The sequence below is a fragment of the Stenotrophomonas sp. YJH_SMC_19 genome, assembly GCF_059367915.1.
In genome coordinates, this window is the sequence record NZ_JCAFRI010000001.1 from 1 (window position 1) to 57,671 (window position 57,671).

Annotated in this window: 50 protein-coding genes (1 of these 50 running past the window's edge); 33 read left to right on the forward strand and 17 right to left on the reverse strand. The window is 67.2% G+C overall.

All coding sequences use genetic code 11. The features are described 5' to 3' along the window. Positions 1-138, forward strand: a 138-nt coding sequence (locus AC5P5R_RS00005; RefSeq protein WP_495226301.1) for an integrase core domain-containing protein, incomplete at its 5' end; no start/stop codon positions are given. A 105-nt stretch (positions 139-243) separates the two neighbouring features. Here the strand turns inward: AC5P5R_RS00005 and bfr are convergent. Continuing rightward, on the reverse strand, positions 244-732 hold the full coding sequence (gene bfr / locus AC5P5R_RS00010; RefSeq protein WP_005408763.1) for a bacterioferritin: 489 nt from the start codon (positions 730-732) through the stop codon (positions 244-246). A gap of 124 nt (positions 733-856) precedes the next feature. On the opposite strand from bfr, the gene AC5P5R_RS00015 reads away from it, so the two are divergent. Next, positions 857-3,184, forward strand: coding sequence for a penicillin acylase family protein (locus AC5P5R_RS00015; RefSeq protein ID WP_049395929.1), 2,328 nt, complete (start codon positions 857-859; stop codon positions 3,182-3,184). Positions 3,185-3,266: 82 nt separating this feature from the next. Here the strand turns inward: AC5P5R_RS00015 and AC5P5R_RS00020 are convergent, their stop codons facing one another. From AC5P5R_RS00020 to map, 7 genes are all read right to left on the reverse strand, one after another. Next, positions 3,267-4,655 carry a cation:proton antiporter domain-containing protein gene (locus AC5P5R_RS00020; RefSeq protein ID WP_099485251.1) on the reverse strand — a complete coding sequence of 463 codons (1,389 nt, stop codon included), beginning with the start codon at positions 4,653-4,655 and terminating at the stop codon, positions 3,267-3,269. A gap of 99 nt (positions 4,656-4,754) precedes the next feature. Continuing rightward, positions 4,755-6,446, reverse strand: a complete 1,692-nt coding sequence (gene asnB / locus AC5P5R_RS00025) for an asparagine synthase B (RefSeq protein ID WP_012479619.1) — start codon at positions 6,444-6,446, stop codon at positions 4,755-4,757. Positions 6,447-6,981: 535 nt separating this feature from the next. Continuing rightward, a complete protein-coding gene (gene dapE / locus AC5P5R_RS00030) occupies positions 6,982-8,109 on the reverse strand; it encodes a succinyl-diaminopimelate desuccinylase (protein ID WP_049395930.1) in 1,128 nt (375 codons plus the stop codon). Beyond that, entirely contained in the window at positions 8,106-8,477 is a 372-nt protein-coding gene (locus AC5P5R_RS00035) for an arsenate reductase (RefSeq protein WP_005412750.1), read from the reverse strand. The genes dapE and AC5P5R_RS00035 overlap by 4 nt, the downstream gene beginning before the upstream one ends. 433 nt (positions 8,478-8,910) lie before the next feature. Further along, positions 8,911-9,972, reverse strand: a complete 1,062-nt coding sequence (gene dapD, locus AC5P5R_RS00040; protein WP_005408756.1) for a 2,3,4,5-tetrahydropyridine-2,6-dicarboxylate N-succinyltransferase — start codon at positions 9,970-9,972, stop codon at positions 8,911-8,913. After that, positions 9,972-12,581: a [protein-PII] uridylyltransferase gene (locus AC5P5R_RS00045; protein WP_447177726.1), complete on the reverse strand. Its 2,610-nt coding sequence runs from the start codon at positions 12,579-12,581 to the stop codon at positions 9,972-9,974. Before AC5P5R_RS00045 ends, dapD begins: the two co-directional genes overlap by 1 nt. A gap of 20 nt (positions 12,582-12,601) precedes the next feature. Beyond that, on the reverse strand, positions 12,602-13,444 hold the full coding sequence (map, locus tag AC5P5R_RS00050; RefSeq protein ID WP_005408754.1) for a type I methionyl aminopeptidase: 843 nt from the start codon (positions 13,442-13,444) through the stop codon (positions 12,602-12,604). A 173-nt stretch (positions 13,445-13,617) separates the two neighbouring features. Here map and AC5P5R_RS00055 point away from each other — a divergent pair, with 173 nt between their 5' ends. The 24 genes from AC5P5R_RS00055 (at position 13,618) to AC5P5R_RS00170 (ending at position 41,875) form a co-directional block, all read left to right on the forward strand. Further along, positions 13,618-14,148 carry a Csu type fimbrial protein gene (locus AC5P5R_RS00055; RefSeq protein WP_043034862.1) on the forward strand — a complete coding sequence of 177 codons (531 nt, stop codon included), beginning with the start codon at positions 13,618-13,620 and terminating at the stop codon, positions 14,146-14,148. After that, positions 14,148-14,897, forward strand: a complete 750-nt coding sequence (locus AC5P5R_RS00060) for a fimbrial biogenesis chaperone (protein ID WP_043034861.1) — start codon at positions 14,148-14,150, stop codon at positions 14,895-14,897. The genes AC5P5R_RS00055 and AC5P5R_RS00060 overlap by 1 nt, the downstream gene beginning before the upstream one ends. A gap of 7 nt (positions 14,898-14,904) precedes the next feature. Next, positions 14,905-17,283 (forward strand): fimbria/pilus outer membrane usher protein, encoded by a 2,379-nt coding sequence (locus AC5P5R_RS00065; RefSeq protein ID WP_100438041.1) that lies wholly within the window; start codon positions 14,905-14,907, stop codon positions 17,281-17,283. Further along, the gene (locus tag AC5P5R_RS00070; RefSeq protein WP_043034859.1) at positions 17,280-18,317 is read left to right on the forward strand and encodes a Csu type fimbrial protein; all 1,038 of its coding nucleotides are present in this window, start codon (positions 17,280-17,282) and stop codon (positions 18,315-18,317) included. Before AC5P5R_RS00065 ends, AC5P5R_RS00070 begins: the two co-directional genes overlap by 4 nt. A gap of 203 nt (positions 18,318-18,520) precedes the next feature. Further along, positions 18,521-18,766: a hypothetical protein gene (locus tag AC5P5R_RS00075; RefSeq protein WP_012479612.1), complete on the forward strand. Its 246-nt coding sequence runs from the start codon at positions 18,521-18,523 to the stop codon at positions 18,764-18,766. After that, a complete protein-coding gene (locus AC5P5R_RS00080) occupies positions 18,766-19,464 on the forward strand; it encodes a fimbrial biogenesis chaperone (RefSeq protein WP_043034858.1) in 699 nt (232 codons plus the stop codon). Before AC5P5R_RS00075 ends, AC5P5R_RS00080 begins: the two co-directional genes overlap by 1 nt. Positions 19,465-19,684: 220 nt before the next feature. Then, positions 19,685-20,491: a 30S ribosomal protein S2 gene (rpsB, locus tag AC5P5R_RS00085; RefSeq protein ID WP_005408748.1), complete on the forward strand. Its 807-nt coding sequence runs from the start codon at positions 19,685-19,687 to the stop codon at positions 20,489-20,491. A 125-nt stretch (positions 20,492-20,616) separates the two neighbouring features. Beyond that, positions 20,617-21,492, forward strand: coding sequence for a translation elongation factor Ts (gene tsf / locus AC5P5R_RS00090; protein ID WP_005408747.1), 876 nt, complete (start codon positions 20,617-20,619; stop codon positions 21,490-21,492). A 224-nt stretch (positions 21,493-21,716) separates the two neighbouring features. Next, on the forward strand, positions 21,717-23,255 hold the full coding sequence (locus AC5P5R_RS00095) for a GGDEF domain-containing protein (RefSeq protein WP_005412741.1): 1,539 nt from the start codon (positions 21,717-21,719) through the stop codon (positions 23,253-23,255). A 121-nt stretch (positions 23,256-23,376) separates the two neighbouring features. Beyond that, a complete protein-coding gene (pyrH, locus tag AC5P5R_RS00100) occupies positions 23,377-24,105 on the forward strand; it encodes a UMP kinase (protein ID WP_005408745.1) in 729 nt (242 codons plus the stop codon). Positions 24,106-24,201: 96 nt separating this feature from the next. Further along, positions 24,202-24,756: a ribosome recycling factor gene (frr, locus tag AC5P5R_RS00105; protein ID WP_005408744.1), complete on the forward strand. Its 555-nt coding sequence runs from the start codon at positions 24,202-24,204 to the stop codon at positions 24,754-24,756. A gap of 5 nt (positions 24,757-24,761) precedes the next feature. After that, the gene (gene uppS / locus AC5P5R_RS00110; RefSeq protein ID WP_005408743.1) at positions 24,762-25,529 is read left to right on the forward strand and encodes a polyprenyl diphosphate synthase; all 768 of its coding nucleotides are present in this window, start codon (positions 24,762-24,764) and stop codon (positions 25,527-25,529) included. After that, on the forward strand, positions 25,526-26,362 hold the full coding sequence (locus AC5P5R_RS00115) for a phosphatidate cytidylyltransferase (protein WP_005408742.1): 837 nt from the start codon (positions 25,526-25,528) through the stop codon (positions 26,360-26,362). Before uppS ends, AC5P5R_RS00115 begins: the two co-directional genes overlap by 4 nt. Positions 26,363-26,364: 2 nt before the next feature. Continuing rightward, complete coding sequence (gene dxr, locus AC5P5R_RS00120) at positions 26,365-27,555, forward strand: 1-deoxy-D-xylulose-5-phosphate reductoisomerase (RefSeq protein ID WP_100438040.1); 1,191 nt, start codon at positions 26,365-26,367, stop codon at positions 27,553-27,555. Between the two features lie 55 nt (positions 27,556-27,610). Continuing rightward, on the forward strand, positions 27,611-28,969 hold the full coding sequence (gene rseP, locus AC5P5R_RS00125) for an RIP metalloprotease RseP (protein WP_005408740.1): 1,359 nt from the start codon (positions 27,611-27,613) through the stop codon (positions 28,967-28,969). Between the two features lie 74 nt (positions 28,970-29,043). Next, positions 29,044-31,407, forward strand: coding sequence for an outer membrane protein assembly factor BamA (bamA, locus tag AC5P5R_RS00130; protein WP_164281482.1), 2,364 nt, complete (start codon positions 29,044-29,046; stop codon positions 31,405-31,407). 440 nt (positions 31,408-31,847) lie between these two features. Continuing rightward, positions 31,848-32,870, forward strand: coding sequence for a UDP-3-O-(3-hydroxymyristoyl)glucosamine N-acyltransferase (gene lpxD / locus AC5P5R_RS00135; RefSeq protein WP_005408738.1), 1,023 nt, complete (start codon positions 31,848-31,850; stop codon positions 32,868-32,870). Then, complete coding sequence (fabZ, locus tag AC5P5R_RS00140) at positions 32,867-33,325, forward strand: 3-hydroxyacyl-ACP dehydratase FabZ (protein WP_005408737.1); 459 nt, start codon at positions 32,867-32,869, stop codon at positions 33,323-33,325. The genes lpxD and fabZ overlap by 4 nt, the downstream gene beginning before the upstream one ends. Positions 33,326-33,341: 16 nt before the next feature. Beyond that, a complete protein-coding gene (gene lpxA / locus AC5P5R_RS00145) occupies positions 33,342-34,133 on the forward strand; it encodes an acyl-ACP--UDP-N-acetylglucosamine O-acyltransferase (RefSeq protein WP_005412736.1) in 792 nt (263 codons plus the stop codon). 53 nt (positions 34,134-34,186) lie between these two features. Then, positions 34,187-35,389 (forward strand): lipid-A-disaccharide synthase, encoded by a 1,203-nt coding sequence (gene lpxB, locus AC5P5R_RS00150; protein WP_043034888.1) that lies wholly within the window; start codon positions 34,187-34,189, stop codon positions 35,387-35,389. Continuing rightward, entirely contained in the window at positions 35,386-36,057 is a 672-nt protein-coding gene (gene rnhB, locus AC5P5R_RS00155) for a ribonuclease HII (RefSeq protein WP_005412735.1), read from the forward strand. Before lpxB ends, rnhB begins: the two co-directional genes overlap by 4 nt. A gap of 228 nt (positions 36,058-36,285) precedes the next feature. Next, complete coding sequence (gene dnaE / locus AC5P5R_RS00160; RefSeq protein ID WP_164281481.1) at positions 36,286-39,876, forward strand: DNA polymerase III subunit alpha; 3,591 nt, start codon at positions 36,286-36,288, stop codon at positions 39,874-39,876. 56 nt (positions 39,877-39,932) lie between these two features. Beyond that, positions 39,933-40,802 (forward strand): hypothetical protein, encoded by an 870-nt coding sequence (locus AC5P5R_RS00165; protein ID WP_005412733.1) that lies wholly within the window; start codon positions 39,933-39,935, stop codon positions 40,800-40,802. A gap of 113 nt (positions 40,803-40,915) precedes the next feature. Beyond that, positions 40,916-41,875 (forward strand): acetyl-CoA carboxylase carboxyltransferase subunit alpha, encoded by a 960-nt coding sequence (locus tag AC5P5R_RS00170; RefSeq protein ID WP_005408731.1) that lies wholly within the window; start codon positions 40,916-40,918, stop codon positions 41,873-41,875. Between the two features lie 173 nt (positions 41,876-42,048). On the opposite strand, the gene AC5P5R_RS00175 is transcribed toward AC5P5R_RS00170, so the two are convergent. After that, positions 42,049-42,504, reverse strand: a complete 456-nt coding sequence (locus AC5P5R_RS00175; protein WP_005408730.1) for a CopD family protein — start codon at positions 42,502-42,504, stop codon at positions 42,049-42,051. A 191-nt stretch (positions 42,505-42,695) separates the two neighbouring features. On the opposite strand from AC5P5R_RS00175, the gene AC5P5R_RS00180 reads away from it, so the two are divergent. Further along, a complete protein-coding gene (locus AC5P5R_RS00180; protein ID WP_005408729.1) occupies positions 42,696-43,286 on the forward strand; it encodes a class I SAM-dependent DNA methyltransferase in 591 nt (196 codons plus the stop codon). Positions 43,287-43,379: 93 nt separating this feature from the next. Then, a complete protein-coding gene (locus AC5P5R_RS00185) occupies positions 43,380-44,687 on the forward strand; it encodes a polyhydroxyalkanoate depolymerase (RefSeq protein WP_005408728.1) in 1,308 nt (435 codons plus the stop codon). A gap of 109 nt (positions 44,688-44,796) precedes the next feature. Here the strand turns inward: AC5P5R_RS00185 and AC5P5R_RS00190 are convergent, their stop codons facing one another. Then, positions 44,797-45,786 (reverse strand): sensor domain-containing protein, encoded by a 990-nt coding sequence (locus AC5P5R_RS00190; RefSeq protein WP_049395934.1) that lies wholly within the window; start codon positions 45,784-45,786, stop codon positions 44,797-44,799. Next, positions 45,783-46,148 (reverse strand): PadR family transcriptional regulator, encoded by a 366-nt coding sequence (locus tag AC5P5R_RS00195; RefSeq protein ID WP_005408726.1) that lies wholly within the window; start codon positions 46,146-46,148, stop codon positions 45,783-45,785. Before AC5P5R_RS00195 ends, AC5P5R_RS00190 begins: the two co-directional genes overlap by 4 nt. A 136-nt stretch (positions 46,149-46,284) precedes the next feature. Between AC5P5R_RS00195 and AC5P5R_RS00200 the strand changes: the two genes are divergently transcribed. Next, positions 46,285-47,187 carry a peptidylprolyl isomerase gene (locus AC5P5R_RS00200; RefSeq protein WP_005412728.1) on the forward strand — a complete coding sequence of 301 codons (903 nt, stop codon included), beginning with the start codon at positions 46,285-46,287 and terminating at the stop codon, positions 47,185-47,187. 576 nt (positions 47,188-47,763) lie between these two features. Here the strand turns inward: AC5P5R_RS00200 and AC5P5R_RS00205 are convergent. Next, the gene (locus AC5P5R_RS00205) at positions 47,764-48,636 is read right to left on the reverse strand and encodes a DMT family transporter (protein ID WP_043034843.1); all 873 of its coding nucleotides are present in this window, start codon (positions 48,634-48,636) and stop codon (positions 47,764-47,766) included. A gap of 115 nt (positions 48,637-48,751) precedes the next feature. Between AC5P5R_RS00205 and AC5P5R_RS00210 the strand changes: the two genes are divergently transcribed. After that, entirely contained in the window at positions 48,752-49,696 is a 945-nt protein-coding gene (locus AC5P5R_RS00210) for a LysR substrate-binding domain-containing protein (protein WP_005408722.1), read from the forward strand. A 68-nt stretch (positions 49,697-49,764) separates the two neighbouring features. Next, positions 49,765-50,058, forward strand: coding sequence for a hypothetical protein (locus AC5P5R_RS00215; protein ID WP_005408721.1), 294 nt, complete (start codon positions 49,765-49,767; stop codon positions 50,056-50,058). A gap of 31 nt (positions 50,059-50,089) precedes the next feature. Here AC5P5R_RS00215 and AC5P5R_RS00220 read toward each other — a convergent pair whose 3' ends face one another. Beyond that, complete coding sequence (locus AC5P5R_RS00220; RefSeq protein ID WP_060380984.1) at positions 50,090-50,878, reverse strand: DUF4349 domain-containing protein; 789 nt, start codon at positions 50,876-50,878, stop codon at positions 50,090-50,092. Between the two features lie 23 nt (positions 50,879-50,901). Beyond that, positions 50,902-51,258, reverse strand: a complete 357-nt coding sequence (locus tag AC5P5R_RS00225; RefSeq protein WP_164281479.1) for a GFA family protein — start codon at positions 51,256-51,258, stop codon at positions 50,902-50,904. Positions 51,259-51,370: 112 nt separating this feature from the next. On the opposite strand from AC5P5R_RS00225, the gene AC5P5R_RS00230 reads away from it, so the two are divergent. Together AC5P5R_RS00230 and AC5P5R_RS00235 are read left to right on the forward strand one after the other, a co-directional pair. After that, the gene (locus AC5P5R_RS00230) at positions 51,371-53,179 is read left to right on the forward strand and encodes a DUF885 domain-containing protein (protein WP_099497551.1); all 1,809 of its coding nucleotides are present in this window, start codon (positions 51,371-51,373) and stop codon (positions 53,177-53,179) included. Between the two features lie 145 nt (positions 53,180-53,324). Beyond that, a complete protein-coding gene (locus AC5P5R_RS00235) occupies positions 53,325-54,320 on the forward strand; it encodes a polysaccharide lyase (protein WP_099527836.1) in 996 nt (331 codons plus the stop codon). A 9-nt stretch (positions 54,321-54,329) separates the two neighbouring features. On the opposite strand, the gene agp is transcribed toward AC5P5R_RS00235, so the two are convergent. From agp to AC5P5R_RS00250, 3 genes are all read right to left on the reverse strand, one after another. Then, positions 54,330-55,553 (reverse strand): bifunctional glucose-1-phosphatase/inositol phosphatase, encoded by a 1,224-nt coding sequence (agp, locus tag AC5P5R_RS00240; protein ID WP_164225722.1) that lies wholly within the window; start codon positions 55,551-55,553, stop codon positions 54,330-54,332. Positions 55,554-55,620: 67 nt separating this feature from the next. Then, positions 55,621-57,453: a multidrug efflux ABC transporter SmrA gene (gene smrA / locus AC5P5R_RS00245; protein WP_012479597.1), complete on the reverse strand. Its 1,833-nt coding sequence runs from the start codon at positions 57,451-57,453 to the stop codon at positions 55,621-55,623. Between the two features lie 199 nt (positions 57,454-57,652). After that, positions 57,653-57,671, reverse strand: partial view of a serine hydrolase gene (locus AC5P5R_RS00250; RefSeq protein ID WP_043034840.1) — the end only. Its footprint extends 1,541 nt past the window's final position; the window shows 19 of its 1,560 coding nt (coding positions 1,542-1,560); its start codon lies off the right edge, out of view; the stop codon is at positions 57,653-57,655.

Below are 57,671 nucleotides of genomic sequence, written 5' to 3' on the forward strand. Positions count from 1 at the left end.
GCCTCCTCGGACCAGCGCAATTCCGTGCTGACCCAATGGCTGCACCACTACAACTGGCACCGCCCTCACATGGGGATCGGTGGCCAGCCACCTATTTCCAGAGTCCTGCTGAACAACGTGGTGGGTTTACACAGTTAGTCGGCTGCTCTGCCGAAAGGCAGCCGACTAACAGTCGGCTCTACCGGGTTGGCTCTACCGGGTTGGCTCTACCGGGTCGGCTCTACCGAAAAGAGCGACGTCGGCTCAGTGCGCCGGGGCGCCGTTGCCGTCGATCTTGCTCAGCTGGTACAGCTCCAGGCCGATGCGCTTGATCAGGCCCAGCTGCTGCTCCAGCCACCAGGCGTGGTCTTCCTCGGTGTCCTTCAGCTGGGCCAACAGGATGTCGCGGCTCACGTAGTCACCCTTCTCCTCGCACAGCTTCATGCCGGCGGCGAGATTGTTCCGAACCGCGTATTCAGTGTCGAGATCCTTCTGCAGCATCTCTTCCACGGTCTTACCCGGCTCGGTGGCATGCGGGCGCATGTCCGGGTCGCCGCCCAGGAACAGGATCCGGCGCAGCAGCGCATCGGCGTGCTGGGTTTCCTCTTCCATCTCGTGGTTCAGGCGTTCGTACAGCGCGAACAGGCCCTGGTCCTCGTAGCGGCGGGAATGGATGAAGTACTGGTCGCGGGCAGCAAGCTCGCCGCGCAGCAGTTCCTTCAGGCAGGCGATGACGTCCGGGTTGCCTTTCATGGGGGGGCTCCTGTGAATCGATGCGGCATAGGGTGCCGCATTTCAAAATACGGTGATCTAATCGGAATCAGTCGCAGTTGCGCCTGCGGCTACAATCGGCCCACGAGTTCGGAAAGGACGTGCGATGCGACGTATATGGCGTTGGGTGCTGGGCGTGTTGGTCGCCATCGTGCTGGTCACCGCACTGGTCCTGTGGCTGCTGCTGCGCGGCAGCCTGGCCGACCTGGACGGCGAGCATGCGCTGCCCGGCCTGGCCAGGCCGGTCACCATCGAGCGCGATGCGCTGGGCGTGGTCACCATCACCGCCACCAGCCAGGCTGACGCGATGCGCGCATTGGGCCGCGTGCATGCGCAGGAACGCTATTTCGAGATGGACCTGATGCGCCGCAGCGCCGCCGGCGAACTGTCCGCACTGTTTGGCCCAAAAGCGATCGATGCCGACAAGCGCATGCGCGTGCATCGGCTGCGCGCGCGCACCGAGGCGAACATGCAGGCTGCGCTGGGCGACAACGTCGAAGCCGTGAGCGCCTATGTCGGTGGGGTCAATGAGGGCCTGGCCGGCCTCTCCGTGCGGCCATGGGCCTACCTGCTGCTGCGGCAGTCGCCGCAACCGTGGCAGGCCAGCGACAGCGTGCTGACCGGGCTGGCCATGTACGCCGACCTGCAGGACCCCGGCAACCAGACCGAGCTTGCACTGAGCCGCATCCGCGCAGTGGTGCCGCCGGCGCTGTACGCATTGATCGCCCACGACGGCACCGAATGGGATGCACCGCTGTTCGGCGAACCCACCGGCAACGCTGCCCTGCCCGATGCCAGCCAGCTCGACCTGCGCACATTGAAGGGAAAATCCGGCACCGCGCAGGAAGAGGTCGACGCCGTCGGCAGCAACAACTTCGCGGTGGCCGGTGCGCTTACCGCCGACGGTCGCGCGATCGTCGCCGACGACATGCACCTGGGCCTGCGCGCGCCGGGCCTGTGGTTCCGCGTGCGCCTGCGCTACCCCGATCCACAGGCCGCTGGCGGCCAGGTCGACGTCACCGGATTCTCCCTGCCGGGCCTGCCGGCGGTGATCGTCGGCAGCAACGGGCACGTCGCCTGGGGCTTCACCAACAGTTACATAGACACCGCCGATTACCGCACTGAACCAGCCAACGCCGCAGTGACCGTGCATGAAGAGCGGATTGCGGTGGCCGGCCAGGCCGACGTGCTGTTCCCGGTGCGCGAATCCGCCTGGGGGCCGATCCTGCACACGCATGCCGATGGCAGCGGCGACGCGCTGCGCTGGGTCGCCCACCTGCCCGGCGCGGTGCGCCTGGACTTCGGTGACCTGGCCCGCGCCGGTGACCTGGACAGTGCCCTGCAGTTCGCCGACCACGCCGGCATCCCCGCACAGAACCTGGTGGTCGGCGACCGCAGCGGACGCATCGCCTGGCGCCTGATCGGCGCCCGCCCCGACCGCGGTCCGGGCTGTGCACCGGCCGGCTTCACCGCCGCCAACAACCAGGACTGCGCCCCCTGGCCGATCCGCAGCGACGCCTCGCCGGCATTGATCGACCCACCGAACCATCGCCTGTGGACCGCCAACGGCCGCGTCCTCGACGGCGAGGCACTGGCCAATGTCGGCAACGGTGGTTATGACCTTGGCGCCCGCGCGCGGCAGATCCGCGATCTGCTCGCCATCCAGGACCGTTTCGACGAGCACGATCTGCTGGCGATCCAGCTCGACGATCGCGCGGTGTTCCTGCAGCGCTGGTGGGCCCTGCTGCACGACGTCATCGAGCGCAGTGACGACCCTGCACTGAAGCGTTTGAAGGAAGTCAGCCATCAATGGGGCGGTCGTGCCGCGGCCAGTTCGGTCAGCTACCGGGTAGTACGTGAATTCCGCACCCAGGTGATGGAGACGTTGTCCGATGCACTGCTGGCACCGGCCCATGCGCAGCTGGGTGATGACTACCTCGACCCGCGACTGGCGCAGCTGGAAGGCGTGGCCTGGCCGATGCTGCAACAGCGTCCGGCCCATCTGCTGCCACCGGCCTTCGACAGCTGGGATGCGCTGCTGATCGACGCGGCACGCCGTACCGAGAGCGAGCTGGCCAAGCAGGGACCGCTGTCCAAGCGCACCTGGGGCGAACGCAACACTGCGGCGATCTGCCACCCCATCGCACGGGCGCTGCCGGGCATCGCCAAGCGCTGGCTGTGCATGCCCGCCGACCAGCTGCCCGGCGACCGTGACATGCCACGCGTGCAGACGCCGAACTTCGGTGCTTCCGAGCGCATGGTGGTCTCGCCCGGCCACGAGGCCGACGGCATCGTGCACATGCCGGGCGGCCAGAGCGGCCATCCACTGTCACCCTACTGGGGCGCCGGCCACGAGGACTGGGTGCATGGACGGCCGACGCCCTTCCTGCCCGGCAAGGCACAGCACGTGATGACACTGGTGCCGGCGCGGTAGTGCCGGCCGCTGGCCGGCATCCATGCAGGTGTGTCCAGCATCATGAGGTTGCCGGCCAGCGGCCGGCACCACCGTTCAACGCTCAAGCCCTGCGACGCTCGATCAGGTTCAGCAGCGGCCCGATCATCGCCGTGGTCACCAGCGCCATGACCACCAGCACCGCGAACAGGCGGTCGCCGAGCAGGCCCAGCTCGTAACCCAGGTTGAGCACGATCAGCTCCATCAGGCCACGGGTGTTCATCAACGCGCCCAACCGCCACGCCTCGCGCGTGGGCATGCCGGCACTGCGTGCAGCACTGAAGGTGCCCAGCAGCTTGCCGGCCGTGGCCACCACGATCACCACCCCGCACAACACGATGTCGCTGGCCTGCAGCGCATCGGCACGCATGCGCAGGCCGGTCATGGCGAAGAACAACGGCAGCAGCAGGGTCACCGCAAACGGTTCGACGCGGGCCATCAACAGGTCGCGCAGCTGCGCGTTGGACGATACCGCGACGCCCGCCGCGAAGGCACCGAACAGCGCGTGGATGCCCAGCATTTCGGTGATCAGGGCACTACCCAGCGACAGCAGCAGGATGCCGAGCAGCCAGCGCCCCTCACGGCCCGGCGCGATCTGCTGGCGGGCAAACCACGGCTTCACCAGCCCCAGCATCAGCGCCACGAAGGCGACCACGCACAGCAGGTTGAGGCTGGCCGGCAGCCATCCACTGGCCTGTGCAGCCGCCACGATCAGTGCCAGCAGGCACCATGCGGTGGCATCGCCCAATGCCGCGCAGGCGATGGCGGTCTGCCCCAGCGACGTCTGCGCGATGCCGCGGTCGGCAAGGATGCGCAGCAGCACCGGGAACGCGGTGATGCTCATCGAGATGCCGACGAAAAGTGCGAAGGCAGTGAAGCCCACGCCCTGCGGGCCGTGCTGCGGATACAGCCAGATCGCCAACGCGACGCCGAGCACGAACGGCACCGCGATGCCGGCATGGCTGACCGTGAAGGCGAAACGCCGGCGGCCGCGCAGTGCTGCCAGGTCCAGCTCGGCACCGGCCACCAGCAGGAACATCAGCACGCCCAGCTGGCTGAGCATGCCCAGCGGCCCCAACGAGCTGGCCGGGAACAACGCACCATGCAACTGCGGCAGCAGGCTGCCGAGCACCAGCGGGCCCATCATCAGGCCGGCCGCCATCTCGCCAATCACCGCCGGTTGTCCAAAGCGCTTGAGCAGCGCACCGGCGCCCTTGGCTACCAGCAGCAGCACCAGCAGCTGCAGCAGGAACAGGCCCAGCGGAGACGCCAGATGCTGCGCCCAGCTGCCTTCGGCAGCAACCGTGGCACGGGCGACCATCTCGGGGGCCGCCGGCCCGGCATACCGCGCCAGCAGCACCCCGGCCAGCAACGGCACCCCGGCCCACGCCAGATAACGCCATCCCCATTTCGTGGGCGGCGCGTTGCCGCCTGCCTGTACGTCCATGAACATTCCCCAATGCGCAGGGGGCGATCATACAAAAAGGGGACGGAGGGGATTAAGTCGTTTATGCCACTTACGACTTAATCCCCTCCGTCCCCTTTTTGGGGCTTAGGCCAGTGCCTGCTCGTGCACGCCGGCGATCGCGCGTCCCGAAGGGTCGGCAGCTGCGGCGAAGCTGGCGTCCCAGGCAATGGCCGCCGGCGACGAGCAGGCGATCGACTTGCCGCCCGGCACGGTCTCCGCTGCCGCACGGCTTGGGAAGAACTGCTCGAACAGGTGGCGGTAGTAATACGCCTCCTTGGTCTGCGGCGGGTTGTGCGGGAAGCGCTTGTCGGCCGCCGCCAGCACGCGGTCACTCACCTGCGCCTCGGCATGCGCCTTCAGGCCGTCGATCCATCCATAGCCGACGCCATCGCTGAACTGCTCCTTCTGACGCCACAGGATGCTGTCCGGCAGGTAGCCGTCGAACGCCTCGCGCAGCACCGCCTTCTCGATGCGACGGCCACCGAACCCGGCGCCCACCATCTTGTGCGCGGCATCGAAGCGCATCGCCACGTCGAGGAATTCACGATCCAGGAACGGCACGCGCGGCTCCACGCCCCAGGCCATCATCGACTTGTTGGCACGCAGGCAGTCGTAGTTGTGCAGCGCGTCGAGCTTGCGCACCAGCTCCTCGTGGAATTCACGCGCATCCGGTGCCTTGTGGAAATACAGGTAGCCACCAAAGATCTCGTCGCTGCCCTCGCCGGAGAGCACCATCTTCACCCCCATCGCCTTGATCCGCCGCGCCAGCAGGAACATCGGCGTGGAGGCGCGGATGGTGGTGACGTCGTAGGTTTCGATGTGGCGGATCACTTCCGGCAGCGCATCGAGGCCTTCCTCGAAGGTGTACTCGAAACCGTGATGCACGGTGCCCAGCGCTTCGGCAGCAATGGCAGCGGCAGCCAGATCGGGCGAGCCCTTCAAGCCGATCGCGAACGAATGCAGGCGCGGCCACCAGGCTTCGGTCTGCCCGCCATCCTCGATGCGGCGACGTGCATAGCGCGCGGCTACCGCCGCCACCAGCGACGAGTCCAGGCCACCGGACAGCAGCACGCCGTACGGCACGTCACTCATCAACTGGCGTTCCACTGCATGCTCGAAGGCTTGGCGCAGTTCGGCCAGATCGGCCTGGCGACCCTGCACGTCGGCATAGTCACGCCACGGTTGCTGGTAGTAGCGCACCAGTTTACCGCTGGCACTGTCGAAATAGTGGCCCGGCGGGAACTGCGCGACATCGGCACAGGTATCGACCAGCGCCTTCATTTCCGAGGCCACGCGCAAGCGCCCCTGGGCGTCGTGGCCCCAGTACAGCGGCACCACACCGACCGGGTCGCGCGCCACCAGCACGCGTCCACTGTCACGGTCCCACAGCGCGAAGGCGAAGATGCCGTTGAGCTGTTCCAGCCACTGCGCCGGCGCGCCGCCCTGGCGGTAGAGCGCGTTGATCACCTCGCAGTCCGAGCCGGTCTGGAAGTCGTAGGTGGTGGTCAGCGCTGCCTTCAACGCCTGGTGGTTGTAGATCTCGCCGTTCACCGCCAGCGCCAGCTGGCCATCGGCCGACAGCAGCGGCTGCGAACCACCGGCCGGATCGACGATGGCCAGCCGTTCATGGACCAGCAGCGCACCTTCGTCGAGGTACACGCCGCTCCAATCCGGGCCACGGTGGCGCTGGCGTTGCGACAGTTCCAGCGCGTGGCGGCGCAGGGTGGGAAGATCGTCACCGGCCTGCAGGCCGAAGATTCCGAAGATCGAACACATGAGGGAGCTCCTGTTGGGGAATTTCACGGGTGGGAAGGTGTTCGACCGGCCATCCAGGCCCGGGTAGGCTGCGCCCGGGCACAAAAAAACCCGCATCGGCTGATGCGGGTTTTCTGGTGTCCGGGCGTGTGTTGCTGTCTATCTACCCAGGGCGCAGTCCCGCATCGGCCGCGCACGATTATTCGCGCGCAGATTATTGCGGTTGTTGTTGTTGACGGCGGTGGCCAGGCGGATCGACATGGCATCGACCCTACCCCGGTTTCCAGCGCGGCGCAACAGTTGCGTCGGCAACCGAGGCACCGGGGCACTGGTTGCCCTGCCCTGCCTGGGCCTGGCGGCCTACCAGACCCTCACCCGCCTTCGGCCCTGCCAGCGGCGGCCGGCTTGTTCGCCAGGCCCCAGGCGCAGCGCTTCTACATGGCGCGCCAAGCTACTGGGAAAAGGCGATCATGCCGCCGTTATTCATCTTTTCGGACCAGGGCCCGGCTGCAGTCCTGCGGAAGGTGTGCCGACCCACGGTCGGCACTCGCCCTCCTCACACCAGCAGCCGTTCCACCAGCCGCTGGTACAGCCCCGGCAACGCTTCCAGATCGTCCACGCGCACATTCTCGTCCACCTGGTGGATGCTGGCATTGACCGGGCCTACTTCGATGCATTGCGCGCCCAATGGCGCGATGAAGCGTGCATCGGAGGTGCCGCCGCCGGTGCTTTCTTCTGGCGCGCGGCCGATGTGCTCGGCCAGCACCGCACGGGCGATGGCGCGCAGCGTGCCTTCCGGGGTGTAGAACGGCTCGCCGCTGCGATGCCACTTCAGCGTGTACTGCAGGCCATGCCGTTCCAGCAGTGCGGTGATCTCCGCCTCCAGCTTCGGCGCATCCCAGTGCGGGTTGTAGCGGATGTTGAAATCCACGTCGAGCTCACCGGGAATCACGTTGTTGGCACCGGTGCCGGCGTGGATGTTGGAGATCTGCAGGCTGGTCGGCGGGAAACTCTCGTAGCCTTCGTCCCAGCGCCGCGCGCATAGTTCTGCCAGGGCCGGCGCCGCCTGGTGAATCGGGTTGCGTGCCTTTTCCGGATACGCCACGTGGCCCTGCACGCCTTGGACGCGCAGTTTGGCCGACAGGCTGCCGCGACGTCCCACGCGCAGCAGATCGCCCAGCGTCGCGGTCGACGACGGCTCACCGGTGATGCACCAGTCGATGCGCTGCCCGCGTGCGGCGAACAGGCGTGCAACGTGGCGCACGCCATCGATGGCATCGCCCTCCTCGTCGCTGGTCAGCAGTACCGCCAGCGTGCCGGGATGGTCGGGATGGTCGGCGACGAACTGCTCGGCGGCCACCACGAACGCCGCCACGCTGCCTTTCATGTCGGCGGCACCGCGCCCATACAGCACGCCATCGCGGATATGTGGGGTGAACGGGTCGCTGGTCCAGGACTCGCGCGGGCCGGTGGGCACCACGTCAGTGTGGCCCAGCAGAACCAGCACCGGCGCGCCCTGGCCATGGGTCGCCCACAGATTGTCAACGTCGCCCAGGCGCAGATGATCGCACTGGAATCCGGCCTGCTTCAGCCGCGCCGCCAACAGCGCCTGGCAACCAGCATCGTCCGGCGTTACCGAAGGTCGCGCAATCAGCTCGCAGGTCAGGTCGAGGACCGCGCTCATGCGTCGCCCACGCCGAAGCGTGCCTTGAAACCATTGTCACTGAAACCCTGGCTGGCTTTGCCATCGGCGGTGACCACCAGCGGGCGCTTGATCAGCTGCGGATACTCGCGCAGCAGCAGCTTCCATTCGGCCTCGGAGTCCGCAGCCTTGCGGTTGTCCGGCAGCTGCCGCCAGGTGGTGGAGGACTTGTTGACCATCGCCGCCAGCCCCCCCAGCTGCGCGGCCCATTCCAGCAGCATTTCCGGGCTGGGTTTGTTCTCGCGGTAGTCGACGAAGGTGTACGGCACGCCGAAGCGGTCCAGCCACTTGGTCGCCTTCTTGCAGGTATCGCAGTTCTTCAAACCGTAGACAGTGGTGCTCATGGCCATCTGTGATGCTGGAAAACAGAGGGCCAGAATCTCACAACAGGCGCTCGGACACGACCCGGAACGGCACTCTCGGCAAGCGGAAGGCCAGGCCCGATGCAAGCGCCACGCCCATCGCCTGCAGGCGCGGGCACTGCAGCTCGCGTTCCAGGCGCAGCGGCTGCAGGTTGTCGAGGTCTACCGGCAGCGCGACGCGGGTGCTGGCCCAGCGACAGTCGCAGGTGCGGGCGATGGCCTCGTCCTGGCAGGTGAGGAAACGCAGGAGGGCCTGATGGCCACCGAAGGCGGCGCCGGCATCGGCCAGCGCCGCGACAGTGCGCGGCGCAGTCGGGTCCAGCGCAGGCGTGCAGCAGGCGCGGCAGCATCCGCCCCAACAGGGTGTCGGACGGATGCCGGTAGATCGCGGACTGCGCCAGATCCTCCGGCGCAGCCACCTTCAGTCGGCCAGGCCGCGCAGCAGGTCGTTGACGCTGGTCTTGCTGCGGGTCCTGGCATCAACCTGCTTGACGATCACCGCGCAGTACAGCGAATGCGTACCGTCCTTGCTCGGCAGCGAGCCGGACACCACCACGCTGTACGGCGGGATGTAGCCGTAGGTGATCTCGCCGGTGGCACGGTTGTAGATGCGGGTGCTCTGGCTGAGGAACACGCCCATGCCGATCACGCTGTGGTGTCCGACCACCACGCCTTCCACCACTTCCGAACGCGCACCGATGAAGCAGTGGTCTTCAATGATGGTCGGGCTGGCCTGCAGGGGTTCCAGCACGCCGCCAATGCCGGCACCGCCGGACAGGTGGCAGTGCTGGCCGATCTGCGCGCACGAACCCACGGTGGCCCAGGTATCGACCATGGTGCCCTCACCGACATAGGCACCGATGTTGGTGAAGCTCGGCATCAGCACCACGTCCTTGCCGAAGTACGTACCGCGGCGGGCAATGGCGCCCGGCACCACGCGCACGCCACCACGGCGGAACTTCGCTTCGTCATAACCGGCAAAACGCGATTCGACCTTGTCCCAGAACGGCGCCGGACGTGCGTCGACCACGGCCATGTCGTTGACGCGGAAATACAGCAGCACGGCCTTCTTCAGCCACTCGTTGACCTTCCAGCCACCGTGGCCGTCCGGTTCGGCAACGCGGAATTCGCCGCTTTCCAGGCCATCGATCACACGGTTGACCAGCGGCCTGGTCGAGCCTTCCAGTTCGTGAAGGGTCAGCGTGGCGCGGCGTTCGAAGGCACTTTCGATGCCGAACTTCAGTTCTTCCACGCCCGGCGCGGCCGGCTTGCGCAGCGACTTGCGGGCGATGGTTTCGGCGCGTGCGGCTTCTGCGCTCTTGGCCGGGGCCTTCTTCGGTGCCGCCACCTTCTTCGCCGGCGCCTTCACCACCGCGGCTTTCTTCGGCGCGGCGGCCTTCTTCGCGGCCGGCACGGCGGCAGTTTTCTTGGCCGCTGCGCTCTTGGCGGTGGCAGCAGTCTTCTTAACAGGCTTGGTGGCCATCAGGCGGGGTCTCCGGCGTTTCGATCAGGGTCCAGGCAGGCCAGCATCGCGTCATGCAGCTGCTGCCGGGCAGGTTCAGTCAGGGGGAGGTCGTGTTCGTCACTGATCACGAAGGTGTCTTCGGCGCGTTCGCCGAACGTGGCAATGCGTGCATCATGCACGCGCAGGCCCTGGTTGCGCAGCACGAACGCCACGTCGGCCAGCAGGCCGGGGCGGTCGGGTGCGACCAGGGCAAAACGGGTTGCGCCCGGTTCATCGCGGAACTCGATGCGCGGCGCGAAGCGGAAATGGCGCAGCTGGCGTGGCACCACCCGACGCGACGGGCGCAGGCGCGACAGGTCACCACTGAGTGCCTCGCGCAGCGCGGCCTCCAGGTTGGCGCTGCTGCCATCGGCGAAGCTGTCGGCCGGATTCACTTCGAAGGTATCGAAAATGGTGTCGGCCGGGCCATCCAGCACGCGCGCGCGATGGATCCCGTAGCCCTTGCGGTCCAGGGTCATCACGATGGCGGCAAACAGGCCGTCGCGGTCCGGCGAATGCACGAACACTTCCAGTGCCGGGTCGTCGACACTGATGCGGCGCACCTTCACCAGCGTCTGGCCCTGTTTCACCGGTACCAGCGCGGCGGCCTGCCAGGCCAGCTGCTCGGGGCGCAGGCGAATGAAGCCCTCATCCGGCATCACGGCGAACTGGCGGTCGATGGTGGCGTCGTCGTAACCCTGCTCGCGCACCAGTGCGCGCACGCTGTCGCGCGCCTCTGCCACGCGCTCGGCCGCCGGTACCGGATGCTCGAGCCCTTCGCGCAGCGCGCGCCGGGTGGCGAAATACAGATCGGCCAGCAGGCGGTCCTTCCACGCGTTCCACAGCTTCGGACTGGTGCCGGCGATATCTGCGCAGGTCAGCAGGTACAGATAGTCGAGGCGGTCGCGGCTGCCCACCAGGGTGGCGAAGCGATGGATCACCACCGGGTCGGCGATGTCCTGCTTCTGCGCGGTCACCGACATGCGCAGGTGCTGTTCGACCAGCCACGCCACCAGTTCGGTATCGGACGTGCTCAGCGCATGCGCCTGGCAGAACGCGCGCGCATCGACCGCGCCCAGTTCGGAATGGTCGCCGCCGCGGCCCTTGGCAATGTCATGGAACAGGCCGGCCAGCAGCAGCAGCTCCGGCTTGCGCAGGCGCGGCCAGACTTCATGGGCGATCGAGAAGCGTTCGTCGGCACGGCTGCTGGCGAACAGGCCGATGTTGCGCAGGACCATCAGCGTGTGCTGGTCGACGGTATAGACATGGAACAGGTCGAACTGCATGCGCCCGCTGACCTGGGCGAACGCGGGAATCCACTGGCCGAGCACGCCCAGCCGCGCCATGCGCGAAAGCGTATCGACCGGGCGTTGGCCACGCAGCAGGGTCATGAACTGCTCGCGCGCGTCGGTGTCGGCCTGGTCGTAGGCCGGCAGCAGCGGCAGCGCTTCGGCCAGCGCGCGCGCGGTCAGCGAATGCAGGCCGCGTACCTGCGGATTGTTGGCCCAGCTGGAGAACAGCGCAAACACCTGGCCGATATCGCCACGCGGCCAGTCGGCCTCGTTGGCGGCCAGGTAGCCGCGGCGCAGGGAGAAGCCCACGGTCAGCGGTTCCGGCTGCGCTTCGCCATCGAACTGTTCCTCGAAGCGCTGCAGCAGGCGGTCGCTGATCCGCCGCACCACCAGCGCGGCGCGGTAGAAGCCCTGCATCATCTTCTCGACACCGAGGTTCTCGGCGTCGTCTTCGAAGCCCAGGCGCGCGGCCAGGGTCTTCTGGTAATCGAAACGCAGGCGCTCTTCCGGGCGACGTGCTACCAGGTGCAGGCCGAAGCGCAACCGCGCCAGCACCGCACGTTCGCGCTTGAGCGCCGCGGCTTCGTCGGCACCCAGATGGCCGAGCCCGACCAGGGCTTCCAGGTCGCGCACGCCGAAGGCGCGCAGTGCCATCCAGCCCAGCGTGTTGAGATCGCGCAGGCCACCGGGGCCATCCTTCAGGTCCGGCTCCAGGTTGTCGGCGGTATCGCCGAAACGCTGGTGCCGGTTGCGCAGCTCTTCCAGCTTGGCCAGGAAGAACGCGCGTGCCGGCCACAGTTCGCGGTCGTCGATGGCCTCGCGCAGCGCGCGGCGCGCCGCATCATCAGCCAGGATCGGGCGCGCCTCGATCAGCGCGGTCAGCACGGTCTGGTCCGTCGCCGCCTCGCGGCACTGGGATGCAGAACGCACCGCATGGCTGACCGCCAGCCCGCAATCCCACAGCAGCGCAAACAGGCGCGCCAGTGCCGCTTCGTGCGCCAGCTGTGCCGGCGGGCCGCCGAACACCAGCAGGTCGATGTCCGAGCGCGGGAACAGCTCACCGCGCCCATAGCCGCCCACCGCGAACAGCGACAGGCCACTATCGACTGGCAGGCAGCGCTGCCACGCCAGGCGGATCAGATGGTCGGCGGCACGCGCGCGCAGCGCCAGCAGGCGCTCGATGTTGTCGCCCTGGTCGAAGCGGCGGTACAGGCGCGCGTCGGCCTGCTGCAGCGCCTGGCGCGCGGCAGCAGCCCAGTCCGGGTCGTTGAGCGACGCGGCCGGCGTGTCCAGCAGCGAACTCGCCGGCAGCATCCTCAGGAGACCTGCGACTCGCCCGGCGACAGCGTCAGCACGTCGACGCCGGTCTCGGTGACCGCGATCATGTGCTCCCACTGCGCCGACAGCTTGCGGTCCTTGGTCACCACGGTCCAGCCATCCGGCAGCACCTTGTTGTAACGGGTGCCCTCGTTGATCATCGGTTCGATGGTGAAGGTCATGCCCGGCTGCAGCACCAGGCCCTGGCCCGGGCGGCCGTAATGCACCACCTGCGGCTCGTCGTGGTAGACCTTGCCGATGCCGTGGCCGCAGTACTCGCGCACCACGCTGAAACGCTCGCCTTCGGCATAGCTCTGGATGGCATGGCCGATGTCGCCCAGGGTTGCGCCCGGACGCACCGCACGGATGCCGCGCCACATCGCTTCGTAGGTGGTTTCCACCAGGCGGCGGGCCATCACCGACGGCGTGCCGACGAAGTACATGCGGCTGGTGTCGCCGTGCCAGCCGTCCTTGATGACGGTAACGTCGATATTGATGATGTCGCCATCCTTCAGCACCTTCCCTTCGCTGGGAATACCGTGGCAGATGACGTTGTTGACCGAGGTGCACACGGTCTTCGGGAAGCCGCGGTAGCCGACGTTGGCCGGAATCGCGCCCTGCACGTTCACGATGTGGTCGTGGCAGATGCGGTCCAGCTCCTCGGTGGTGACACCGGGCTTGACGTGGGGGGTGACGATGTCGAGCACTTCGCTGGCCAGGCGGCCGGCGATGCGCATCATCTCGATTTCCTGCGGGGTTTTCAGATTCACGCTCATGGCGCCCATTATCGCCGATCCCGCTGCAATCTGAACGAACGCCACCCAACTGGCGATCCGGGGCATGCACGGTTCCGGCAAGGAAAGTGAAAGCGTGACGATCTCCACCCTTTCGCACGCCTGTTTATCACGGATTACAGACACTTACCCGCAGAAGCTGGCTACGACCGTTGTCAAAGCGGCCCCGAACCTGCCGCCTTCGCCTTGTTCAACAGACCTTCGGGTCAGGGAGGTTGTCCATGCGATCCACGCTCCGCTCACCGCTCGCCTGGGTCCTGACCGGACTGTTGCTGGCCGGCCCCGCACTGGCCGCCGACACCACGACCTTCAACGTGACCCTGGTGGTCACCAAGGCCTGCACCATCACGGCGGCGGCGGCCACCAACGTTGACTTCGGCACGGCGGCCTCGACCACGGCGACCCCCACCCTGGGCCAGGGCACGGTGACCGCCCAGTGCTCGGCCCTGACCCCGTACACGATTTCGCTGAACGCGGGCGCCAATGCCAGCACCGCCAACGACGTCACCACCCGCCGGATGAAGAACACCAACGCCGCGGTGACCGCCAACAACTTCGTTGGCTACCAGCTCTACCAGGACGCCGCTCATACCCTGGTCTGGGGTGCAACCTCGGGCACCAACACCCAGGCCGGCATCGGCACTGGCCTGGCCGTGCCCTACATCGTCTACGGCCAGATCCTGAACCTGAGCACCAACAACCCGGCCACCGGCAACTACCTGGATACGGTCACCGCCACGATCACCTATTGATGGAGCACGCCCGCATGGCCGGACCCCGCCCGTGGCGCGCCACCGGCGTGGCGCTGCTCGCCCTCTCCCTGCTGGCCGCAGCCCCTGCCGGTGCCACCAGCCTCCAGGTCGCCCCCACCAGCCTGCAGCTTGAGGCCCGCCAGCGCGCCGGCGAACTGTGGCTGACCAACAGTGGCACCTCGCCGGTCAGGCTGCAGGTGCGGGTCTTCCGCTGGGTACAGCAGGATGGCCAGGAACAACTGCTGCCCACCGAGGAACTGCTGGCCACCCCTCCGATGCAGGAACTGGGCGCGGGCCAGCAGCAGCTGGTACGGGTCATGCGCCCGAACCACGAACCGCCTGCGACACAGCAGTACTACCGGCTGATCGTCGACGAGGTGCCTGATCTGGCGACCCGCGCCAACGGCATGCAGTTCGTGCTGCGCTATTCGATCCCGGTGTTCGTGCAACCCTCGGGCGGCAAGCTGGCGCCGCGCCTGCAGGCCAGCCTGGTCCGGCTGCAGGACGGACGCAACGGCGTGGAGGTGGCCAACACCGGCAACAGCTATGCACAGATCGCCGACCTGGCGCTGGGCAGCGTCCAGCGCCCGCGCATCGTGCACCCCGGCCTGCTGGGCTATGTACTGCCCGGGCAGGTGATGCGCTGGCCGATCGAGCGCACGGCCATCGACCGCGACAACGACCAGATCACGGCCAAGCTCAATGGCGAGTCGGAACAGACGCCGCTGTCGCCGCCACCGGCTCGCTGAGGCGTTGATGGGCGCGCTGTTTGCTGCCCTGGCTCCTGCGGCGACCGAAGCCGCCGATGTGTCCGGCGTGGCTGCCGCCGGGGCTGCGGACGTCTCCGGGGTGTCGGCCGACGCGATCCTGCCCGCCCCCACGCCCCTGACCGCCAGCCAGACCCTGTACCTGGACGTCTCGCTCAACAGCACGCCCCGCGGCCTGCTGCCATTCACTGAAACCCGTGGCCGGCTGCAGGCCAGTCCGGAAGTGCTGCGCCAGCTCGGCTTCAGCGCCCGCGGCGATGCGCCGGTCTATCTGGACCAGATCAGCGGGGCCGTTGTGCGCTACGACGCGCATATGCAGACCCTGGCCCTGGACGTGCCGCTGGACCAGCTGACCCTGCCGACCACCGTGCTCAGCCAGCCGCAGACCCGGGCACCGGCCAGCACCGCCTCGCCCGGCCTGCTGCTGAACTACGACCTGTATGGCAGCCGGGTCGACATGCTCGGCAACCTCAGCCTCAGCTCGGAGCTGCGCCTGTTCGGGATCGGCAACGGCACCGTCGAGAACACAGCGATCAGCCGGCGCTACCAGCAGCCCGGCGACCGTCGCTGGCGCGGTGAGAGCGTGCGCCTGGATACGCGCTGGAGCCTGGATTTCCCCGACAAGGCGATGACGCTGGAGGTCGGCGATTTCTACAGCGGCTTCGTCGACTGGACCCGTCCGGTGCGTCTGGGCGGCCTGCAGATCGGCCGCAACTACGGCCTGCAGCCGTATCGCGTACTCACCCCCACGCCCAGCTTCCTCGGCCAGGCGGTGGTGCCGTCCACGGTAGAGCTGTACGTCGATGGCCTGCGCCAGTACAGCGGGCAGGTGCCGGTCGGTCCGTTCCAGCTGGCCGCGCAACCCGGCATCAGCGGCACCGGCAGCGCACAGGTGGTGGTGACCGATGCATTCGGGCGCATGCAGACGCTGGATTTCAGTTTCTATGGCACCCAGCAGCTGCTGGCCAAGGGCCTGTCGGACTGGTCGGCCGGCGTTGGCCGCCTGCGTGAGGATTTCGGCCAGCGTTCCTTCGCCTACGACGATCGCACCGTGGCCAGTGCCAGCTGGCGAGGCGGTATCAGCGACACCTTTACCGGCGAAGCACATGCCGAAGGCGGCGGCGGCCTGGCCCAGGCCGGCATCGGCGGCTGGTGGCTGCTCGGCGGCGCGGGCGTGTTCAACGCCGCCTATGCGCACAGTGACTATCACGGCCTGCGGGGCGGGCAATGGGCACTGGGCTACAGCTGGAACAACCGCCGACTCAACTTCAATCTGCGCAGCGTGCGCAGCCATGGCGATTACCGCGACCTGGGCGCACTGCAGGGCAGCCTGCCGCCGAGCATCAGTGAACAGGCCACGGTCGGCGCCGATCTGCTGCGGCTGGGCACGCTCAGCGCCAGCTACCTGCGCCTGCGCTATCCCGACGGAGACGACAACCGCTACGCCAGTCTGTTCTGGTCACGCACCTGGAGCCAGCGGTGGTCGGCCTACCTGTCGGTGAACCAGAACCTGGACAAGAGCGATGACCGCAGCATCTACCTGTCGGTCACCGCCAGCCTGGGCAACAACCGCCAGGCCAGCCTCTCCAGCCAGCGCAACGGCGACAGCCAGAGCTGGGTAGCGGACGTGACCCAGCCGGTGCCCGGCGACGGCAGCGCCGGCGGCGTCGGTTGGCGCGCGCAGGTGCGCCATGGCGAGGACGGCAATGGCGGCCTGGCCGAAGTCGGCATCCTCAATGACGTCGGTCGCTACTCATTCGGCGCCTCGCGCCAGGGCGGCCTGAACTATGCCTACGCCAGCGCCAGTGGCAGCCTGGTGTGGATGGGCGGGCATGCCTTCGCCACCCGCGAAGTCTCCGACGCGTTCGCAGTCATCAGCACCAACGGCGTGGGCGGCGTGCCGGTGCGGCTGGAAAACCGGCTGATCGGCGTGACCGATGATCGCGGCCTGCTGCTGGTCAGCCCACTGCTGTCCTGGCAGCGCAACCGCGTCTCCATCGACACCCTGGACCTGCCCGAGGACATGCGCGCCGATCGCATCGAAGACTGGGTGACACCCCGCCAACGCGCCGGTACCCGCGTGACCTTCGCGCTGCGTTCGCGGCCGTCGTTGAACCTGACCCTGCACGGCATGGACGGGCAACCGCTGGAGGTCGGCAGCGAGGTGCAGCTGCCGGACGGGCGACAGGCGCTGGTGGGCTATGACGGGCTGCTGTACCTGGAAGACGTGTCCGCCGGCAGCGTGCTGTACATCACCACCAGCCGCGGGCAATGCAGGGTGAAGGTACCGGACGTGCCCAAGGTGGTGGCTTCCGGCGCGCGACCGAAGCCGGCACCGCTGGCGTGCATCCCGGAGGTAGCGCCATGAGGACGTTGCTGCTCGGCCTGCTGCTGGTCGCCGGCCTGCTGGCGGCGGCACCGGCCCGCGCCGTCGCGGTGTGCGCCGCCGTCGCCGACCCGACGCTGCCGTTTGGCAACGTCAACAGCAATGCCCCCGGTGCAACCACCGGCACGCTCAACATCACCGTGACCTGCACCACCGCTGCGTTGAGCCTGCTGGCCACCACCGGCGTGCGGGTCTGCGTGGGCATCGGCGCCGGCAGCGGCGGCGGCAGCAGCTCCAGCTGGCGCACGATGAAGACCAGCGCCAGCGACAGCATGAATTTCCAGCTCTACAACACCTCCAACTTCAGCCAGGTAACCGGGCTGACCCCGCGTGGCACGCCGCCGGCACAGGAACTGACCATGACCTACAGCGTGCCGTTGCTGACCGGTGGCAGCGGTGCGCAGTCGACCCAGCTGTTCGCGCAGATCCCGGCCAACCAGATCCTGGCGTCGGGCGCTTACAGCAGTACGTTCAGCGGTGCGAACGTGGTGCTGACCTGGGCCTGGAACGAAGTGCTGCTCGGCACCGCCACCGTGCCCGCCACCTGCAACGGCGGCGCCACCGGTACCAACAGCGCCAGTGCCGCCTTCAGCTTTACCGCCACCGCCAACGTGTTGCCGCAGTGCGGAAGCTATGTCACCACCAACATGAACTTCGGCAACGTCACCGGCGGCATTCCCGCCAACATCGACCAGACCGCCACCTTGACCCTGACCTGCCTGAAGAACACGGCCTACCAGGTCAGCCTCAACAACGGCCAGAACAATCCCACCGCCACCAGCACGCGGCGCATGGCCACCACCATCGGCGGCAGCACCTACTACCTCACCTACGAGCTGTACCGCGATGCCGCGCGCAGCCTGCGCTGGGGCAACACCCTCAACGTCGATACCGTTGGCGGCACCGGAAGTGGCAGCGCGCAGCAGCTCACGATCCATGGCCGGGTGCCGCCGGTCACCGGCCAGCCCCCGGCCGGCATCTACAACGATGTGGTGCAGGTGACGATCACTTATTGACCTGTGTGCCGACCAACGGTCGGCACCCACCAGGCAGGTTTCGGACGATCGACGCCCACCGGGGCGGTTTCGGCAGATCCACGTCATGCGTGGATGCGCGCATCATTCCTGTGCCAGGAGCAGTCGACTGACAGTCGACGCTACAGATTCGGCCGATCCAGCCGATACCGCGCAGCGAGATCTTTCAGCACGGTGGTTGCCAGGTGGCTCGCGCATTTCTGATCGGGGCGATACTGTTCGCCAGCACATCGGCGTGGGCCGAACCCGGCCCCAGCAACCTGCAGATCCGCCTGACCGTGGTCGAAGCCTGCCGCGATGACCCCGGCAGCACCCACTGCCCCGCACCCCACCAGCGCAGCGACACACCGCAACTTCCGCCCCAGGTCCGCGAGCTCGCGCCTCCCGCCGACGACGAAGACACGACGTCCGCCGTGACCGTCATCTACTGATGCGGGCACTTCTGACCCTGCTGGCGATGCTGCTGGCGTTGCCTGCCGCGGCATTGGACCTGTTGCCGACCACACTGCAGCTGCCCGCCGAAGGTGGCCAGGGCGAACTTTGGCTCTTCAACCCCGGCCCCGGCCGCTGGCAGGGCCGGGTACAGATCCTTGCGTGGGACCAGCAGACCGACGCGGACATGCTGCGTCCCACCGACCAGGTGCTCGCCAGCCCCACCCTGCTCGACATCCCGCCCGGCGTCCGACAGCGCATCTGGCTGCTGCCACGCCAGCCGGCATCCGCTGTCGGCGAACAGGCCTATCGGGTCGTCCTGGCCCCCACTACGCCAGGCCTGCAGCGCTATTCGCTGCCGTTGTTCCGCGGGCACGCCACACCAATGGCCCAGTCGCGGCTGCATGCAGGGATCGAACCCGGCCAGTCACATACCTTCCTGCGACTGAGCAACACCGGTACCCTGCACGCACGCCTGAACGATCTCGCCTACATCACCAGCGGCGGTCAGCGCACCCTGCTGCTGCCCGGTCTGGCCGGGTATCTGCTGGCCGGCCATGAGCGCCGCTGGGCCCTGCCCGCCCGCGCTGATGGCTACGCCGGCGGTCATTTCCAGGCCCGGCTGCAGGATGGCCGGATGGTCGATCTGGTCGCTCCAGGCCCGGCAATTGCAGCCAGCGCACCGAGCGGGCTATAATCGACCGGATTCCTGCCGCCTGCGTGCGCGGGAACCCGTCCACACCGGACGTCACCGGTGAATCCACACCTGCTGCCCCCATCCGTGCCGGGGTGCTCCGCAAGGAGTTCGGCCACGGAGGCAACAGGGAAGCCCAACCCCGGAACCGATCGCGCTTCCACGCGTCCCGCATACCTATCCCCGCGGGCGGAATCGCTGGTTCCATATCAGGAGTATTGCAATGCCCCAGGTCACCATGCGTCAGATGCTGGAAGCCGGCGTCCACTTCGGCCACCAGACCCGCTACTGGAACCCCAAGATGGCTCCGTACATCTTCGGCGCCCGCGGCAAGATCCACATCATCAACCTGGAAAAGACCGTCCCGCTGTTCAACGACGCGATGAACTTCATCTCGTCGGTTGCCCAGAAGCGCGGCACCGTCCTGTTCCTGGGCACCAAGCGCAGCGCCCGCGAAACCATCAAGGAAGAAGCCGAGCGTTGCGGCATGCCGTTCATGAACCAGCGCTGGCTGGGCGGCACCCTGACCAACTTCCGTACCGTCAAGCAGTCGGTTGCCCGCCTGAAGGAACTGGAAGCCGGTGAAACCGACGGCACCTTCGAGAAGCTGGTCAAGCACGAAGTGCTGGGCCTGCGTCGCGAGCGCGACAAGCTGGAAGCCTCGCTGGGCGGCATCAAGGACATGAACCGCCTGCCGGACGCCATCTTCGTGATCGACATCGGCCACGAAGACATCGCGATCAAGGAAGCCAAGAAGCTGGGCATCCCGGTCATCGCTGTGGTCGACACCAACTACAACCCGGAACTGGTGGACTACGCCATCCCGGGCAACGACGACGCCATCCGCGCTGTGCAGCTGTACGCCCGCGCCGCTGCCGACGCCGTGCTGGAAGGCAAGGCTGCTGCTCCGCATGCTGCTTCGGTGCGTGAGGAAGAGTTCGCTGAAGCCGCTGCTGAAGGCGAAGAGAAGCCGGCCCGCCGCGCTCCGGCCAAGAAGGCTGCCAAGAAGGGCGACGACGCCCAGGCCTGATCCAGGCCCGGGGTGGACGCCCGGCGTCCACCCTCCCTGCGCGCAGCCTTTGGCGCGTGACAGGACCGTGTCACACGGGCCGGCCACCATGCCGGCCCAACCCCTTTCTTTCGTGAGGTAATCCCGTGGAAATCACTGCTTCCCTGGTCAAGGAACTGCGCGAGCGCACCGGCGCCGGCATGATGGAATGCAAGAAGGCGCTCACCGAAGCCAACGGCGACATCGACGCTGCTGCTGAAGCCATGCGCAAGTCCGGCGCCGCCAAGGCCGACAAGAAGGCTGACCGCGTGGCCGCCGAAGGCCGTCTGGGCCTGGCCCAGGATGGCGGCAAGGCCGTGCTGGTCGAAGTCAACTCGGAAACCGACTTCGTCGCCAACGATGACAACTTCAAGTCCTTCGTCAATGCCGTTGCCGCTGCCGCCCTGGCATCGGGCGCCACCGACGTCGAAGCCGTGAAGGCTGCCAAGCTGGCCGATGGCCGCACCGTTGAAGAAGCCCGCGCCACCGCCGTGCAGACCCTGGGTGAGAACATCCAGATCCGTCGCATGGTGAATGTCGACACCACCGGCAACATCGGTGCGTATGTCCACACCAACGGCAAGGTCGGCGTGCTGGTCGATCTGATCGGCGGCGACGTCGAGCTGGCCCGTGGCCTGGCCATGCACGTGGCTGCACTGAAGCCGCCGCACAACAAGGCTGCGGACGTTCCGGCCGACTTCGTCGAGAAGGAAAAGGAAATCGAGCTGGCCAAGATGTCCGAAAAGGACAAGGCCAAGCCGGCCGACATCCTGGAAAAGATCATCAGCGGCAAGATCAACAAGATCGTCAGCGACGTGACCCTGTACGGCCAGACCTACGTGCTGGGCGACACCACCGTCGAGCAGGTGGTCAAGGCCGCTGGCGCCGATGTTGCTGGCTTCAAGCTGCTGATCGTCGGCGAAGGCATCGAGAAGGTGGTGGAAGACTACGCCGCCGAAGTTGCCAAGGCGATGCAGGTCTGATTCCAGCCTTCCGGCTGTGAAGCAACCAGAAGGAGCCGCGGGAGACCGCGGCTCTTTTTTTATGCCGGCGGCCCTGTGGGGTGCGCACAGCGGCACCTTTGCGTTGCGCGCGAATCAAGCCGATACTCGGCACAGGGAATCAACAGTCATTTAGCAGGAACGAAAATCGCGGACTGTGATGCATTCCTAGGTATTCTTGTCCCAATGGAATTGAACGACCCGACATGCCTCCCGAGCTGACAGCTGCCCTGGCGCTCTGCCGCAACCTGCCCTCGCCACCCGGTATTGCCCTGCGCATCATCGAACTGGCACAGGACCCGGAAGCGGATATCGCCACCGCCGCCGACATCATCGCCATCGACATGGCGCTGAGCGCTCGCATGCTGCGCATCGCCAATTCGCCGCTGTACGCCAGCCGCCGCCGGATCGAGAACCTCGGCCAGGCACTGACCATGCTCGGCCTGAATGCCACGATCAGCCTGGCCCTCGGCTTCACCGTCACCCAGGGGCTGACCGGCGGCACCGGCGCCGACCACGACCTGCGCCAACGCGCCTGGAAGCGCAGCATCCTCAGCGCGCTGGCTGCCAGCCAGCTGGGCCAGGCCCGCGGCCTGCGCCGGCTGGAAGAACTGATGCTGGCCGGCCTGCTGCAGGACCTGGGCGTACTGTGCCTGGCCCAGGCCGAATCGGAGCGCTACCTGCCGCTGCTGCGCGAAGCACGCGACAACATCGACCTGGTCGCGCGCGAGCGCGACGAACTGGGCTGCAGCCACGCCGAGGTCGGCGCCTGGGTGGCCGAGCAGTGGGGCCTGCCGCGCTACCTGGTGGAGAGCATCAGCCACAGCGAAGACCTGGACGCCGCGGAATCGCCGTTCCAGGCCTGCGTGCAGCTGTCCGGTGCCGTGGCCGACATCTGGCTGGACGATGACGCCGATGCCGCCCGCGAGCGCGCCCTGCAGCAGGTGCATGACCGCCTTGAACTGGACAGCGCCCGTTTCGACCAGGTCCTGACCCGCATCAGCGAGGCCCTGCCGGACATCGCCAGCCTGTTCGAGGCCGGCCTGAATTCCCCCTCGCGGGTGCGCGAGCTGATCGACCACGCGCAGGAGCTGGCCACCCTGCGCAACCTGCGCGAACTGCAGGATGCCGACCAGGCCCGTCGCCGCGCTGACGAATTCGAAGCCCGGGCCAAGCGCCTGGCCGACCAGGCCCATCGAGATGCCCTCACCGGCGTGCTCAACCGGCGCCAGCTGGAAGCCGTGCTGGAGCAGGAATTCCTGCGCGCCGGTCGCCAGGGCTGGCCGCTGTCGGTGGCCTTCATCGACCTGGACGACTTCAAGAAGATCAACGACGCCCATGGCCACCTGACCGGCGACGAGGTGCTGCGGGCCTTTGCCGGCAAACTGCAGGGCCAGCTGCGCCACAGCGACACCGTGGCCCGCTTCGGCGGCGAGGAGTTCGTCGCGCTGCTGCCCAACACCAGCGAAACGGTAGCACTGGACGTGATCCGCCGGGTACTGGCCAACATCGTTGCCACGCCGATGGCCGAACTGGAAGGCGGCCCGCTGTTCGTCACCTTCTCCGCCGGCGTGGCCACCCAGGGCGGCTACGAACGCTTCGCCGACGTGCAGGACCTGCTGCGCGCCGCCGACGACGTGCTGTACCGCTCCAAGAACCTCGGCCGCAACCGGGTGATCGCGCGCTCCCCCGGCGCCCTCGGCCACGACGAGCTGTCAGCGACCGCGGGCGCCGAGCTGGGCTGAACCGGAAGCCCCGGATGACCGGGGCGAACGCCAGGATTTTACGCCGCAGTGCACAAAACACTATGGCCCGACGCCGCATGCGCGTAGAATCGCCCGCGATTTCCACGCACCCGAGGTCCCCATGTCCAAGCTCGCCTATCGCCGCATCCTTCTGAAACTGTCCGGGGAGGCGCTGATGGGAGATGAGGACTACGGCATCGACCCGAAGATCATCAATCGCCTGGCCCGCGAGGTCATCGAAGCCCAGCAGGCCGGTGCCGAAGTGGCGCTGGTGATCGGCGGCGGCAACATCTTCCGCGGCGCCGGCCTTGCCGCAGGCGGCATGGACCGGGTCACCGGCGACCAGATGGGCATGCTGGCCACGGTCATCAACGCCCTGGCCATGCAGGACGCCCTGGAGAAGCTGGGCGCCAAGGCGCGCGTGATGAGCGCGATCAAGATCAATGACGTGTGCGAGGACTACATCCGCCGCCGCGCCATCCGCCACCTGGAAAAGGGCCGCCTGGTGATCTTCGCCGCCGGCGTCGGCAGCCCGTTCTTCACCACCGACTCCGGCGCTGCCCTGCGCGCGATCGAGATCGGCGCCGACCTGCTGCTGAAGGCCACCAAGGTCGATGGCGTGTACGACAAGGACCCGAACAAGCACAGCGATGCGGTCCGCTTCGACAGCCTGAGCTATGACGAAGTGATCCGCCGCGGCCTGGAAGTGATGGATACCGCCGCCTTCGCACTGGCCCGCGACAGCGACCTGCCGATGCGCGTGTTCGACATGGGCCAGCCGGGCGAGCTGCTGAAGATCCTCAACGGCGAGAACATCGGCACCCTGGTCCAGGGCCGCGATCCGGCCTGAGCCTGAGCGCGCGGCGACAACCGGGCCGATTCAGGCCCGGCAGCGTCCCGTATTCGCCTATAATCGCCCGATTCCAGATACATCCAGGACCGGGCGATGCTCAACGACATCAAGAACAACGCGCAGACGCGCATGGCCAAGAGCATCGACGCTCTGAAGCACACCCTCACCTCCATCCGGACCGGGCGTGCCACGCCGGCCCTGCTGGACCGCGTGACGGTCAATGCCTACGGCAACGCCAGCACCCCGCTGAACCAGGTTGCCTCGATCTCCAACGCCGATGCGCACTCGCTGCTGGTCACCCCGTTCGACAAGGGCATGATCAAGGAGATCGAGAAGGGTCTCTACAACGCCGAGTTCACCCCGAACACGCTGGGCACCGCGATCCGCATCAACATGCCGCCGCCGACCGAAGAGCGCCGCAAGGAGCTGGTCAAGCAGGTGCAGAAGGAAGGCGAAGGCGCCAAGATCGCGATCCGCAACATCCGTCAGGACGCGAACAAGGAAATCGCCAAGCTGGTCAAGGACAAGGCGATCAGCGAGGACGAGAAGAAGCGCGGTGAGGACGACATCCAGAAGTTGACCGACACCAACATCAAGGACGTCGACAAGGTCGTTGCCGACAAGGAAAAAGAACTGCTGTCGGTCTGAAGTCGATGCCTTCAGTCCCGCCTCCGTTGCCGGCCACCCTGCCCCGCCACGTCGCCATCATCATGGATGGCAACGGGCGCTGGGCACAGCAGCGCCGCCGCCCGCGCGTGATCGGCCATCGTGCCGGCGCGCGCGCGGTCAACCGCACCATCGAGCGCTGCCTTGAACTGGGCATTCCGGCGCTGACCCTGTTCGCGTTTTCCAGCGAGAACTGGGGCCGGCCGCAGGAAGAAGTCGACGCCCTGATGAAGCTGTTCCTCGGCGCGCTCGACCGCGAAGTGGACGAACTGCACCGACGCGGCGTGCGCGTACGCTTCATCGGCGAACGCGAGCGCTTTGGTGCCGGACTGGTCAGCCGCATGCAGCTGGCCGAGCAGCGCACCGCCGACAACACCACCCTGACCCTGTCGATCGCCGCCAGTTACGGCGGTCGCCAGGACATCGCCCGTGCCGCGCGCGCACTGGCCGCTGAAGTCGCCGCAGGACGCCTGCTGCCCGAACAGATCGACGAATCGCTGCTGGGCAGCCAGGTCGCCCTGGCCGACCTGCCGCCGCCGGATCTGTTCATCCGCACCGGTGGCGACACCCGCATCAGCAACTTCCTGCTGTGGCAACTGGCCTACACCGAGCTGTGGTTCACCGAGGCGCTGTGGCCGGACTTCGATGCCGCCCTGCTGCAGCAGGCGCTGGATGCCTATGGCAGCCGCGAGCGTCGTTTCGGCCTGACCAGCGCCCAGATCGCCGCACTGGCCACCGAGACCTCCAGCCCATGACCAAGACCCGAGTCCTCGCCGCGCTGATCATGGCGCCGCTCGCCATTGCCGCGATCCTGCTGCTGCCGACGCAATGGCTGGCCGCCGCCGCCGCCGCCGTGCTGCTGATCGGCCTGTGGGAATGGCTGAAGCTGGCCGGCATCGAAGACACCCTCGCGCGCACCGTGCTGCTGGTGCTGAACCTGCTGCTGATGGTGCTGCTGGTGTGGGCCGATGGCAGTACGCTGGTGCTGTTCCAGATCACCACACTGGCAGGTGTTGCCTGGTGGCTGGCGGCGCTGGCCTGGCTGCGCTTCTTCAACTTTGGCGCCCAGCCGACGGCCCCCTCCCGGATCGTGAAGATGCTGGCCGGCACCCTGGCCATCGTTCCTGCCTGGGCAGCGCTGGTACTGATCCACGCTGGCGGTGACCCGCCAGGCAAGCAGGGCCACCTGTGGCTGCTGGCGGCACTGGCACTGGTCTGGGCAGCCGATTCGGGCGCCTATTTCGCCGGCCGTCACTTCGGCAAGCACAAGCTGGCGCCGCGGATCAGCCCCAACAAGACCTGGGAAGGCCTGTTCGGCGGCCTGCTGGCCGGTGTCGCCGTGGCCCTCGGACTGGGCTGGCTGGCCGGCATCGACATCGCGCACCTGCCGGGCCTGCTGATCACCTCGGTGGTGGCCGTATTCGCGTCGGTGCTGGGTGACCTGTTCGAAAGCCTGATCAAGCGCCACGCCGGTGCCAAGGACTCGGGCAACCTGATTCCGGGCCATGGTGGCGTGCTCGACCGCGTCGACGGCGTCCTCGCCGCCGTGCCGGTGTTCGCGCTGGGCAAGGAAATCTTCGGGTTCTGACCATGAATGCTGTCGCAGACCTGCGCCGGGTCGCCGTATACGGCGCCACCGGCTCGATCGGTGCCTCCACGCTGGACGTCATCGCCCGCCACCCGCAGCGCTACCAGGCCACGGTGCTGGCCGCCGGCCGCCAGGTGCAGGCACTGCTGGCCCTGTGCCGCCAGCACAAGCCCGCGCACGCGGTCATCGCCGACGAAGCGCGGTTCACCGAACTGCGCGACGGCCTCCGCGATGCCGGGCTGTCGACCGAGGCCCACGCCGGTCATGCCGCACTGGATCAGCTGGCAGCAAGCGATGCCTGCGACACGGTCGTCGCGGCCATTGTCGGTGCTGCAGGGCTGTCCTCGACCCTCGCCGCCGCTGCGGCCGGCAAGCGCATCCTGCTGGCCAACAAGGAATCGCTGGTACTGGCCGGCGAGCTGCTGACCCGCACCGCCGAGCGCGCCGGCGCCGAGATCATTCCGATCGATAGCGAGCACAGCGCGATCTTCCAGTGCCTGCGTTCGCGCGACGCCAGCATCGACGGCGCCGGCGTGCGCCGCATCCTGCTGACCGCGTCGGGCGGCCCGTTCCGCGGCCGCAGCCGCGCCGAGCTGGCCGAGGTCACCCCGGCCCAGGCCGTGGCTCACCCGAAGTGGTCGATGGGCCCGAAGATCTCGGTCGATTCGGCGACGTTGATGAACAAGGGCCTGGAAGTCATCGAGGCGCACCATCTGTTCTCGGTGCCCGGCGAGCGCATCGAGGTGCTGGTGCACCCGCAGAGCCTGGTCCATTCGCTGGTCGAATTCGTCGACGGCTCGACCCTGGCCCAGATGGGCCTGCCGGACATGCGCACCACCCTGGCGGTCGGCCTGGGCTGGCCGCAGCGCATCGAATCGGGCGTGGCCGGGCTGGACCTGCTGGCGCAGGGCCGGCTGGATTTCGAGGCGCCTGACACCGACGCCTTCCCCTGCCTGGCGCTGGCCTGGCAGGCCATGCAGGCCGGCGGTACTGCCCCGGCGGTGCTGAACGCCGCCAATGAAGAGGCGGTTTCAGCATTTCTTCAGGGCCGGATCGGTTTCCTGACCATCCCGGAGCTGGTTGCTAACGCTCTTTCAACACTGCCGACCCAGCCAGCCGATACACTGGAGGTCCTGTTGTCCGCCGACCAGCGGGCACGCCAGCTCACCCTGAACGCCATCGACGCCGCCTGAACGACCGCCTCGCCCAGCATGACGCCGCCGCCCCTGCCCGCCACTGTGAGCCTGCATGACTGACTTCCTCGGATCGGTCTGGTGGATGATTGTCAGCCTCGGGCTGCTGGTCACGTTCCACGAGTTCGGGCATTACTGGGTCGGCCGCCTCTGTGGGGTCAAGATCCTGCGCTTCTCGGTCGGCTTCGGCCGTCCGCTGTGGTCGCGCCGCGACAGGCACGGCACCGAGTTCGCCATTGCCGCCATCCCGCTGGGTGGCTACGTGAAGTTCCTCGACGAACGTGAGGTCGAGGTCCATCCCCACGAGCGCGGCCAGGCCTTCAACCACAAGACCGTGTGGCAGCGCATCGCCATTGTTGCTGCAGGGCCGATCGCCAATCTGCTGCTGTGCATCCTGCTGCTGTGGGCGATGTTCGTGATCGGCAAGCAGGACTACTCGCCGACGATCGGCCGGGTTGACGGCATCGCCGCCAGCGCCGGACTGCTCAGCGGTGACCGCGTTCTGCGGGTGGATGAGCGCCAGGTCGCCACCCTGGGCGAGGCCAGCATGGCGCTGACCGCCGCCGCGATGGATCGCCGCGACGTCACGCTTGAGGTACTCGACCCTGCGGACCAGGTGCGCGTGCGCACCCTGCCGCTGTCGCAGCTGCCCGCCGGCTTCGATGAACGACGGGTACCGATCCTGGCCGGCCTGTACTGGCAATCGTGGCTGCAGCCGGCACTGGTCGACTCGCTCACCGCCGATTCGGTGGTCACCGGGCTGCTGCAGCCGGGCGACCTGATCGTGGCGATCGACGGCCAGCGCATCGACAGCGTCGACCAGGTGATCGGCGAGATCCAGGCCCTCGGCCGTGCCGGAGGCCCCGGCATGATCGAGGTCCTGCGAGGCGGTGAACGCCTTGCACTGGAAGTCACGCCCCGCCAGGGCAAGGATGGCAAGGGCAACCCGGTCTGGCAGATCGGCGTCGGCTTCCCCACCACCTACAGCCCCTCCTACGACACCCTGCTGCGCTATGGGCCGCTGGATGCAGTGACCGTCGCCGTACGTGAAACCGGCCGGCTTGCCGCCGATTCGCTGGGCATGATGGCCCGCATCGTCACCGGCAAAGCCTCGCTGCAGAACGTTTCCGGGCCGGTCACCATCGCCCGCGTGGCCAATGTCTCGGCCAAACGCGGCCTCGACTGGTTCCTGCAGTTCCTTGCCCTGCTGTCACTCAGCCTGTGCATCATCAACCTGTTGCCGATCCCGATCTTGGACGGCGGGCACCTGCTGTATTACCTTATCGAGTTGGTCAAGGGCAGCCCGCTGAGCGAGCGTGCCATCGCCGCCGGCCAATACATCGGCCTGGCGTTGCTGGCCGGGCTGATGGGGTTGGCGTTCTACAACGACATCCTCGGCCTGGTCCCGCGATGAACTTTTCCACGTTGTTGCCGTCTACAGCGTCGGCATCCCGCACCAATGAAATCGACCTTCCTACCGGACGTGACATGACGCGACTCCCCAATCGCCGCCTGCTGGCCCTCGCCCTCGCCGCCGTCACCGGCGCTCCCGCCCTGGCCCAGGCAGCCGAGCCCTTCACTGTCAGCGACATCCGCGTCGATGGCCTGCAGCGCATCAGCTCGGGCACGGTGTTCACCTACCTGCCGGTGGAACGGGGCGAGACGATCACCGACAACAAGGTCGGCGAGACCATCCGCGCGCTGTACAAGACCGGCTTCTTCGAAGACGTGCAGCTGGACCGCCAGGGCAGCATCCTGGTGGTGACCGTCAAGGAACGCCCGGCGATCAACAAGCTGACCGTGACCGGCAACAAGGACATCAAGTCCGAGCAGCTGCTCAAGGGTCTGTCCGACATCGGCCTGACCGAGGGTGGCACCTTCGACCGCCTGAGCCTGGACCGCGTGACCCAGGAACTGCGCCGCCAGTACAACGACCGCGGCAAGTACACCGTCGAGATCACCCCGACCGTGAGCCCGCTGGACCGCAACCGCGTGGACATCGCGATCGCCATCAAGGAAGGCAAGGCGGCCAAGATCCGCCACGTCAACCTGGTCGGCACCGAGAAGTTCGAGAGCAAGGACATCCTGGAGACCTGGGAGTCCAAGGAGCACAACTGGGCGTCGTGGTACCGCCGTGACGACCAGTACTCCAAGGAAAAGCTGTCCGGCGACCTGGAAAAGCTCAACTCGTGGTACCTGGACCGCGGCTACGTCGACTTCAGCATCGATTCCACCCAGGTCTCGATCAGCCCCGACAAGCGCGACATGTTCCTCACCGCGGGCGTGACCGAGGGTGCGCAGTACAAGATCTCCGAGATCAAGGTCAGCGGCGACACCATCCTTCCGCAGGAGGACGTCGAGCGCATGGTGATCCAGAAGCCGGGCGACACGTTCTCGCGTGCCCTGCTGGAATTCAGCTCGGACACCATCACCAACTCGCTGTCCAACATCGGCTACGCGTTCGCCAAGGTGAACCCGATCCCGACCACCAACCGTGCCGAACAGACGGTAGGGATCAACATGCAGGTCGTGCCCGGCCCGCGCGTGTCGGTGCGCCGCATCCTGTTCCGTGGCAATACCCGCACCTCCGACGAAGTGATGCGTCGCGAAATGCGCCAGTTCGAGAACAGCTGGTACTCGCAGGCCGCGATCGACCGCTCCAAGATCCGCCTGCAGCGCCTGGGCTACTTCGAGTCGGTGGACGTCGAGACCCCGGCCGTCAGCGGCAGCAACGACCAGGTCGACGTCGTCTACAACGTCAAGGAAACCACCTCCGGCAGCTTCGTGTTCGGCCTGGGCTATTCGCAGTCCTACGGCATGACCACCTCGGTGCAGCTGTCGCAGAACAACTTCCTCGGCGGCGGCAACCGCGTGTCGGTCGAAGCCTCGCGCAGCAGCTACCTGCAGCGCTACGGCTTCAGCTACACCAACCCGTACTTCACCGACGACGGCGTTTCGCTGGGCTACAACCTGTCCTGGCGTGAACTGGACTACTCCGACTTCAACACCGCGCAGTACAACAGCACCAATGGTTCTGCGCAGGTGGTGTTCGGCGTGCCGCTGACCGAAACCGACACCGTCTCGCTGATGTTCGGCATCGACAGCAACCAGATCACGACCTACCGTGGCTCGACCCCGCCCTCGATCATCGATTACATCGATGCGGTCGGTACCCGCACCTTCCATGCCTGGCGTACCGAGCTGGGCTGGGCGCGCGACTCGCGCAACGATTACTTCATGCCGACCCGCGGTACCTACCAGCGCGTTGGTCTGGAAACCACGCTGCCGGGCTCGACCATCGAGTACTACAAGCTGAACTACCAGATCAGCAAGTACTGGCCGATCATGCCGTCGCTGGTGATCAACACCCGCGCCGAAGTGGGCTACGGCGATGCCTACGGCAAGGACTACACCCGTACGATCACCAATGCCGATGGCACCACCCGTACCGTCACCGCCAGCGGCCTGCCGTTCTTCGAGAACTTCTATGCCGGTGGTACCAACTCGGTACGCGGCTTCGAGGACAACACCCTCGGCCCGCGCGAAGCCACCGACGGTTACCCGGAAGGCCAGCCGCTGGGTGGTTCGCTGAAGACCGTCGGTTCGGTCGAAGCCTACTTCCCGCGCCTGTTCGACAGCCCGTCTGCACGCGTGTCGGCCTTCGTCGACTTCGGTAACGTCTACAACGGCACCAAGAACTTCAAGGCCAACGAACTGCGCGTCTCCACCGGTGTCGCCCTGCTGTGGCGCGCCCCGGTCGGCCCGATCTCGATCAGCTACGCGTTCCCGCTGAAGAAGGAAGACGGCGACAAGATCGAACGCCTGCAATTTACCTTCGGTGGTCAGTTCTAAGAACTGACCACCGAAGGTGCGCCGCGGCTTGCTGCGCAAGCAGCGGGTCCCGACCTACCTCCTGTCCCCCGCGCCATTGGCGCGCCCCCCTTAACAGAAGGGGGGCTCTCCACCAGACGGGGTGCGAAGCGCCGGGCATTGCCCGGCGTTTTCGTTTAGTCCGGATGCGGGAAGCGCGCACCCCGCTTTTGATTTTTTCTGTTTTTCCGTGGCTGGCACTCGCGCCAGGCCGTCGGAGGTCGGACGGGGTGGGGCTGCGGGGGTGTGAGCCGCATGGATGCGGCGACCAAGGCTACATGGACGTACTTGCGCCGCCCCCCGCAGTCCCGCCCCGTCCGACCCAGCCCATGACACTGGCTCTGCCGGCCGCGAGGGGCCCTGCCGTTGGCTGCATATGCCCCCCGCATGACCGCAATGGCGTCACACGTTAAACTCCCGCCGTGAATACTCCCACCTACACCGCCCAGCAACTCGCCGAGCAGTTCGGCCTGCAGGTCCATGGCGACCCCGCCACCGCCATCCACGGCGTGGCCACCCTCGCCCACGCCGGTCCTGGCCAGCTGACCTTCCTCGCCAATCCACGCTACCGCGCCCAGCTGGCCGACAGCCAGGCCTCGCTGGTCGTGCTGCGCGCCGACGACGCCGAGGCCGCCCCCGGCGCCGCGCTCGTGGCCAAGGACCCGTACACCACCTTCGCCAAGATCGCCGCGCTGTTCGACATCGCGCCCACGCGCCCACCGGGCATCCACCCCAGCGCCGTCATCGATCCCAGCGCCCAGGTCGCCGCCAGCGCCCACATCGGCCCCTTCGTCTCCATCGGCGCGCGCAGCGTGGTCGGCGAGAACTGCATCATCGGCACCGGCAGCGTGATCGGCGAAGACTGCAGCCTGGACAGCGGCTGCGAACTGATCGCCCGGGTCACCCTGGTCACCCGGGTCAAGCTCGGCAAGCGCGTGCGCGTGCACCCCGGTGCCGTGCTCGGTGCCGATGGCTTCGGCCTGGCAATGGACGCCGGCAAGTGGATCAAGGTGCCGCAGCTCGGCGGCGTGCGCATCGGCGACGATTGCGAAATCGGCGCCAACACCTGCGTCGACCGTGGTGCACTGGAAGACACCGTGCTGGACGAAGACGTGCGGCTGGACAACCTGGTACAGATCGCGCACAACGTGCAGATCGGTGCGCACTCGGCCATCGCCGGCTGCACCGGCATCGCCGGCAGCGCCAGGATCGGCCGCTACTGCCTGCTCGGTGGCCACGTCGGCGTGGTCGGCCACCTCGAGATCTGCGACAAGGTCGTGATCACCGGCAAGTCGGTGGTCCGCAATTCCATCCATGAGCCGGGCGAGTACTCGTCCGGCACCCCGTTGACCGACAACCGCACGTGGCGCAAGAACGCCGCGCGCTTCAAGCAGCTGGACGCATTGGCTCGCCGCGTCCTGGCCGCTGGCAAGGAGAAAGAATGAACGACACGCTGCAGCTTCCGATCGACGTCTGCCAGATTCAGGAACTGCTCCCGCACCGCTACCCGTTCCTGCTGGTGGACCGGGTGCTTGAGCTCGACATCGACGCCAAGCGCATCCTGGCGCAGAAGAACGTCAGCATCAACGAGCCGTTCTTCCAGGGTCACTTCCCGGGCCGCCCGATCATGCCCGGCGTGCTGATCATCGAAGCGCTGGCCCAGGCCGGTGGCGTGATGACCCAGCTGACGCTTGGCCGCGATGCGCAGTCCAAGCTGTTCTACATGGTCAAGGTGGAAAACGCCCGCTTCAACAAGCAGGTCGTGCCCGGCGACGTGCTGATGCTGGATGTGCAGATGAAGCGCCTGATCCGCAACATGGGCTGGTACTACGGCGAGGCCAAGGTCAACGGTGAAGTCGTTGCCTCGGCCGAGGTCATGTGCGCCGGTGCCAAGGGCTGATCCACGGGAGGCAGCAATGACTGACAACGCACCACGGATCCACCCGACTGCCGTCATCGATCCGGCCGCGCGCCTGGCCGACGACGTCCAGGTCGGCGCGTTCACCCTGATCGGTGCCGATGTGGAAATCGGCGCCGGCACAGTGGTCGGCCCCCATTGCAGCATCCACGGCCCGACCAGGATCGGCCGTGACAACCGCTTCATCGGCCACGCCGCGATCGGTGGCGAGCCGCAGGACAAGAAGTTCGCTGGCGAACGCACCGAACTGGTGATCGGCGACCGCAACGTGTTCCGCGAGTTCGTCACCCTGAACCGTGGCACCGGCGGCGGCGGCGGCATCACCACGATCGGCAACGACAACTGGATGCTGGCCTACACGCACGTGGCGCACGACTGCCATGTCGGCAACTTCTGCGTGTTCTCCAACAACACCACCCTGGCCGGCCACGTGACCGTGGGCGACTACGTGATCATCAGCGGCTTCGCTGGTGCCCACCAGTTCTGCCGCATCGGTGCCCACGCCTTCCTCGGCATGGGCGCGCTGACCAACGGCGACGTTCCGCCGTTCACCATGGTCGGCACCGATTCGCTGGGCCGCCCGCGCGGCATCAACAGCGAAGGGCTGAAGCGTCGTGGCTTCGACGCCGAGCGGATCTCCGCCATCAAGCGCGCCTACCGCACCCTGTACGTGGCGGGCCTGCCGCTGGCCGAAGCCAAGGTGCAGCTGACCGAACAGGCACGCGACAGCGATGACGTGAAGGCCATGCTGGACTTCATCGAGCACGCTGAGAGGCCCTTGCTGCGATGAGCAGCACGACCGGCCAGGCGCCGGCCGGCGCCGCCGTGATTCCGCTGGCCTCGATGGCCGGCAGCGTCCCCGCGCAGCGGGTGCTCAGCGAGCGCCCGTTGCGGATCGCTCTGGTGGCCGGTGAGGCCTCCGGTGACCTGCTGGGTGCGGGCCTGGTGCGCGAGCTGAAGGCACGCTTTCCGAATGCCGAATTCGCCGGCATCGGTGGCGATGCCATGCGCAGCGCCGGCTGCCTGACCTGGCACGATGCCAGCGAGCTGGCGGTGATGGGCCTGACCGAAGTGCTGCGCCACCTGCCACGCCTGCTGAAACTGCGTTCCGCGTTCCGCCAGCGTGCACTGGAATGGCAGCCGGACGTGTTCATCGGCATCGACGCGCCCGACTTCAACCTGGGCATCGAACGCTGGCTGAAGCAGCGCGGCGTGCGCACCGTGCACTACGTCAGCCCCTCCGTCTGGGCCTGGCGCGAGAAGCGCGCCGAGAAGATCGGCAGCAGCGCCGACCTGGTGCTGTGCCTGTTCCCGATGGAACCCCCGATCTATGCCAGGCACGGCATCGACGCGCGCTTCGTTGGCCATCCGATGGCCGATGACATCCCCCTGCAGGGCAACCGCGAGGAAGCGCGCGCCGCGCTTGGCCTGCCGACCTCGGCCAAGGTGCTGGCGGTGCTGCCGGGCAGCCGCCTGGGCGAAATCTCGCGCCTCGGTGAACCGTTCTTCGAGGCCGCCTGGCAGGTCTCCGAGCGCATCCCCGGCCTGCACGTGGTAGTGCCTGCCGCCAACCCGGCCTGCAAGCGCCTGATCGAAGAGCAGCTGTCACGCTCGGCGCTGCCGGTAGCCTTCTCGCATGTACTCGACGGTGAGGCGCGCAACGCGATGATCGCCGCCGATGTGGTGGTGCTGGCCTCGGGCACCGCGACGCTGGAGGCGATGCTGGTCAAGCGGCCGATGGTGGTCGGTTACCGCGTCAACGAGCTGACCTACCGCCTGGTCAAGGCGCTGGGCCTGATCAAGGTCGACCGCTTTGCCCTGCCCAACATCCTGGCGGGCCAGGACCTGGCACCGGAACTGATGCAGCACGACTGCACGCCGGACAAGCTGGCGGCGGCCATCCAGCAATGGTTCGACCACCCGCAGCGGGTGACCGACCTGCAGGACACCTATGCCCGCCTGCATCAACGACTGCGCCGCAATGCCTCGGCCCGCGCGGCCGACGCTGTGGGCGAGCTGTTGATGCGCGACCAGGCCCAGGCATGAGCCGCCGCCACGCCGCAGCGGCCAGCCTGGCCCTGTTCGACGGTGCTGCCGTGGTCGAGCCGGAGCGTCTGGTCGCCGGCGTCGACGAAGCCGGCCGCGGTCCGCTGGCCGGACCGGTCGCGGTGGCGGCGGTGGTGTTCGACCCGGCACGGCCACGCATCAACGGCCTGGACGATTCCAAGCAACTCACCGCAGCCCGCCGCGAGCAACTGCATGACCGCATCATCGAACGTGCCCTGGCCTGGCACGTGGTGCTGGTGGACGTGGACACCATCGACCGCCTGAACATCTACCAGGCCACCCTGCAGGGCATGCGTGACGTCGTTGCAGCGGTCGCCCACGTGGCCGGCTTCGCCCGCATCGACGGCAACGTGGTGCCCAAGGGCCTGGTACTGCCGGCGCAGGCGCTGGTCGGCGGTGATGGCATCGACCGCGCAATCATGGCCGCCTCGATCCTGGCCAAGGTCTCGCGCGACCGCTACATGCAGGACGTGCATGCCCGCCACCCGCAGTACGGCTTCGAGCAGCACAAGGGCTACGGCACCCCGGCCCATCTGGCCGCCCTGCGCGAGCACGGCCCCTGCATGGAGCACCGGCGCAGCTTCGCCCCGGTGCGTGAGTGCCTGGAAAACCCGGCAGCTGTGACCGCAGACATCGCAATCGCCTGAATCGCCTGAACGGTCGCTGCACCCGGCTGCGAAAGCAGGGTCAGGCGGGGCCCGCGGTTTGCCAGCGAACCGTAGGGAGCGATAGCGCGGATGCGATATCGCATGCCGTCAAGAGCTTGTCGCGCCCTCCAGCCCTCGCTACCCTGACCGGGCACTCCAGCGCTTCCCGACCCCGGCGACGATTCCCCCGTCAGCACCCGGGGCCCGCGCGCTCCAACCTGGTCCGGCATGTCCAACTCCCGCTTCGTACATCTCCACGTCCACACCGAGTTCTCGCTGGCGGACTCCACCATCCGTGTGCCGGCCAAGCCGGACCAGGCGGACCCGAAGAAGGCCAAGCAGGCCAACCTGCTGTCACGCTCGGTCGAACTCGGCCTGCCCGCGCTGGCGGTGACCGACCTCAACAACCTGTTCGCCCTGGTCAAGTTCTACAAGGCGGCCGAAGGCGTGGGCATCAAGCCTATCGCCGGCGCCGACGTGCTGATCGCCGAGGAAGGGCAGGATCCGTGGCGGATGACCCTGCTGTGCCGCGACCGCGAGGGCTACCTGAGCCTGTCGCGGCTGCTGACCCGCGCGTGGATGGAAGGCCATCGCCCCGAAGGCGGCGTGGCCATCCATCCGGACTGGCTGAAGGCCGGCAACGCCAACCTGTTCGCGCTGGCCGGCCGGCAGAGCCTGGCCGGGCGCCTGGCGCTGGACGGCAAGCATGAACTGGCCGAGCAGCAGCTGGCCGATTGGCAGCGCGTGTTCGGCGATGGCCTGCACCTGGAGCTGACCCGCACCGGCCGCGAGGGCGAGGAAACCTTCAACCAGTTCGCGCTGATGGCCGCCGGCCAGCGTGGCCTGCCGGTGGTGGCCAGCAATGATGTGCGCTTCCTGGCGCCCACCGATTTCAGCGCGCACGAAGCGCGCGTGTGCATTTCCACCGGCCGCGTGCTGGACGACCCCAAGCGCCCGCGCGAGTACAGCGACCAGCAGTACCTGAAATCGGCCGAAGAGATGTGTGCGCTGTTCGCCGACATTCCCGATGCCATCGACAACACGCTGGCGCTGGCCGAGCGCTGCAACATCGAGATGCGGCTGGGCACCTACTTCCTGCCCAATTACCCGGTGCCCGACGACGAGACCCTGGACACCTGGATCCAGAAGATGTCGCGCGACGGCCTGGAAGAGCGCCTGGAGAAGAATCCGCTGGCGCCGGGCAAGACCCGCGAAGATTATTTCGAGCGCCTGGAGTTCGAGCTCAACACCATCATCAAGATGGGTTTCCCCGGCTACTTCCTGATCGTGGCCGACTTCATCCAGTGGGGCAAGAACCAGGGCATCCCGATCGGCCCGGGCCGTGGTTCGGGTGCCGGTTCGCTGGTGGCGTGGGCGCTGAAGATCACCGATCTGGACCCACTGCCGTACAACCTGCTGTTCGAGCGCTTCCTGAACCCGGAACGCGTGTCGATGCCCGACTTCGACATCGACTTCTGCATGGACCGCCGCGACGAGGTGATCGACTACGTCGCGCGCAAGTACGGGCGCGAGCGCGTCAGCCAGATCATCACCTACGGCACCATGGCCGCCAAGGCGGTGGTGCGCGACTCCGGCCGCGTGCTCGGCTTCCCGTACGGCCTGGTCGACGGTGTTTCCAAGCTGATCCCGAACATCCTCGGCATCCACCTGAAGGATGCACTGGGCAAGGGCAAGGAAGGCCCCAGCTCGGAAATGGCGTCGCCGGAACTGATCCAGCGCTACGAGACCGAGGACGATGTCCGCGACCTGATCGACCTGGCGCTGCAGCTGGAAGACCTGACCCGCAACGCCGGCAAGCACGCCGGTGGCGTGGTGATCGGGCCCGAGCCGCTGAGCGAGTTCTGCCCGCTGTACGCCGAACACGACGAGAACGGCCTCGGCAAGAACCCGGTCACCCAGTTCGACAAGAACGACGTGGAAGAAGTGGGCCTGGTGAAGTTCGACTTCCTCGGCCTGCGCACGCTGACCATCATCGACTGGGCGGTGAAGGCGATCAACAAGCGCCATGAGCGCGCCGGCATTCCGCCGGTGGACATCGCCGCGATTCCGCTGGACGACACGCCCACCTACAAGGACATCTTCGCCAACGGCAATACGGGCGCAGTGTTCCAGTTCGAATCCTCGGGCATGCGCCGCCTGCTGAAGGACGCGCGCCCCGATCGTTTCGAAGACCTGATCGCGCTGGTGTCGTTGTACCGCCCCGGCCCGATGGACCTGATTCCCTCCTTCAATGCGCGTAAGCACGGCCAGGAAGAAATCATCTATCCCGATCCGCGCACCGAAGCGATCCTGAAAGACACCTACGGCATCATGGTGTACCAGGAGCAGGTGATGCAGATGGCGCAGATCGTCGGCGGCTACTCGCTGGGCGGCGCCGACCTGCTGCGCCGTGCGATGGGCAAGAAGGTGCCGGCCGAAATGGCCAAGCACCGCGAGATCTTCCGCGAAGGTGCGGCCAAGGACGGCGTGGACGAAGCCAAGGCCGACGCGATCTTCGACCTGATGGAGAAGTTCGCCGGCTACGGCTTCAACAAGTCGCACGCCGCCGCCTACGCGCTGGTCAGTTACCAGACCGCATGGCTGAAACGCCATTACCCGGCCGAGTTCATGGCGGCCACGCTGTCGTCCGATCTGGACAACACCGACAAGGTGGTCGGCTTCCTCGACGAGGTGCGTAACCTCGGCCTGACCGTGCTGCCGCCCAAGGTGAACCAGTCGGCCTTCATGTTCGAAGCGGTGACCCCGGACACCATCCAGTACGGCCTCGGTGCGATCAAGGGCGTCGGCCAGGGTGCCTGCGAGGCGGTGGTCGAGGAGCGACTGAAGGGCGGCCCGTTCAAGGACCTGCTCGACTTCTGCACCCGCGTCGGCTCGGCCAAGCTCAACCGACGCACGCTGGAAGCGATGATCAACTGTGGTGCGTTGGACGAGCTTGGCCGCAACCGTGCCTCGCTGATGCTGCAGCTGCCGGAGGTGATCAAGGCTACCGACCAGATGGCCCGCGAGCGCGCTTCGGGACAGAACTCGCTGTTCGGTGGCCCGGACCCGAGCGCGACCACGATCCAGCTGGACCTACCCGAAGCCGAAGAATGGCCGCTGCTGCAGCGCCTCAACGGCGAGCGCGACACGCTGGGCTTCTATCTCAGTGGCCACCCGTTCGATCCCTGGCGCGATGATGTACGCGACCTGGTCGGCAACGACCTGGGCTCGGTGGAGAAGATCTGGAGCGCCAACAGCGGTGGCGGTGGTGGCGGCGAAAAGCGCTGGCGCCCGGAAGTACAGACCGTGCTGGCCGGCCAGGTGGTCGGCGTGCGCCGCAAGGGCGAGAGCCAGATTTTCATCCAGCTTGAAGACGGCCGCGGCCGCGTCGAGTGCAGTGCGTTCTCCGACGCGATGGCCGAGTTCGGCCACCTGATGACCAAGGACCGCATCCTGGTGGTCAAGGGCGGCCTGCGTGAGGACGAATTCAACGGCGGCTTCGCGCTGCGCATCCGCCAGTGCTGGGACTTCGACGAAGTCTGCGCCAACTACGCCACGCGGCTGTCGCTGCGCCTGGACCTGCGCCAGCAGCGCCCGGTCTGGGAGCGCGTCAATGCGCTGCTGGACCGCCATCGCCCGGGGCGCACGCCGCTGCGCCTGGACCTGCTGCTGAAGGGCCCGCACGGCGGCGTCGCCGGCATGCTCGATGTGTCCGGGCAGAGCGCGGTGCGCATCGATTCCAAGTTGATGGAGGCGCTGCGCGCCGACCCCGCCGTGCGCACGCTGAAAGTGCGCTACAGCCCACCGTGGGCCAGCTGAGGTCGGCTCCTCCGTATTCCTGTTTTTCCCGTTCCAGTCATCAAGGACGATTGCCAATGAAGACCCTGCTGTTCCCGTTCGCTGCCGCGCTGGCCCTGGCCGCCTGCTCGCCATCGAAGGTCGAGTTCCAGATCGACAACCCGACCGATGCGCCGCTGGCCCTGAGCATCGATGGCAAGGACCTGCCGGTGGCCGCACAGGGCACGCGCCCGATCTCGCTCGCTGTCGGTGAGCACCGCCTGCACACCGACAAACTGGGCGACGTGCGCTTCATCGTCTACGTCGATGGCCGTGGCGGCCTGATCAACCCGACCCTGAGCGAGTACGTGATCGCCCGCGAGGTCTATGTCACCGACGAGAGCAAGCTGAAGAACTTCGGCACCGGCAAGGCCGGCATCGAGCTGGGCGGCGTCGCCTTCGAGGGCCCGTTCGAGAAGAGCCACGACCTGTTCATCGACAAGACCTGGACCTACGGCGTGCGCGAGCCCTTCCCGAAGGAAAAGGTGGTGGCCCACGTCGACGCCAGCGGCGGCCAGATCGTGGCCAAGGTGTTCACCGCCACGGACTTCATCGCTTACGTGGAAGAAGGCATGGGCGAGCCCGGCGCGTTCAAGCGCGAGCAGCCGGCTGGCTACGTGGCCCCGGCGTTCAGCCTGGAACCGGCCCCGGCCAGCCTGCCGGCGCTGGTGCCGGCCTTCGAGGCCCACGCCGCGCCGCTGCGCGAGGTCTATGCGCGCTGGCTGAAGGCGACCACCGCCGATGAACAGAAGGCGCTGCGCAAGCAGGACTTCGCCGCGCAGATGGCCTTCACCTCGGCCACCGCCACGCTGGGCAGCGGGCTGGGCCGTGACGCCAACGAGGCCTACAACGACTTCGTTTCCCAGCGCAGCCAGCTGATGGGCCGCAGCGCCCTGGTGGTACCCTGAGCTGACTGGCGCGCCCCGCCCGGCTGCGCTACCGTCGCCTTCCAGACGAAGGCGTACGGGTGGTTTGCGCGCATTCGGCTAGAATTCCCCTCTTCTTTACACGACGGCTTCCGATGAATCCGAACTACCTCGACTTCGAGCAACCCATCGCCGACCTGGAAGCCAAGATCCAGGAACTGCGCAACGCCAGTGCCGGGCCGGCGGTCAATGTCGAGGCGGAAGTGCACGCGCTGCAGGACAAGCTGCGCATGCGCACCGCGCAGATCTTCCGCAACCTGACCTCGTGGCAGGTGCTGCAGCTGGCACGTCATCCGTCGCGCCCTTACACCGCCGACTACCTCCGCGTCATGTTCGATGAGTTCCAGGAGCTGGCCGGCGACCGTGCCTTCGCCGACGACAAGGCGATCATGGGTGGCCTGGCCCGCATCAACGGCCGTGCAGTGATGGTGATCGGCCACCAGAAGGGCCGTGACACCAAGGAGAAGATCAAGCGCAACTTCGGCATGCCCAAGCCGGAGGGCTACCGCAAGGCCCTGCGCCTGATGAAGATGGCCGAGCGCTTCGGCCTGCCGGTGCTGACCCTGATCGACACCGCTGGCGCCTGGCCGGGCATCGACGCCGAATCGCGCGGCCAGTCCGAAGCGATCGCGCGCAACCTGATCGAGATGGCCGAACTGAAGGTGCCGATCATCTGCACCGTGATCGGTGAAGGCGGCTCCGGCGGGGCGCTGGCGCTGGGCGTGGGCGACCGCACCGTGATGCTGGAATACGCGGTGTACTCGACCATCACCCCGGAAGGCTGCGCCTCGATCCTGTGGAAGGACGCCGGCAAGGCCAAGGACGCGGCCGAACAGCTGGGCCTGACCGCCCCGCGCCTGAAGAGCCTGGGCCTGGTCGACAAGGTCGTGCGCGAGCCCACCGGCGGCGCCCACCGCAACCCGACGCAGATGGCCAAGCGCCTGAAGGCGGTGCTGCTGAACGAGCTGGATGCGCTGGACAAGCTGTCCACCGAACAGCTGCTGGAACAGCGCTACGCGCGCCTGCGCAGCTACGGCACGTACGAAGCAGCCTGACGTAGTGCCGGCCGCTGGCCAGCATGCAGGTAGGCCTGGTAGTGCCGGCCGCTGGCCGGCAACACGCAGGTGATTGCAGAAACGAAAGCGCCGGGCAAATGCCCGGCGCTTTCGTTTGCGCCCTGACGGCATCCACGCATGGCGTGGATCTACCGGGTGCAGATGACCCCGCCTCAGAACGGCTTGGCCAGCACCAGCCATACGATCGGAATGAAGGCCAGCAGCGGGATCTCGTTGATCCAGCGCAGCGCGCGCGACGACGGCAGCGCCCTGCCCTTGGCCACGCCCTTGAGCAGGCGGCCGATCCAGCCGAAGTACACCAGCAGCAGCACCACCAGCCCCAGCTTGGCATGCAGCCAGCCGGCGCCACCAGGCGCGACCATGGTCGGGAAATCGGGGATGACCTTGTAGCCCAGCCACAGCACCAGGCCCAGCAGGAATGCCAGGCCGAACATCGAGTGGCCGAAGCGGTACAGGCGCAGGCCCATCAGCTGCAGGCGCTCGGTCACCGCCGGCTGGCCCGCAGTCTCGGCCAGGTTCACCAGGATGCGCGGCAGGTAGAACACCGTGGCCATCCACGCCACCACGAACACGATGTGGAAGGTCTTGACCCAGTAGTAGCTCTGCATGCGCTCGCTCCGGCGGCTGGCGTAGATGGGTACCCATTGTCGCAGTAGAGCCACCCCATGGGTGGCTGCCGCGTCCAATCGCCGCAGCATGGCAGCCACCCATGGCGTGGCTCTACTGCAGGTCCGCCCCCCCCCCCCGGGGGCGCAACACCGTACGATAGTCGCCGTTTTCCCCGATCGCGCACCGCCCCATGGACAAGACCTACGACGCCGCCTATTTCCAACGCTGGTACCGCCGTGCCGACATCGGCGGCAGCGCCCGCCTGGCGCGAAAGGTCGCCCTGGCCGTGGCCAGTGCCGAGTACTACCTGGAACGACCGATCCGCAGCGTGCTGGACATCGGCTGCGGCGAAGGCGCCTGGCGCGCACCGCTGCTGAAGCTGCGTCCGAAGGTCGAATACCTCGGCTTCGACAGCAGCGAGTACGCTGTGCGCCGCTACGGCAGGACCCGCAACCTGCACATGGCCCGCTTCGGCGATTTCGCCTGGCTGCGGCCCTGTGCCCCGGTCGACCTGCTGGTCTGCTCGGACGTGATGCACTACGTGCCCGACCGCGAGCTGCGCGCCGGACTGGCCGGCGTGGCAGAGCTGACGGGCGGCGTGGCCTTCCTGGAGACCTTCGCCGCCGAGGACGCGTTCGAAGGCGACCACGACGGCTTCCAGGCGCGCCCGGCGCGCTGGTACCGCCGCACGCTGGCCCGGCATGGCCTGCAGCCGGTGGGGTCGCACTGCTGGCTCGGCCCCGCCCTGGCAGGCGATGCGGCCGCGCTGGAACGGATGTGAATCCAGATTCATTATTTTCAGCCGACTTAACCTGCGGGACACCCGGATGGGATATGCTGCGCGGCAACATATGACCATACATATTCGGTCGTCATGCTCTATCAACTGCACGAACTGACCCGCAACCTGCTCGCCCCCTGGGTGCACCAGGCCCAGGCCAACGCCAGGTTCTTCGCCAACCAGGGCCACTGGTGGTCGCAGATGCCCGGCGCTGATCGCCTGGCGGCGGTCAATGAACTCTTCCACCGCATCGGCAAGGATTACGAGAAGCCCGAGTGGGGCATCAACGAAATCGACGTCGATGGCGAACGCGTGCCGATCGTCGTGCACGAGGAAGTAAGCAAGCCGTTCTGCAAGCTGCTGCGCTTCAAGCGCCACAGCAATGAAGCCGACCAGCTGCACACGATGCTCAACCAGCCGTTCGTGCTGGTCGTTGCGCCGCTGTCAGGCCACCATGCCACGCTGCTGCGCGATACCGTGCGCACGCTGCTGCGCGACCACCGCGTGTACGTCACCGACTGGGTGGACGCGCGCATGGTGCCGGCCAGCGAAGGCGAATTCGGCCTGGACGACTACATCGCCTACATCCAGGAATTCATCCGCCACCTCGGCGTGGAGCGCCTGCACGTGGTGAGCGTGTGCCAGCCGACCGTACCGGTGCTGGCCGCGGTTTCGCTGATGGCCAGCCGTGGCGAACCGACGCCGCGCACGCTGGTGATGATGGGTGGCCCGATCGATGCGCGATGCAGCCCGACCGCAGTGAACAACCTGGCCACGCAGAACCCGCTGTCGTGGTTCGAGAACAACGTCATCCACACCGTGCCGGCCAGCTATCCCGGCGCCGGTCGCCGCGTGTACCCGGGCTTCCTGCAGCACGCCGGCTTCCTGTCGATGAACCCGAGCCGCCACTTCAGTTCGCACTGGGATTTCTACACCGACCTGGTCAAGGGCGACCTGGAAGACGCCGACGCGCACCGTCGTTTCTACGACGAGTACAACGCGGTGCTGGACATGCCGGCCAGGTACTACCTGGATACGATCCGCGTGGTGTTCCAGGACTTCCTGCTGCCGCGTGGTGAGTGGGTGGTCAACGGCGAGAAGGTCGATCCGTCGGCGATCCGCGATACCGCGCTGCTGAGCATCGAGGGCGAGCTGGACGATATCGCCGGCCTCGGCCAGACCGAAGCCGCACAGGCGCTGTGCACCGGCATCACTGCGGACCGCCGTGAGCATTTCATCGTCGAAGGTGCCGGCCACTACGGCATCTTCAGCGGCCGTCGCTGGCGCGAAGTGGTGTACCCGAAGGTGCGCGACTTCTTCGCCGCGCATGCCGAAGCACCGGCGGCGAAGGCCACGAAGAAGAAGAGCAACGTCACCCCGTTGCGGCGAAAGGCGGGCTGATTCCCGGCAGGGGTCGGATCCCTTTCCAACGGAAAGGGCTCTGACCCCAGCATGATGGGATCCGGGGTCAGAGCCCTGTTCTGCGAACAGGGATCCGACCCCTGGCCTGTTACAACCGCACCAGCAGGTTCTTGGCGATCAGACCGTGCAGCTTGCCGATGCCGCGTGCCAGATGCATCGTCAGCAGCAGCAGCAGCGCGCCCGCCGCAGCAACCGTGATCGCCACCAGCGGCGATGCAGCCATCGGCAGTACGTTCACGCCATCGACGTACACGCCCGGAATGTCGCCACTGAAGATCGCCGCGACCGGCGCCCAGATCAGGCTCAGCGACAGCGACAGCAGCGTCACCGCGAGGGTGAAGTAGATGACGCCCAGCGGCAGCATCAGCACGAAGTACAGCAGGGTCAGCCAGGTGCGGCCATCGGTGAACATGTCGCCGATGCGCTGCAGCCAGGTGCGGCTGCGATCGGTGTAACGCGGGCGGCGCGGCATGCGTTCTCCCAGCAGCGCTTCCACCAGCCGCCCTTCCAGCAGCGCCAGCCCGCGCACCGAGCCGAAGAACAGCACGGTCAGCGGAATGCCCACGATCAGGATCAGCAGGCCCAGCGACAGCGACAGGCCGGTCACCACCCAGGTGAAGAAGAAGATGCCGGTAGCCAGCGACAGCAGCATGTAGAACAGCGCACCGTAGGTGTGCGGATCGGTCACCACGCCGAAGAAACGCGCCAGCAGCGAGCGCTGCACCGGTGCCGGCGGCGGTGCGGCCGGCTCGACGCCACTGGCTTCCGCCGCCGCGCGCAGCACCGGCGCGGTATCTGCACGTGGCGTACGCAGCGCGCGGTTCACCGTCACTTCGGTCTCGCGATAGATCTCGGCCACTTCGTCCGGGGCGCCATAGCTGCCAGCGACGTCGGCGATCACCTCGGCCTCGCTGCGGCCGGGCTGCGCCGCCAGCTCCGAGCGCAGGTATTCCTCGGCGTCGTACAGCGCGTCCTGCACCATCGCCGGGTCGGCACCTTCCAGCGCCACACGCAGCTGCGCCAGGTACTGCGGGATGGTCGTGGGCAGGGCTCGGCCTGCCAGGCTCGGGTCGTTCATTGCGGTACCCCCTCCAACACGGAATCGACGGAATCGCGGGTGGCCTGCCAGGCGTGGCGCCACTGCGCCAGCACCTCGCGGCCACGTTCATTGATGCGGTAGTAGCGCCGCGGCGGACCGCTGCTGGACGGCTCCACGTGGCTTTCCAGCAGACCGGCAGCCTCCAGGTTGCGCAGCACCGGGTACAGCGCGCTCTGCTTGCCGCTCAGCACGCCCTCGCCCACCCGCTCCAGCTCCTTGGCAATGAGGTAGCCGTACAGCGGCTCCCCGGCCCGGGCCAGCACCGCCAGCAGGGCCAGCGACACCGTTCCGGCGCTGAGCTCCTTCTGGAACTTCTTCAGCTGGACATCGTCCTCGGACATGACCGGCCCTCCACTACGTTGAAGTCCACAGTAGTGCGAAGTTCGGTATAGCGAATGTGTCGTTAGTCATCGTGCCGGTTGGCGTGGCCGGGCCGCTCGCGCAGAATCGAAGCCTCGTTCATGTTCCGGGGATCCCATGCCGCACCTTCGTCGCCTTGCCCTGACCGCCCTCGCCCTGTCCTGCCTGCTGCCCGCCATGGCCAGTTCGGCCACGCCCTACCGCAGCCCGCAGCAGATCCTCGACGCATCGGCGGCCAGCGACTGGCGCACCCCGGACCCGGCCAACCTGCTGTACATGGACCTGCCGGCGGGGCGGGTGATCATCGAGCTGGCGCCGCAGTTCGCCCCGCGCCATGTCGCCAACATCCAGACCTTCGCCCATGAGCACTTCTGGGACGGCACCAGCATCTACCGCTCGCAGGACAATTTCGTGGTGCAGTTCGGCGATGCCGACGCCGATGACGCGGCCAAGGCCAGGCCGTTCGGCAGCGCCGCGCGCAAGCTGCCGGCCGAGTTCGAACGCGCCAGCGCCGGCCTGAAGGTCAGCGTGCTGCCGGACCGCGATGGCTGGGCTGCGCAGACTGGTTTCGTCGACGGCTTCCCGGTCGGCCAGGACCCGCAGGCCGGCAAGGCCTGGCTGGCGCACTGCTACGGCATGCTCGGCGCCGGCCGCAGCAATGAAGAAGACAGCAGCATCGGCGCCGAACTGTACGTGGTGACCGGCCAGTCGCCGCGCCAGCTGGACCGCAACATCACCCTCGTCGGCCGCGTGCTGAAGGGCATGGAGCTGCTCAGCGCGATCCCGCGCGGACCGGCGCCGATGGGCTTCTACACCGACCCGAAGCTGCGTACGCCGATCGTGTCGATCCGCCGCGCCAGCGACGTACCGGCGGCAGAGCGCACGCCGATCCAGGTACTGCGTACCGACTCGAAGACCTTTGCCGATACGGTGGAGGCACGGCGTAATCGCGTGGATGATTTCTACAAGCGTCCGGCCGGGCATATCGATCTGTGCAATATTCCGGTGCCGGTGCGCTGATGGTTTCCTGCGCGTGACGCGTGCTGAAGGTGCTTCACTGTTCATGGGCGTCACTTTTCTTTTCGCGCGAAAAGAAAAGTAACCAAAAGAAACGCGCCGCCAGGTCGCGAGCCGCCGTGCTTCGCACGTCGGTCCCCTGCGCTTCTCGGTGAATCAGGGGACGGTGCCGAACTCGCTGCGCTCAGACATCGGCACCTCTTCGCCCCTGATTCCCCTGCGATGCTCGGCTCACTCAAGGCGGACCCAAGGTCAAGAGCCACAGCTGCACGACGATGCATGGTAGTGCCGGGCCGGGCCCGGCGAGCGAAGCGACCGCTTCTGCCTTTGATCTTGGATCCGCCTTGAGCGAGCCGAGCACCGCAGGTCCGGCGAGGGCGAAGAGGCGCGGGTGTCTGAGCGCAGCGAGTTCCCGCGCCGTCCCTCGACGGGCCGAGGAGCGCAGGGCACCGGTGCGCAGCACCGGCTCGCGGCCGGCGGAACGTTTCTTTTGGTTACTTTTCTTTGCGTACAAAGAAAAGTAACGCCCATGAACAGTGAAGCACCTTCAGCACGCGCAACGCGCAAAACGCCAATTCCTCAGCCCTTCTGGCTCACCGCCACGCTACCCAGAATCAACACACCCGCAATCAGCATCTGCACGGTCACCGCCTCACCCAGGAACAACCACGCAAACGCCGCGCCGAACAGCGGAATCAGGTAGGTCACCGTCGACGCCCGTGACGGGCCGATACGGCCGATCAGGCGGTAGAACATCAGGAACGCCAGCCCGGTGCAGGCCACGCCCAGTGCGACGGCCGCGCCCCAGGCCTTCAGCGGAATCGCCGCCTGCGGCCAGTGGCTCACCGCCATCGGCAGCATCCACAGCGAGGCACACGACAGCGTTGCCGCCGCCGCGGCCGCCGACGGCAGGCCGGTCATGTGCCGCTTCACCAGGTTCACGCCCAGGCCGTACAGCAGCGAAGCCGCCGCACCGGCCAGCACCGCGGTGCCGATACTCAGGCCGGAAACCTTGGCGGTGGCCAGCACCACTACGCCAGCGAAGCCAACCAGCAAGGCACCGGCGCGGCGCAAGCCGATCTTCTCGCCGAAGAACAGGAAGGCGATCAGCGCGGCGAACAGCACGGTCATCGCATTGCAGATCGCGCCGATCGCCGCCGGCGCCTGTTCCGCTGCATAGGCGAACAGCACGAACGGCAACGCCGAGTTGATCAGGCCGATCGGTGCCAGCCACAGCCAGCGCCGCGGCGGGAACTGCGCGCGGGCGCGCCACAGGAACGGCAGCAGCACCAGCGCACCCAGCACCAGCCGCACTTCGACCAGCGCGAACGGGCCGAACGACGGCACCGCCACCCGCATGAACAGGAACGAGCAGCCCCAGATGGCGCCCAGCAGGGTCAATTCCAGCGGCGTGCGCCAATCGCGCTCGGCCGCCTGTGGGACCGCATTCATGCCTTGCCTCCGTACATCGTCAATTCCTCGCCAAGGCGGACAGGATCAGGCGCAGACGCCCGCCGCACAAGCGCGTAGTATCGCTGCCAGCCACAAATATGGTTTGAGGCTCGACATGCTGCTACGCCCTTCCCTGCTACCCGCACTGGCCGTGTTCGCGGTCGCCGCGCGCCACCAGAACTTCGCCCAGGCCGCCCAGGAGCTGCACCTGACCGCCAGCGCGGTCAGCCACCACGTCCGCCGCCTGGAAGAAGTGCTGGAAGTACGGCTGTTCCTACGCCACGCCCGCGGAGTGCGCCTGACTGCCGAGGGCAGGCAACTGGCCGACGCCGCCAGCGCCGCCTTCACCGATGTCGCGGCCGTCGCCCATCACCTGCAGCCGGATGCCGACAGCGTGCCGCTGCGGATCACCACGCTGCGCTCGCTGTCCTACTGCTGGCTGCTGCCACGGCTGCCGCGCTTCACCCAGGCCTACCCGCACATCCGCATCGAACTGCATACCGGCAGCGGGCTGGATCGCTATGACGACAACGGCCCGGAAGTGGGCATCCGCTACGGCCTGGGCCAATGGCCCGGCCTGCGTGCGCAGCACCTGATGGATGACTACCTGTTCCCGGTCGCCTCACCGGCACTGGCCGGCGTCGAAACGCTGGTCGATCCGGCGCGCATCGCCGACCTGCCGCTGCTCACCGACCTGTCGCCGCAGGGCTGGCGCGACTGGTTCCGCCACGCCGGCGTGCGCACGCCGTCGCCGCTGCCACCCATGCACACCTTCGCCGACAGCACCGATGCGATGCGTGCAGCGGTGTATGGCATGGGCGCGGTGCTGGCGCGAACCCACATCGCCCAGCCCTATCTGCAGCGCTACGAGGTGGTGCGCCTGCCCGGCCCGGCGCTGAAGGCGCGCTATGCGTATCACGTAGTGCATGCCGAAGGACAACCGCCCAGCCCGGCCGCACGCCTGTTCATCGACTGGCTGCTGGAGCAGGCGCAGGACGAACGCACACCGATTCCCGCATTGCCGGACAGCCTGCTCGGGCGCCCGGCCACACGCGCCTGACTGCACCCTCACCCGTTCTTTGCCCGGCGCTGGCTAGGCTGCAGGCAACTCCACAACGTACCTACGCCATGGCCATGCTGCGACTGCGCATCACCGGAACTGAAGACGACGCCCGTGCCATCAGCGACCTGCTGCTCGGCCTGGAGGGCATCGAGCATGTCGAGGAAACCGACGATCTGATGCCGCACATGGACGACGACGATTCCAGCTCGGCCGGGCTGTCCGACGACATCGGCCCGGGCATCCATGAGCTGGAAGTGGAAGTCGGCAATGAAAGCACCGCGCAGAAGGTGCGCGACGCAGTGCAGGAACTGGCGCTGGAGCTGGATGTGTTCGTCGAGTACGAGACCGACGAGGGCTGATGCCGGCGGGCTGCCGGCATCAGCCTCCACCTCAGAGGCTGGGCGGCAGCTTGCGACGGCGGCGGCGCCACCATGCACGCACACCCCAGGCCGCGATCAAGGCCAGCACCGCCACCGGCAGCAGCGCGGCGACGGCGCGGATCAGGAACGCAACGCTGGTGCTGAGGATGCTGCCCGACTCGCTCAGCGCCTCGCCGATCTCGCTGCGGCTGCGCTGGCCGGACGTGGTATCGAAATGGATCGTCACCAGCTGGGTATCGATGCGCCGGCGCTGCTGCGCGGCATCCTTGCTGGCCTGCTCGACACCCGCCTCGATCTCGGACAGCCGCGTGGTGATCGCCATCAGGTCCTCGATCTTCAGGTCCTTGCGGTCCTGGTAGGCCAGCAGCCGCGCGTGTTCCTTCTCCAGCCGCGCCTTGGTCAGCGCGGTGTCGGCCACGGCCTGCGCGAGGTCCTCGGCACGCGTGTTGCGCGACTGCAGCGTGCCGCCCTCACCGGCCAACGCGATCAACGGCTCGGTGCCCTTCGGTGCAATCCGCACCTTGACCTCGCCGCTGGGCTGCTCGCCGCTGCGCTGGTCTACCTGCAGCACCGCGCAGTCACCGAACTTCGCGCTCTGGCAGGCCTGTGCCACATGCTGGATGCGCGGTGCGATCTGCGCCGCTTCCAGTTGCACCTGCACGTCGTGTTCGTAGGCGAGGAATGCGCCTTCCGGTGAAGCGATGGCAGCCTCGGCCGCCGTGGCGCCCGCATCCGCCGCCATGTCGCCCTGCTTGGCGCAGGCGCCCAGCGCCAGCAGCAGCACCGGCATTGCCGCCATGCACGTCCACGCGCGCACCGGCCTCACAGTGCGGCCCCGTCGTAGGAGGTCACCGCCAGCGTGGCCAGATCCACTGCAGGCACGCAGCGCACGTTCACCGCCACCATCGGCATACCGCTGCGCGGATCCACCGCCTCGCTGTAGGGGGCAATGCCGCATTCGCGGCAATGGTGATGGTCGATGTGGGCCTTGTTGAAGTGGTAGGTGGCCACGTCCGCCGGATCGGTGCTCAGCTGGAACGCTTCGCGCGGGGCGAACCACAGCAGGCTGCCACGGCGGCGGCACATCGAGCAGTTGCAGTCGATGACGTCGCTGATCGGCGCCCCGGCCTGTACGGTGAATGCGATCCTGCCGCAATGGCAGCTTCCCTGGTATTGCATGTCCTGCGCTCCGCTGGAGGGTCCTTGTCTGCGCCCATGGTAATCCTATGGCACGGGGACAAAGCAGCCCCGCGGCCCTATGCTCGGGGTTTGACCCTGTACAGGAACGCCGATGCGCCCGCATCTTCTTGCCCTCGCCCTGGTCGCCGCGCTGGCCGGTTGCCAGCCGGCCGACGCCCCGACCAACGCTTCCACCCCGGCCACCAGCCAGCAGGCCGGTGACGCGGCGGTCGATGCCGCCTTCGCCGACCTGTCCAAGCGCGCCCTGGACACCTGGATGCAGCTGTCGCCGGTCAGCGCTACCCAGATCGGTGACCACCGCTACGACAGCGAGCTGGACGACCTCAGTGCCGCCGGCCAGCAGAAGACCCTGGCAGCCTACAAGGCGCTGCTGGGCGAGCTGGACAAGATCGAGGTGGCCAAGCTGGGCCGCGAGAACCAGGTGGACGCAGCGATCCTGCGCAACCAGCTGCAGTCGGAAATCTGGAACGCCGAAGTGCTGCAGTCCGGCAAGTGGGACCCGCAGCTGTACAACGGCATCGCCGGCAGCGCGATCTACGGCCTGATGGCGCGCGAGTTCGCGCCGCTGCCGGAGCGCCTGAAGTCGGCCACCGCGCGCATGGAAAAGCTGCCGGCGATCTTCGCCCAGGCCCGCGAGAACCTGGATCCGGCGCGCGTGCCGAAGATCCATGCCGAGACGGTGGCCAAGCAGAACAAGGGCATCCTCAGCATCGTCGATACCTTCATCACCCCGCACATCGGTGAACTGCCGCAGGCCGACCAGCAGCGTCTGCAGGCCGCCATCGACGGCCTGAAGAAGGCGGTGGACGAGCAGCAGACCTGGCTGGACAAGACCCTGGTGCCGAATGCCAAGGGCGACTTCCGCATCGGTGCGGAAAAGTACGACCAGAAGCTGAAGTTCGCGTTGAGCTCCTCGCTGTCGCGCCAGGAGATCGGTGAGCGTGCACGCGCCGAACTCAAGCGCGTGCGCGAAGACATGTACGGCATCGCGCAGACCGTGCTGAAGGACAAGCCGGGTGCGCCGGAGATGCCGGCCCAGCCGACCGGCGAGCAGCAGCAGAAGGCCATTGAAGCTGCGCTGGAGCTGGCCTACGCCGACAAGCCGGCACGCGACAAGGTCGTCGACGATGCCAAGGCCGCACTGGAGCAGTCCACCGCGTTCGTGCGCGAGCACGATCTGATGACGCTGCCCGACGCGCCGGTGGACATCATCCTGATGCCGGAATTCCAGCGTGGCGTGGCCGTGGCCTACTGTGATTCACCGGGTCCGCTGGACAAGAACCTGAAGACCTTCTACGCCGTGTCGCCGATTCCGGACGACTGGAACGACAAGCAGGTCGACTCGTTCCTGCGTGAGTACAACTCGCGCATGATCCACCTGCTGAGCATCCACGAAGGCACCCCGGGCCACTACCTGGAAGGCTGGCATTCGGCCAAGTTCCCCTCCACCCTGCGTGCGGTGCTGCGTTCGGGCCTGTTCGCCGAAGGCTGGGCGGTCTACACCGAGCGCATGATGCAGGAGCAGGGCTACCTCAACAACGACCCGCTGTTCCACCTGGTGCAGCTGAAGTTCTACCTGCGCACGATCTCCAACGCGATCCTCGACCAGGGCGTGCACGTGGACAACTGGGATCGCGAGAAGGCAATGCACCTGATGACCCACGACGCGTTCCAGCAGGAAAGCGAAGCGGCGGGCAAGTGGGTGCGTGCACAGCTGACCTCGGCACAGCTACCGACCTACTTCGTCGGTGCGCAGGAACACTTCGACACCCGCAAGGCGGTGCAGGAGAAGCTGGGCGACAAGTTCAACCTGAAGGCGTACCACGACCAGGTACTGTCCTACGGCGCACCGCCGGTGCGTTTCGCACGCCAGCTGATGCTGGACCAGCCGATCGAGTGATCGGGGTGGTGTGAGTTGAAGCGGAGCGGCCCGGGGAAACCCGGGCCGATCTGTTTGTGGGGGATCGCCAGACCATCTCCGCATCACATGCCGGCAACATGGCCAGGCGCATCGTTCGCCGGATTCCCCCTTCCGCCGGTTTCCAATGTCTCTCCCCTTGCGCCTCGCCCTGCTGCCCACGCTGCTGGCCAGTGCGGGTGCCTTCGCCGCCTGCCCCGCGCCGCCGCCCGGCCAGCTGGACATCCGCGCGCTTGGCTACTACACCGACAAAGTCGGCTCGATCATCGACCCGGTACTGAACCAGCAGAACAAGGACGCCACTGCACCGCTGGACCGCTATGCCGCCGACGTGGCGCGCATGAGCGATGACTACCTGCGCAACGGTGACCCGGCAGCGGCACAGTGCACGCTGAGCTGGTTGGGTGCGTGGGCCGACGACGGCGCCATGCTCGGGCAGATGATCCGGGTCAACAACGATCAGTCGTTCTACATGCGGCAGTGGATGCTCGATGCGGTAGCAATGGCCTACCTGAAAGTGCATGACCAGGCCAACCCGCAGCAGCGTGCGCGTATCGATCCGTGGCTGCAGAAGCTGGCACGGGCCAATCTGGCGTACTGGGACAATCCGAAACGGCGCCGCAACAACCACTACTACTGGGGCGGGCTGGGCGTGCTGGCCACCGGACTGGCCACCGACGACGACGCCCTGTGGCAGGCCGGCCACGCCGCGTTCCAGAAGGGCATCGATGACATCCAGGACGATGGCAGCCTGCCGCTGGAGATGGCCCGCGGGCAACGGGCCCTGCACTATCACGACTACGCATTGGCGCCACTGGTGATGATGGCCGAGCTGGCGCGGCTGCGCGGCCAGGACTGGTATGCCAGCAAGGACCATGCAATTGACCGCCTTGCCCGCCGCGTCATCGAAGGCAGCAAGGACCCTGCATGGTTCAACCAGCACACCGGCGTTGCCCAGTTGCCCCTGCAGGCCAGCGGCTGGGTCGAGTTCTACCGCCTGCGCTCACCTGACGGCGGCGTGTTCGACGCCGCGCATGCACGCGGCCCGTTCCACTCGCCACGGCTGGGCGGCGACCTTACGCTGATGGCCACGCAGGGCATCGTGCGCACGCCGCTGCGTTAGCAGCGCGCCTCAGCGGGCTTTCGGATGCAGCAGGCGCTGGAACTCGGCGACGGTGCACCCCTGAGCCGCGCACCCCGGCACACGCAGCACGACGCGGCCCGGCGGCTGCGCGTTGGCCAGCGGCAGCGCATCGCGCAGCTGCGCGGTGGTCGGGTAGACGTAGGCCAGGCGGATCCGTTCCACCCCGCTGTGGCGATCACGCCAGCGTTCGAACTGCAGCAGGCCACCGATCGGTGTCTTCTCGTACTGCCCCGGCAGGCTGTAGTCGCTGATTCCCAACGCCGCCAGCACGGAACCGATATTGGAATCGTGACCGACCAGCAGGGTCACCTTCGGCGACGCCGGGTCGTCGAACAACGCATTCACTCTTGTCAGCAGCGGAGCGGCCACATCCCGCGCCACCTCGGGCGTTCCGAACAGGATGTCCTGGTAGCGGTTGCGGATCTGCGCCAGCGCCTGCCATTGCGCCTCGGTGGTCAACCGGCCCCAGCCTTCGCGGGGGATGCCACTGCCCTGGTAGTGCTCCATCAACAAGGCATCGACCAGCCCGCTGGCCAGCGCCAGTGATCCGGACGCGCGAGGCTCCTTGCCCGGTTCCGTACTGAAGGTGGTATCGGCCAGCGCCAGATGGCAGTCGCTGTGCCCCTTGCATGCCGCCGACTGCGGATAGCGGGTGATCTCCTCCACCACGGACAAAGCCGGTGCCAGGTCCACTGCGGCCAGCGCTCGCTGCATTGACTCCAGCGCGCGCGTGCGGAATGCCGCGTCGTCGCGGCGGATCACCGGATCGAACAACGGATCCATCGAGCCCAGCGGCATGCGCTGTTCGACCGCAATATGGCAGCCCGGGAAAGCACCGGCAACGAAGAACTGCGCGGTGGCCTGGGTGCGCTGCAGGCTGTTGGCGTACGCGTGGAAGTCATCCTCCTGCGGGCAACCCGACACCGGCAACAGCTGCGCCTGGCGCAGCCACTGGGCGATGTAGCGGCCCATGTAGACCTCCAGCACGCCTCCCTTGGTAGTCAGCTCGCCCGGTGCCACCTCCCAGCGCGGCCAGGCCTCGGGCGTCGCATTGGCCAGCGCGCCGGAGGCCACCACCGGCGCGCGCAGGTTGTGACGGCTGAGCAGGACGACCTGCTTGAGCTGGTCGCCGTCCATGGGTGCCGGCGCAGCCGTGGCAACCGTGGCAACCAGGCTGAGTGCCAGCAACAGGGAGCGCAGGGGGCGGATCATGCAGGTCTCCGGAAACACGCTGGGGTCAGAGCCCTTTCCTGCAGAAAGGGATCCGACCCCGAAGCGATCATTGATCGGCAGCAACAAATCCACCGGTCTGCCGCGCCCACAACCGTGCGTACAGGCCACCGGCCGCAATCAGCTCGGCATGGGTGCCGGTCTCCACGATGCGTCCCTGGTCCATCACCACCAACCGGTCCATGCGCGCGATGGTCGACAGCCGGTGCGCGATCGCGATCACCGTCTTGCCGCCCATCAGCTCATCCAGGCTGTCCTGGATCGCCGCTTCCACTTCCGAGTCCAGTGCCGAGGTTGCTTCGTCCAGCACCAGGATCGGGGCGTCCTTCAGCAGCACGCGGGCAATGGCGATGCGTTGGCGCTGGCCGCCGGACAGCTTCACGCCGCGCTCGCCGACATGTGCGTCGTAGCCACGACGCCCCTGCCCGTCCACCAGCGTATCGATGAAGGCTTCGGCACGTGCCTTGGCCACCGCAGCGCGCAGCTGCTCATCGGTCGCGTCTGGACGGCCGTACAGCAGGTTGTCGCGGATCGAGCGGTGCAGCAGCGAGGTGTCCTGGGTGACCACACCGATCTGCTGGCGCAGGCTTTCCTGGGTGACGTAGGCAATGTCCTGGCCGTCGATCAGGATGCGGCCGCTTTCCAGGTCGTACAGGCGCAGCAGCACATTGACCAGGGTCGACTTGCCGGCCCCCGAAGGACCGACCAGGCCGATCTTCTCGCCCGGCTTCACCACCAGGTCCAGGCCTGCGATCACGCCACCCTTCTTGCCGTAGTGGAAGTGGATGTCCTGGAAATGCACGCCGCCACGGGTCACCTGCAACGGCACTGCATCCTCGCGGTCCTGCACGGTCAGCGGCTGGGCGATGGTGGTGATGCCATCCTGCACCGTGCCGATGTCCTCGAAGATGCCGTTGATGGTCCACATGATCCAGCCGGACATGTTGTGGATGCGGATCACCAGGCCGGTCGCCAGCGTGATCGCACCGACGGTGATGTGGCCGCCATTCCAAAGCCACAGCGCCAGCCCACAGGTACCGGCGATCAGGAAACCGTTGACGATGGCGATGGTCAGGTCCATGCCGGTGGTCACCCGGGTCTGCGCGCGGTGCTTGACCGCCAGTTCCTGGATCGACTCGGCCACGTAGGCCTGCTCGCGCCCGCCATGGGCGAACAGCTTCAGCGTGGGAATGTTGGTGTAGCCATCGACGATGCGGCCCATCGCCTTGGAACGCGCTTCGGACGCAATCCAGGCCCGTTCCTTCGCGCGCGGCACGAAGTAGACCATGATCACCGCATAGGCCAGCAGCCACAGGATCAGCGGCACCATCAGCCGCCAGTCGGCCTGCGCGAACAGGTACAGCGCGGTGCCGGTATAGACCACGATGTACCAGAGCGAATCGACCATCTGCACCGCCGACTCGCGCAGCGAGGTACCGGTCTGCATCACCCGGTTGGCGACGCTGCCGGCGAAGTCGTTCTGGAAGAAGCTCAGGCTCTGCCGCACCACATAGTTGTGCATCAACCAGCGCGAGCGGTTGCTCAGGCCGGGCACGATGGCCTGGTTGACCAGCAGGTTGTGCAGGCCGACCAGGATCGGACGCGCAATGACCGTGATGAACAGCATCCAGCCCAGGTCGTTGGCATGGCGCTTGAAGAAGTCGGCACCGGGCTGCTCGGCGACCATGTCGACGATGCGGCCCAGGTAATCGAACATCGCCACTTCCACCAGCGCCAGCAGCAGGCCGGCGATGAGCGTGGCCAGCAGCACCGGCCACACCGGGCGCAGGTAGTGCAGGTAGAACGGCAGCACCTTGCGCGGAGGCATCCGCCCGTCCACTGGCGGGAACACCGGAATCAGGGATTCAAACCAACGGAACATCGCATTCCCTCGCCATCTTTAGCTGGCGGAGTATCCCATGCCGCATGTGTACGCCGGCCGACGATCGCTGCGGCTGCGGTCGTGCCGGCCGCTGGCCGGCACCCTTGCGACGCATCCGGGGATCATGAGGTTGCCGGCCAGCGGCCGGCACTACCCATCGGATTCGTCAAACGTCAGCGCCGGGCCACGCCCGGCGGCGTCATTTCACTGGGGTGAAC

Bases quoted from the DNA above. Each gene is read 5' to 3' on its own strand.
- bfr (WP_005408763.1), bottom strand. From the start codon at position 732: ATGAAAGGCAACCCGGACGTCATCGCCTGCCTGAAGGAACTGCTGCGC.
- AC5P5R_RS00015 (WP_049395929.1), top strand. From the start codon at position 857: ATGCGACGTATATGGCGTTGGGTGCTGGGCGTGTTGGTCGCCATCGTG.
- AC5P5R_RS00020 (WP_099485251.1), bottom strand. From the start codon at position 4,655: ATGTTCATGGACGTACAGGCAGGCGGCAACGCGCCGCCCACGAAATGG.
- asnB (WP_012479619.1), bottom strand. From the start codon at position 6,446: ATGTGTTCGATCTTCGGAATCTTCGGCCTGCAGGCCGGTGACGATCTT.
- dapE (WP_049395930.1), bottom strand. From the start codon at position 8,109: ATGAGCGCGGTCCTCGACCTGACCTGCGAGCTGATTGCGCGACCTTCG.
- AC5P5R_RS00035 (WP_005412750.1), bottom strand. From the start codon at position 8,477: ATGGCCATGAGCACCACTGTCTACGGTTTGAAGAACTGCGATACCTGC.
- dapD (WP_005408756.1), bottom strand. From the start codon at position 9,972: ATGGCCACCAAGCCTGTTAAGAAGACTGCTGCCACCGCCAAGAGCGCA.
- map (WP_005408754.1), bottom strand. From the start codon at position 13,444: ATGCCCCGGATCGCCAGTTGGGTGGCGTTCGTTCAGATTGCAGCGGGA.
- AC5P5R_RS00055 (WP_043034862.1), top strand. From the start codon at position 13,618: ATGCGATCCACGCTCCGCTCACCGCTCGCCTGGGTCCTGACCGGACTG.
- AC5P5R_RS00060 (WP_043034861.1), top strand. From the start codon at position 14,148: ATGGAGCACGCCCGCATGGCCGGACCCCGCCCGTGGCGCGCCACCGGC.
- AC5P5R_RS00065 (WP_100438041.1), top strand. From the start codon at position 14,905: ATGGGCGCGCTGTTTGCTGCCCTGGCTCCTGCGGCGACCGAAGCCGCC.
- AC5P5R_RS00070 (WP_043034859.1), top strand. From the start codon at position 17,280: ATGAGGACGTTGCTGCTCGGCCTGCTGCTGGTCGCCGGCCTGCTGGCG.
- AC5P5R_RS00080 (WP_043034858.1), top strand. From the start codon at position 18,766: ATGCGGGCACTTCTGACCCTGCTGGCGATGCTGCTGGCGTTGCCTGCC.
- rpsB (WP_005408748.1), top strand. From the start codon at position 19,685: ATGCCCCAGGTCACCATGCGTCAGATGCTGGAAGCCGGCGTCCACTTC.
- AC5P5R_RS00095 (WP_005412741.1), top strand. From the start codon at position 21,717: ATGCCTCCCGAGCTGACAGCTGCCCTGGCGCTCTGCCGCAACCTGCCC.
- pyrH (WP_005408745.1), top strand. From the start codon at position 23,377: ATGTCCAAGCTCGCCTATCGCCGCATCCTTCTGAAACTGTCCGGGGAG.
- frr (WP_005408744.1), top strand. From the start codon at position 24,202: ATGCTCAACGACATCAAGAACAACGCGCAGACGCGCATGGCCAAGAGC.
- uppS (WP_005408743.1), top strand. From the start codon at position 24,762: ATGCCTTCAGTCCCGCCTCCGTTGCCGGCCACCCTGCCCCGCCACGTC.
- AC5P5R_RS00115 (WP_005408742.1), top strand. From the start codon at position 25,526: ATGACCAAGACCCGAGTCCTCGCCGCGCTGATCATGGCGCCGCTCGCC.
- dxr (WP_100438040.1), top strand. From the start codon at position 26,365: ATGAATGCTGTCGCAGACCTGCGCCGGGTCGCCGTATACGGCGCCACC.
- rseP (WP_005408740.1), top strand. From the start codon at position 27,611: ATGACTGACTTCCTCGGATCGGTCTGGTGGATGATTGTCAGCCTCGGG.
- bamA (WP_164281482.1), top strand. From the start codon at position 29,044: ATGACGCGACTCCCCAATCGCCGCCTGCTGGCCCTCGCCCTCGCCGCC.
- fabZ (WP_005408737.1), top strand. From the start codon at position 32,867: ATGAACGACACGCTGCAGCTTCCGATCGACGTCTGCCAGATTCAGGAA.
- lpxA (WP_005412736.1), top strand. From the start codon at position 33,342: ATGACTGACAACGCACCACGGATCCACCCGACTGCCGTCATCGATCCG.
- lpxB (WP_043034888.1), top strand. From the start codon at position 34,187: ATGGCCGGCAGCGTCCCCGCGCAGCGGGTGCTCAGCGAGCGCCCGTTG.
- rnhB (WP_005412735.1), top strand. From the start codon at position 35,386: ATGAGCCGCCGCCACGCCGCAGCGGCCAGCCTGGCCCTGTTCGACGGT.
- dnaE (WP_164281481.1), top strand. From the start codon at position 36,286: ATGTCCAACTCCCGCTTCGTACATCTCCACGTCCACACCGAGTTCTCG.
- AC5P5R_RS00165 (WP_005412733.1), top strand. From the start codon at position 39,933: ATGAAGACCCTGCTGTTCCCGTTCGCTGCCGCGCTGGCCCTGGCCGCC.
- AC5P5R_RS00170 (WP_005408731.1), top strand. From the start codon at position 40,916: ATGAATCCGAACTACCTCGACTTCGAGCAACCCATCGCCGACCTGGAA.
- AC5P5R_RS00175 (WP_005408730.1), bottom strand. From the start codon at position 42,504: ATGCAGAGCTACTACTGGGTCAAGACCTTCCACATCGTGTTCGTGGTG.
- AC5P5R_RS00180 (WP_005408729.1), top strand. From the start codon at position 42,696: ATGGACAAGACCTACGACGCCGCCTATTTCCAACGCTGGTACCGCCGT.
- AC5P5R_RS00185 (WP_005408728.1), top strand. From the start codon at position 43,380: ATGCTCTATCAACTGCACGAACTGACCCGCAACCTGCTCGCCCCCTGG.
- AC5P5R_RS00190 (WP_049395934.1), bottom strand. From the start codon at position 45,786: ATGAACGACCCGAGCCTGGCAGGCCGAGCCCTGCCCACGACCATCCCG.
- AC5P5R_RS00195 (WP_005408726.1), bottom strand. From the start codon at position 46,148: ATGTCCGAGGACGATGTCCAGCTGAAGAAGTTCCAGAAGGAGCTCAGC.
- AC5P5R_RS00200 (WP_005412728.1), top strand. From the start codon at position 46,285: ATGCCGCACCTTCGTCGCCTTGCCCTGACCGCCCTCGCCCTGTCCTGC.
- AC5P5R_RS00205 (WP_043034843.1), bottom strand. From the start codon at position 48,636: ATGAATGCGGTCCCACAGGCGGCCGAGCGCGATTGGCGCACGCCGCTG.
- AC5P5R_RS00210 (WP_005408722.1), top strand. From the start codon at position 48,752: ATGCTGCTACGCCCTTCCCTGCTACCCGCACTGGCCGTGTTCGCGGTC.
- AC5P5R_RS00215 (WP_005408721.1), top strand. From the start codon at position 49,765: ATGGCCATGCTGCGACTGCGCATCACCGGAACTGAAGACGACGCCCGT.
- AC5P5R_RS00220 (WP_060380984.1), bottom strand. From the start codon at position 50,878: ATGGCGGCAATGCCGGTGCTGCTGCTGGCGCTGGGCGCCTGCGCCAAG.
- AC5P5R_RS00225 (WP_164281479.1), bottom strand. From the start codon at position 51,258: ATGCAATACCAGGGAAGCTGCCATTGCGGCAGGATCGCATTCACCGTA.
- AC5P5R_RS00230 (WP_099497551.1), top strand. From the start codon at position 51,371: ATGCGCCCGCATCTTCTTGCCCTCGCCCTGGTCGCCGCGCTGGCCGGT.
- AC5P5R_RS00235 (WP_099527836.1), top strand. From the start codon at position 53,325: ATGTCTCTCCCCTTGCGCCTCGCCCTGCTGCCCACGCTGCTGGCCAGT.
- agp (WP_164225722.1), bottom strand. From the start codon at position 55,553: ATGATCCGCCCCCTGCGCTCCCTGTTGCTGGCACTCAGCCTGGTTGCC.
- smrA (WP_012479597.1), bottom strand. From the start codon at position 57,453: ATGTTCCGTTGGTTTGAATCCCTGATTCCGGTGTTCCCGCCAGTGGAC.